Origin of the sequence: Cryobacterium shii (assembly GCF_004402595.1) — a bacterium.
Classification (GTDB): Bacteria; Actinomycetota; Actinomycetes; order Actinomycetales; family Microbacteriaceae; genus Cryobacterium; species Cryobacterium shii.
In genome coordinates this window covers 1-57,671 of record NZ_SOFY01000021.1, presented here as the reverse complement: position 1 = coordinate 57,671, position 57,671 = coordinate 1, and the positions used below count along the sequence as shown (strand labels likewise).

The window sequence follows — 57,671 nt, the reverse complement described above, 5'->3', positions numbered from 1 at the left end:
GCCGCCCAGCGACGTCTACTCGCTGGGCCTCGTGCTGCTCGAATGCCTGACCGGTGAGCGCGCCTTCACCGGAACCGCGATCGAATCGGCGATGGCCCGGCTGCAGCGCCAGCCCGAAATCCCGGCCGAGCTGGGCCTGGCCTGGGCCGAGGTCCTGGGCGGAATGACGAGCCGGGAGCCCGCCGACCGGCTGAGCTCGGAGGACGCGGCCGTGCAGTTGCGCCGCCTGGCCACCGCAGAGGCCCAGACGGATGCGACGGCCCTCACCGAGGTCATGGGGGCCAACGGAATCACGGCCGCCACGGAAATTCTGCCGACGCCGGAGACGCTCGACCCCACCATGGTCCTCGCGGCCGAAGGCGCCAACGACCCCACCGAGCTCCTCGGCGCCACGGAACGCCTCGAGAGCACGGAACGCCTCGAGAGCACGGAACGCCTCGATCCGACCAGGGTGTTCGCGGCCGAGGCTCCCGACCCGACTCTGGTCTTCGCCGCCACGAAGGTCATGCCGGCCCCGGGCCGGGATGAGCCCACCGAGTTCCTCACCGCAGCGCACCCCCGCGGTGACGCACCCTCCCCCGCCCTGCCCCGCAGCAGGCGCAGACTGGTGATCGGGGTCGTCGTGGCAGCCGCGGCCATCCTGCTCGCCGTCGTGGTCTTCTCCCCCCGTGCGGCCGAACCCAGCGCGCCACCGGCCAGCTACCCGGCCGTCGACGGGCCACTCGGCACCCACCTCCAGCAGCTCCAGGAAAGCCTGACGCCATGACGCACGGCCCCCGCTTGACCCTCGCCCTGGCCACGGTGTTCCTGGTCGCCGCCACCCTGACCGGATGCTCGAACACGCCCCCGGCGCTGGACCCGGCAATCGCCGGAAAGCTGCAGTCCGGCGTGCAGGAAGTGAGCACCGACGCCGCAGCCGGTGACTTCGAAGGCGCCAAATCCGCACTCGTCGCGGTGCAGGCCGACCTGCTGACCGCAGCCGCGGCCGGCCAGGTCACCGCCGAGCGTTCGGCGCAGGTGCAATCCGCCCTCAACGTCGTCTCGGCCGACCTCGATGCGGCGATCATCGCCAGCAAGCCGGAGCCGACCGTGGCTCCCGCGCCGGCCGCCACCGCCGACCCCGGACAGGACACGGGGAAGGACAACGGGAAAGACACGTGTAAGAAGAAGGACGACAACTGCGACGACTAGCGTCGGCGGCGAATCCAGGAGGTCCCATGCCCCAGCAGCTCGTAGTCGGCGCCGGTATGATCGGCCGCCCGCTCGCCGAACGGCTTGCCGCGCGCGGGGACCAGGTCTCCATCGCCACCCGGTCGGGGGCAGCGGCCGCCGGAGCCGAGTCGGTCGTGCTCAATGCCGGTGATCCCACGGCCTTCAGCCGGGCCGCCGCGGGGGCCTCGACCATCTTCCTCTGCACCAATCCCCGCTACACCGACTGGCCCAGCCAGTGGCCGCCGGTGATAGATGCGGCGATCAAGGCGGCGACGGCGTCCGGGGCTGCCCTGGTCGTGATGGGCAACCTCTACCCGTACGGCCTGCCCGACGGGCCGATGACCGAGCATTCCCCCGAGACCACGACCGAGACGAAGGGTGTGGTGCGCCGTGAGGGCTGGCGGCTCGTACGCGAAGCCCACGAACGAGGCGAGATCAAGGCCGTCGAGGTGCGCGCGAGCGACTACTTCGGCCCGGATGTCGTCGGCACGGCCCATCTCGGAGACCGGTTCTTCACGGCGATCCTGGGCTCGAAAACGGCGAGGGTCGTCGGCCTGCCAGGCCTGGTGCACAGCTGGAGCTACCTGCCGGACATCGTGACCACCCTGGTGGCCGCGTCCGACCGTGCGGGCGACTGGGGCCGGCTCTGGCATGTGCCGAGCGCCGCGATCAGCCGCTCCGAGATCGCCGACCAGCTGAACCGCCGCTACGGCAGTCGGGGCCGGGTGCGCGGCTACCCCCAGTTGCTGCTGCGCTCCCTCGGTGCGATGAACCCGATGATGCGCGAGATCTGGGCCTCGAGCTACCAGTTCCTGGTGCCCTATCTGATCGATTCCACCGAGACCGAGCGCGAACTGGGCGTCTCCGCGACCCCGTGGGCGCAGGCACTTCGCACGACCGCGGAGAGCTACCGGCGGCCCGGCGCCGCGACCTGAGCCGCGGCATCCGTCACCGTGTCGCAGTGAGCGTGCCTGCGGCCGGGCTCGCCGTCAGCCGGCGATGAGCGCGTCGGCCGCGGCCCGCGCCCAGACCTCGGCCGCGGCGAGCGACTCGCGGGTGAGCGGGCCGTCCTGCTCGTGCGCCTCGACGACCCGCTGGATGGTGTCGACGATGCCGAGGAAGCCGATGGCGCCCGCATGGAACGCCGCGACCGCCTGCTCGTTGGCCGCGTTGAACACGGCCGGGTAGGTCGATCCCGCACGCCCCACCTGTTTGGCCAGGTCGACCGCCGGGAAGGCCGCGGTGTCGAGGGGTTCGAAGGTCCAGCTGTGCGGGGTGGTCCAGTCGATCGGCACGCCGACCGCAGAGACGCGGTTCGGCCAGAACAAGCCCAGGGAGATGGGCAGGCGCATGTCGGGCGGTGAGGCCTGGGCGATCGTGGACCCGTCGATGAACTCGACCATGGAATGCACCACCGACTGCGGGTGCACGACCACGTCGATGTGCTCGTACCCGACGTCGAAGAGCAGATGCGCCTCGATCACCTCGAGGCCCTTGTTGACGAGCGTCGCGGAGTTCGTGGTGACCACCGGGCCCATGTCCCAGGTGGGGTGGGCGAGTGCCTCCGCCGGGGTGACACCCGCCAGCTGACCCCGGCTGCGACCGCGAAACGGCCCCCCGGATGCCGTCAGCACCAGGCGCCGCACCTCACGGGCAGTGCCGGAGCGCAGTGCCTGGGCGATGGCGGAGTGCTCGGAGTCGACGGGCACGATCTGCCCCGGCGCCGCCAGGGACTTCACCAGGTCTCCGCCGACGATCAACGATTCCTTGTTGGCCAGCGCGAGGGTTCGCCCGGCCCGCAGCGCGGCGAGGGTCGGCCCGAGACCCACCGAACCGGTGATGCCGTTGAGCACGACGTCGGCCTCCACATCGCGCACCAGCTGTTCGGCCTCGTCGGCGCCGAGCGCCGTGTGCTCGACCTCGAACTCGGCCGCCTGCTCGTCGAGCATGGTGCGATTGGTGCCCGCGGACAGCCCGACCACCTCGAACCAGCTGGGATTCCGCTTGATCACGTCGAGGGCCTGGGTTCCGATCGAGCCGGTGGACCCGAGAATAACTACTCGTCTGCGCACCTTTCCATGTTACGTCCGGGAGCCCGGTCCGCCCAGAGCCCCGGGCCCCCGGCCGGGGCGCGCGACGCCGTCCTTTCGTGGCGGGCGGCACCGTGGCGGTAGGGTCGTCGGATGACCGGTGCCAAGGACGAAGCTCACGACGAACCCCAGGACAAGCCTCACGTCGAACCGGTCGCCGATGAACCGGAAGCCACGAAACGGCCCGGATTCGTCTATTTCCTCGGCTACGGCATCATGGCGCCGATCGCCCGGCTGGTCTTCCGTCCCACCATCACCGGGCGCGAGAACATCCCCCGGACCGGTCCCGTCATCCTCGCCAGCAACCACCTGTCCTTCATCGACAGCATCGTGATTCCGCTGTCTGCGCCGCGGCGCGTGCAGTTCCTGGCCAAGTCCACCTATTTCACCGGCACGGGTTTCAAGGGCTGGGTCTGCCGCACCTTCTTCACCTCGATCGGCGCGGTCGGAGTCGAGCGCGGGGCCGGGCAGGCGGCGCAGGATGCCCTGGACGCCGGGCGCAGCATCCTGGAGTCCGACAGCGCCTTCGCGATCTATCCGGAGGGGACCCGGTCTCTCGACGGCCGTCTGTACAAGGGGCGCACGGGGGTGGCCTGGCTGGCTCTCACCACCGGAGCGGTCGTCGTGCCCGTCGGGCTGATCGGCACGCAGGAAATCCAGCCGGTCGGGGCGAGGTTTCCCCGCATCCGCAAGGTCACCGTGGCCTTCGGCGAGCCCCTCGACCTGCGTCGCCACGGCTCCCCCGAGTCCGGCAAGGCCCGGCGCGCCGCGACCGACGAGGTCATGGCCGCCATCCACTCCCTGTCCCATCAGGAACTGGCCGGCAAGTACAACGAATCGCCGCCGTCCGGCACGCTGCAGAAGCTCGCCGACCGCGTCTTCCCGCGCGAACGCGTCTGACTCCGGCTGCCGTCCGGGCCCGTCTCGCCGCTCTCCGGCCGGTCGGAAACACCGCGGAAATGGGCGCGACCTAAGCTGGAGTCATGTCTGCAGAGTATTCGGTACCCCAAAAACGCAAACTCGTCACGGCCCTCCCCGGCCCCAAATCGGTCGAATTGCAGGAACGTCGCCTGCGCTCGGTGTCTCGCGGCGCCGGCACGCTGGTCAATATCTACATGGATCACGGAGCCGGCGCGATCCTCGTTGACGTGGACGGCAACCAGATCATCGACCTCGGTTGCGGCATCGGCGTGACCACCATCGGCCACGCGAACCAGGACGTGGCCGCGGCCGCCGCCGCGCAGGCCGCCAAGCTCACGCACACCCTGTTCACAGTCACTCCCTACGAGAACTACGTAGCGGTCGCCGAGAAGCTCGCCGAGATCACCCCCGGTGACTTCGAGAAGCGCTCCGTCCTGGTGAACACCGGCGCCGAAGCCGTCGAGAACGCCGTGAAGATCGCCCGCAAGTTCACCGGCCGTCGCGCCATCGTGGCGCTCGACCACGCCTTCCACGGCCGCACCAACCTGACCATGGCGATGACCTACCGCCCCTGGCCGGAACGAGCCGGCATGGGACCCTTCCCCGGCGAGATCTACAGCGTGCCGACCAGCTACCCCTACCGAGACGGCCTGACCGGTGAAGAAGCCGCCGAGAAGACCATCGACTACATCAACACCCACATCGGCGCCTCCGAGATCGCAGCCTTCTTCATCGAGCCGATCCAGGGCGACGGCGGCATCGTCATCCCCGCCCCCGGCTACTTCAAGCGGCTGAGCGAATTCTGCACAGAGAACGGCATCGTCTTCGTCTCCGACGAGATCCAGGCCGGCATCGCCCGCACCGGCACCTGGTACGCCATCGAGCACCACGGCGTCGTGCCCGACCTGGTCACAACGGCCAAGGGCATCGCCGGCGGATTCCCGCTGGCCGCGGTCACCGGCCGCGCCGATATCATGGATTCCGTGCAGCCCGGCGGAATCGGCGGCACCTTCGGCGGCAACCCGGTCTCCACCGCGGCGGCCCTCGCGGTCTTCGACCTGATCGAGCGCGATGACCTCCTCGGCGAGGCGCAGCGGGTCGAGAAGGCGCTCTGGGCGCGCATCGGCGACTGGCCCCAGCGGTTCTCCGTCGTCGGCGACGTGCGCGGTAAGGGCGCCATGTTCGGCGTGGAGCTCGTGCACCCCGGCACGACCACGCCGTACCCCGAGGCACTCACCGCCATCATCAAGCACGCCACCACCAACGGTGTAATCGTGCTGGATGCCGGCAGCTGGGACTCCGTGCTGCGCATCATGCCGTCAGTCGTCATCTCCGAGGAACTGATCGACGACGCCGCCACCGTAATCGAGGAGACCCTCGCCGCCCTGTCCGGCCTGTAGTCCCTTCCGGCGCGGCCTCCCCCGGTCGCCTCTCCCGGTCGTGTCACCCCGTCACCCCGTCGCATCCGTTCGCCGAGCCGTGAGTTTCGCCCCATTTTCTTGAAAAAATGGGAGTCAAGCTCACGGCTCGGCGGGTGGTGGCTCGGCGCTTGGTGGGCGGGTGGTGGGCGCGTGGTGGCTTAGTGGGTGACGGCTACCGTGACCGGTTGGTGCGTGACCGGGAAGTTTACGGATGCGCCGATGAAGCACAGGCGCGCCGCCTCGGCGTGCAGGGACTGGGCGAGTTCCAACTGGCCGGGATCGGAAACCGTCACCTGCGGGCGGAGGATCGCCTCGGTGAAGCGGCCGCCGCCATCCGGGGTCTGCACCATCGAGCCGACCGCGTCATCCGTGTAGGCGACAACGGTGACGCCGTACCGGACCGCCACGTGCAGGAACGACAGCAGGTGGCACTCGCTCAGGGCCGCGAGCAGCAGTTCCTCCGGATTCCACCGGTCTGCGTTCCCATGGAAGCTGCGGTCGGCCGATGCGCTGATCGGCTCCTTGCCGGCCGCCTCGATCAGGTGTTCCCGGCCGTAGTCGCGATAGCCGCTGGTGCCGGTGCCCCGGTTGCCGGTCCAGGCGACACTCACGGCGTAGCGATGTGCACCGATCACGGCGCCTCCTTTTGGATTCTGAAGCAGACCTCAAGCCCTGGGAACCGATTCTCGCAGCAAAACGCCGCGCCGGGCGTGGACCGGATCGGTAAACTGGTCACACCATGACTGACACGATGACGCCTTCGACCACCCCGTCCACCCCCGCCGCACCGGTTTACACGGTGACGCAGGAACGCAGGATCGTGACCGCGGTTCCGGGCCCGAAATCGGCCGACCTGCAGAAGCGCCGACTGGCCACCGTGTCCGGCGGCGTCGCCAGCGCCCTGCCCGTCTACATCGCCCAGGCCAACGGCGCGATCCTCGTCGACGTCGACGGCAACCAGTTCATCGACCTCGGCGCCGGCATCGGCGTGACCACGATCGGCCACACCGAGACCAGCGTCGTCGCGGCCGCCGTCGCCCAGACCCAGGACTTTATCCACACCCTCTTCACCATCACGCCCTACGAGGAGTATGTGCGCGTCTGCGAGCTGCTCGCCGAGCACACCCCCGGCGATTTCCCGAAGAAATCGGTGCTGATCAACTCGGGCGCCGAAGCCGTCGAAAACGGCGTCAAGATCGCCCGCAAGTACACCGGCCGCCGCGCCGTGGCCGTACTGGACCACGCCTACCACGGCCGCACCGTGCTGACCATGGCCATGAACTACAAGGCCATGCCCTACGCCACCGGCTACGGCCCCCTCGCCAGCGACGTCTACCACGCCCCCAGCTCCTACCCCTATCACGACGGACTCAGTGGCGCGGATGCCGCGGCGCGCACGATCGCGTACCTGGAGAAGGTCGTTGGCGCCAGCGACCTGGCCTGCCTGGTGGTCGAGCCCATCCAGGGTGAGGGCGGCTTCATGGTTCCGGCCGAGGGCTTCTTCACCGCTCTGCAGACCTGGTGCACGGCCAACGGGGTCGTCATGATCGCCGACGAGATCCAGAGCGGCATGGCCCGCACCGGCAAGTACTACGCCAGCGAGCACTTCGGCTGGACCCCCGACCTCGTACTCACCGCGAAGGGCATCGCCGGCGGAATGCCGCTGGCCGCCGTCACCGGTCGCGCCGAGATCATGGACGGCTCCCAGCCCGGCGGGCTCGGCGGAACCTTCGGCGGAAACCCGGTCTCCTGCGCGGCCGCGATCGCCGTCTTCGAGTCGATCGAACGCAACGACCTCCTGGCCGAGGGCGTGCGGATCGAGAACACGCTGCGCGCCGGTCTCGGGGCGTTGAAGGACAAGTACGACATCATCGGCGACATCCGTGGCCGCGGCGCCATGATCGCCATCGAACTGGTGCAGCCGGGTACCGGCGACACCACCAAGGCGCCGAACGCCGCCGCCGTGTCGTCCATTGCCACCTACGCCGCTCAGCACGGTGTGCTGCTGCTCACCGCCGGAACCTACGGCAACGTGCTGCGCTTCCTGCCCAGCCTCGCCGTGACCGACGCCCTCCTCGCCGATGCCCTCGCGGTCATCGACGACGCGATCGCCGCGCTCTAGGCGTTCGCACCCGTGCACCTCACACACGACTCACTCACCGACGCCCCCGCCCACACCTTCACGGTCGGCGACGCGGTCGAACTGGCGACGATCGAACGCAACGGCTTCATCGAGTCCCGGCACGCCGGGTCGGCGGTCGTCCTGACCAGCGAGGGCGCGGTCCTCCGCGCCCTCGGCGACGTCACGAGCCCGGTTTTCCCGCGCTCGTCGATGAAGCCGTTCCAGGCCATCGCCGTGATGGCCAGCGGGGTCACGCTGCGAGGCGAGGACGCCGCGATCGCGACATCGAGCCACAGCGGCACACAGCGGCACGCGGATCTCGTGCGCGCCCTGCTGTCCCGCGCGGGGATCCCCGAGACGGCGCTAGCCTGCCCGGCCGCCTGGCCGAACGATTCCGCCACGCGCGACGCCCTGGTGCGCCTGGGCGCCGGCAAGGCCCCGGTCTACATGGAGTGCTCTGGCAAGCACGCGGCCATGCTCGTGGCCTGCAAGCAGAACGGCTGGGCCCTGTCCGGCTACCTCGAGCCGGAGCATCCGCTGCAGAAGAGAATCCTCGACGTCGTCGAGCGGTTCACCGGTGAGCGCCCCTCCGCCACCGGCATCGACGGCTGCGGCGCGCCCGTGCACGCCCTGTCGCTGACCGCCCTGGCCCGCGGCATCGCCCGCATCGCAACGTCCAAGTCCAACTCCCCGTTCGCGATCTACCGCGAAGCCGGTTTCCTGGCCGAGGCCGTGCGCCAGCATGGTTGGGTCGTGGCCGGACCCGGTCTGCCGGACACGATCGTGATCGAGCGTCTGGGCCTGTTCATCAAGACCGGCGCCGAAGGGATCATGGTGGCCTCGGCCGCCAACGGCGTCACCGTCGCCCTCAAGATGCTGGACGGCAACCTGAGGGCCGCGACCATCGTCGCCCTGCGCCTGTTGGCGGATGCCGGCGCGATCGCGCACACCGACGTGGAGGCCATCCTGCCGGACCTCGGCCTCACCGTGTACGGCGGAGGCCGGCCGGTCGGCCAGGTCAGCGCCAGCTACATCTAGCCGCCCCCGTGCGCGACCACAGCTGAAACCCGACCGGACCCGGCGTTTTCGTCGGGGCCGGTCGGGTTCGCTGCGTCAGGCCTGCTTGGCCAGCCGCTTCGCCCGCGCCGCCTGGGACACCTGCGTGGTGACCACGATGACCAGGGCGAAAATGAACACCGCGGATGCGATCACGTTCGCCTCGGCCGGGATCCCCCGGGCGGCGGACACGTAGATGTACTTCGGGAAGGTCGTCACGGCGCCGGAGTTGAAGTTCGTGATGATGAAGTCGTCGAAGCTCAGCGCGAAGGACAGCAGTGCGGCGGCCAGGATCCCGGGCAGCAGCAGGGGGAACGTGATTCGCATGAACACCTGCGTCGGCGAGCCGTAGAGATCGCGCCCCGCCTCTTCCAGCGCCGGGTCCAGGCTGGAGACGCGCGCCTTGACGGTCACCACCACGAAGCTGATGCAGAACATGATGTGGGCCAGGATGATCGTGAGCATGTCCTTCGGCACCCCGATCGACAGGAACTGCGCGGCGAGCCCGGCACCGAGCACGACCTCCGGCGTGGCCATCGGCAGGAACAGGAACAGGCTGGTCTGCGACCGGAACTTGAACCGGTACCGCACGATCGCGATCGCGATCATGGTGCCAAGGGCGGTGGCCACGATGGTCGCCACGACGCCGATGATGATGCTGTTCGCGAACGCCTCGCAGACGGCGCCGTTCTGCACGGCGCAGACGTTGAGCCACTTGTCGAAGGTGAACCCGCGCCAGGTGATGTTCGACTTGAGCGAGTCGTTGAACGAGAAGACGAAGGTGTACACGATCGGCACCATCAGGAAGGTCAGCGCCAGAACCGTGTACAGCGGGAGCAGCCATTTGCCCAGTGAGATCTTCACAGCAGTTCCTCCGTGCCCGCGCGCTTCACATAGATGCCCACGACGATCAGGATCACCGACATCAGGATGATCGACAGCGCCGCCGCCGCCGGGAAGTTCTGGAGAACGAGGAAGTTGGCCTCGATCACATTCCCCATCATCTGGGTGTCCGGTCCGCCGAGAAAGTCCCGGCTCGCGTTGATGTAGTCACCGGCCGCCGGGATGAACGTGAGCAGCGTCCCCGCCACGATCCCCGGCATCGACAGCGGGATGGTGATCTTGCGGAACACCTCGAACGGATGCGCGTACAGGTCGCTGCCCGCTTCGAGGTATCGCAGGTCGAGCCGCTCGAGCGTCGTGTACAGCGGCAGGGTCATGAACGGGATGAAGTTGTAGGTGATCCCGAAGATCACGGCGATCGGGGTGCCGGTGAAATGGGCATCCGTGGGCATCAGGGACAGCGCCTTGAGCGAGGTCATGATGAACGACTCGTCGGACAGGATCTGCTTCCAGGCCAGGGTGCGGAGCAGGAAGCTGATGAAGAACGGAGCGATCACCAGCACGAGCATGAGGCTCTGCAGCAGCGGCCATTTCCGGGCCTTCACCCCGATGAAATAGGCCAGCGGGTAGCTGAACAGCAGGGCCAGGACGGTGGCGATCAGCGCATAGCCGAACGAACGCACGATGTGCGGCCAATACGCCTGGACCACGTCGACGTAGTTCTCCCACCTGAAGGCGTAGTCGAACTGGCCGATGTCGCCGAACTCGGTCGGCTTCTGGAAGGACGTCAGCAGCAGCGACACCAGCGGCGCGAGGAAGAACAGGACCAGGTACAGGATGCCCGGAAGCAGCAGGAGCAGGGCGATCGGGCTCCTGCGCCGAGCCGCCGGCTCGGGCGCGGTGGTGGTGGCAAAGGCCGCGAATGCCATCTAGGCCCCCCCGAGCTCCGAGAGGAGGGAATCGCGTTTCTGGGTGGCGATGCTGCGGGTGGAGGTGTCGGCCTCGAAACGGGGTTCGTCCGACGGGTCGTCGTCGAGTCCGAAGCCGTGCTCGATGTTCCAGCTCATCCAGACCTCGTCGCCCTCACCGGCGACCGGGCCGAAGGCCATGTTCTGGGCGAAGACGACGAGGGTGCCGAGGCCGGGCACCTCGACCAGATACTGGGTGCTCACCCCGCTGAACGAGACGTCCACCACCCGGCCGGGGCCCACGATGTTGCGGTTGACGTCGTCCGCGGGTGCCTCGACGTGCAGGCTCAGCTTCTCGGGGCGCACCCCGACGGTCACCTCCCCGGCGTGCCGGTGCGCCCGGGCGGCCGGGACCACGACCCGCTGCCCGGCCACGTCCACGGAGATCGCCTCGCTGGTGCTGCCGACCACCGGGCCGGTGAACAGGTTCGACTGGCCGAGGAAGTTGGCGACGAACGCCGTTCTCGGCAGTTCGTAGAGCTCTTCGGGGGCGCCCATCTGCTCGATCCGGCCCTTGTTCATGACCGCGACGGTGTCGGCCATGGTCATGGCCTCCTCCTGGTCGTGGGTGACGTGCAGGAAGGTGAGACCGACCTCCTCCTGGATGGTCTTCAACTCGAGCTGCATCTGGCGCCGGAGCTTGAGGTCGAGGGCACCGAGCGGCTCGTCGAGCAGCAGCAGGGCCGGCCGGTTGACGATCGCCCGGGCCAGGGCCACCCGCTGCTGCTGCCCACCGGACAGCTGCTGCGGTTTGCGCGACGCCAGGTGGTCCAGCTCCACCAGGCGGAGCGCCTCATGGGCTTTGGCGACCGGGTCGTCGATGCGGCGCCGGCGCAGCCCGAACGCCACGTTCTCCAGCACCGTCATGTGCGGGAAGAGGGCGTAGCTCTGGAACACCGTGTTCACCGGGCGCTGGAACGTCTTCTGGTGCGTGACATCCGTGCCGCCGATCAGGATCCGTCCGGCCGTCGGCTCCTCCAGCCCGGCGACAAGGCGCAGGGTGGTGGTCTTGCCGCAACCCGACGGGCCGAGCAGGGCGAAGAACGACCCCGCGGGAATCTTCAGGTCGAGGTGCTCGATCGCGGTGAAGCCGGGGAAACGCTTCTGGATGCCCACCAGCTCCAGGTCGGCCCCCGCGCTGGCGAACGCGCCGGTTGCCATTCCTACGAACCCAGCAGGATGCTCTGGAACGCCGCGTCGTACTTCTGCTCTTCGGCGCCGGACAGGTTGCGGAAGACCTTCGCCTTTTTCAGGGTGGCCTCGTCCGGGAAGATCAGTTGGTTGTTCGCGAGTTCCGGGTCGATCGCCATGGCGGCTTCCTTGGCTCCGACGACGGGCGTGATGTAGTTCACGTACGCCGCGACCTCGGCCGCGACGGCCGGGTCGTAGTAGTAGTTGATCAGTGTCTCGACGTTCTTCTTGTGGGTGGCACCGATCGGCACCAGGAAGTTGTCGTTCCACAGCGTGCCGCCCTTCTCCGGCACGGAGAAGCCCCACTTGTCGCCGTTCTCGGCGTTGAGCTGCACGATGTCGCCCGACCAGACGATGGCCGCGAGGGTGTCCTCGTTGATGAGGTCCTCCTTGTAGGCGTTGCCCTTGATGTTGCGAACCTGGCCGTCCGAGACCTGCTTGGACAGCTCGTCGATCGCGGCGTTGTACTCGTCGTCACCCCAGTCCCCGGAGATGTCCACGCCCTGGTCGAGCATGATCAGGCCCATGGTGTCGCGCATTTCGGACAGGACGCCGACGCGGCCCTTGAGCTCGGGGGCCCAGAGGTCCTGCACCGAGGTCAGGCCACCCGGCAGCTTCTCCTTGTTCCAGCAGATGCCGGCGAACCCGCCCTGCCACGGCACGCTCATCTTGCGGCCGGGGTCGAATCCCACGTCTTTCAAGGACGGGAAGAGGTTCTTCAGGTTGGGGATGTTGGCGTGGTCCAGTTCCTGCGTGTAGCCGAACCGAATCATCCGGCCGACCATCCAGTCGGTGAGGCAGACGGTGTCCGCGCCGATGTCCTTGCCGAGCGCCAGTTGGTCCTTGACCTTGCCGTAGTAGGTGTTGTTGTCGTCGACCGCCTCGGTGTACTCGACCTTGATGCCGGTCTCGGCCTCGAACGCCTGGAGGGTGGGGTAGTTGCCGGCGTCGTCGACGTCGATGTAGAGAGCCCAGTTGTCCCAGCGCACGAGTTTGCTGGTGGCGGATTTGTCCGCAGCTGCCGTGGGCTTGCTCTTGGCGCCCCCGCTGGAACAGGCGGCGAGGGCGAGGGCGGCTGCTCCGCCGCCCGCGCCGGCCAGGAGAGTGCGACGCCCCATTTTGGCCTGCTGGGCCTGACGGATGAGCTGCTGAATCATGGGATCGGCGGGCAACGGCCTGGGCAACATGTTCGGGTCTCCTTGCGTTTTTCAGCGGGGATCTAACACACACAACTTAGCGAGTTGCTAGATACTCGCACAGGACGGCCGTTTCTTCACCCAAGAGTGACCAAATCGTTAATTGTCGCCGCGGTTTCTCACGGAATCAGCACTCCCCCGGCAGAAACGCACTCGAAAAGGGCGGTTGGGCGAAGGTAGGATTTCGGGCATGGACGTTGGGGTCCACAGCAGCCGGAAGGAGCACCATGAAGGTCGCAGTCCCCGCAGAGGTCAAAAACAACGAATTCCGGGTCGCGATCACGCCCGCGGGGGTGCAGGATCTGGTGGCCAACGGCCACGAGGTGCTGATTCAGACGGGGGCGGGCCTCGGTTCGTCCATCACCGATGAGAGCTATGGCGCGGCCGGGGCGACCCTCATACCGGATGCCGCGTCCGCCTGGGCCGCCGCCGACCTGCTGCTCAAGGTCAAGGAGCCCGTCGCCGCCGAATACGGCTACTTCCGCCCCGACCTGCTTCTTTTCACGTATCTGCACCTCGCCGCCGAGCCGGCACTCACCCACGCGCTGCTGGCGAGCGGGGTCACGGCCATCGCGTACGAGACCGTGCAGCTTCCCAACCGCACGCTTCCGCTGCTCGCACCTATGAGCGAGGTCGCGGGTCGCCTCGCCCCCATCGTCGGCGCCAACGCGATGCTCAAGCCCAATGGCGGCCCGGGCCTGCTCGTCCCCGGCGTGCCGGGCACCCACCCGGCACGGGTCACCGTGCTCGGCGGCGGTGTGGCCGGCACGGCAGCCATGCAGGTCGCACTCGGGCTCGGCGCGCAGGTCACGGTGCTCGACACCAACCTGTTCCGTCTGCGCGAACTCGACGCCCTGTACTTCGGCCGCGTGCAGACGATCGCCTCCAACAGCTACGAGATCGACAAGGCGCTCCTCGACTCCGACCTGGTCATCGGCTCGGTGCTGATCCCCGGGGCGAAAGCCCCGAAGCTGGTCAGCAACGAACTCGTTTCCCGGATGAAGCCGGGGAGTGTGCTCGTGGACATCGCGGTCGATCAGGGCGGATGCTTCGCCGACTCCCACCCGACGACGCACGCGGACCCCACGTTCATGGTGCACCGGTCGCTGTTCTACTGTGTCGCCAATATGCCCGGCGCCGTGCCGAACACTTCGACCTACGCCCTCACGAACGCGACCCTGCCCTATGTGCGCATGATCGCGAACCGGGGCTGGAAGGATGCCGTGCTCGCGGATGCCGCGCTCGCCCTGGGCCTGAACACGGTCGGCGGGCTGGTCACCAGCGCCCCGGTGGCCAGCGCCCACGGGCTTCAGTTGCGCGCGCTCTCGGACGCGCTCGGCTGACCCGGGCCTGCCCGGTCCTCCGCTTCCCTCTCCCGCGTCTTCCCTCTCCCGCGTCTTCCCTCTCCCGCGTCTTCCCTCTCCCGCGTCTTCCCTCTCCCGCGTCGCCCGTCACGAGCCCGCCGGCAGCACGGCCCGGCGCACCGTTCCATCCGGGCGGATCGCCCACATCCGCCCCCGTCCGGGAGCGAGCGGCGGCGGCAGGTCCCGCCGGCGGCTGATCATCCGGTAGTCGGCGAGGCTGCAGCCGTCGAACACGAGTTCCGCGCGCGGCTTGAGGGACGCGAGCAGGGACCAGTGCGTCTGCCACGCGTCCACGTCACCGACGAAGACGGTTCCGGCCCCGGGAAGCGTCGCCCGCAGTTGCGAGGCATCCGTCATTCGGCCGAGATCCACGATTTCGGCGCCACCGGCGGCCCGGAACGCAGCGGCCGTGCGGGGCGGGGAACCCGAAACCACAAGCAGTGTGCGGTCGGGCCCCGTGGCGAGGTGCTCGGCGACTCCCGCCTCGGCGCCGCGGGCCGCGAGTGCCACGCAGCGGGCCACGGCGCCCGGTTCCGGGCAGAGGAGCTGGATGCGGTGGCCCTGCCACGTGCCTCCGCCCGCCGGCATTGTGTCGTCGAACGAGGCTGCCGTTCCCCCGGCCCCGACGTGTTCGGCCACATCGGCGAGCCGCAGGAGCAGCCTGTTCTGGCACAAGGAGGGCAGCACCTGCAACGCCCCGGCAAGCCGTTGGGCGGCGACGACGACCCGCAGCCCGCCTTCTCCGCCGTCGCGGAGCAGTCCGGCCAGCAACTCGAGCGCGGCCGGGCGGTAGTCCTGATCCCAGCGGGCGTAGACGGAATCGAAGTCGTCAATCAGCAGCAGGCGCCCGGCCGGACCGACGTCGCTGTCGAGGAGGCGCCGAGCACGGTCGAGGGCGTCCCACACTCCCTCGACGTGCGGCGGGACGAATTCAACCTGGCACGGTGCGTCCGGCGCGGACGCAGACTGCTCGGCCAGGGATGCCAGCACGCCGGTCTTGCCGGCGCGGGAAGCGCCGAGCACGAGCAGGTTTCCGCCGAGGAACGGCTGGTAGCGGGCCACCCGGTAGCGCTGCCGCTCGGGTTCGTCGAGCAACCCCAGCAGAGACGTCGGTCCGGGGCCTGGTCGGGATTCCGGCGCCCGTCCCGGCGAGGTGGACGGGGCGGACTCTGCATCTTCGGCGGACTCGGCGGACTCGGCGGACTCGGCGGACTCCGCAGCATTGGCGGCCTCCACCGCCCAAATATCCTCGCGGGTCACCGTGACCGGCAGCACGTCGAGCCACGGTCGCCGCGGGGCGGGTCCGTCCAGGGCTGGCGCGCCGTCGACGTGGTCGAGGACCCGGTCGGCGATGGCGCGGATCTCGCTCTCCGAGGTCGTGGCGATCTGGCAGAGCACCGGCGCGCCCGCCGCGGTGGCGATCAGGCAGCGTCCCGGGTGTTCGGCGGACAGCGCCGCCGCGGCATCCGTTCCCAGCACGGCCACGCTGTCGGCGCGGTTGTTGACCCGCAAGGATATCCGCAGGGTGCAGTTGGCCAGGAGGGCGTCGCGGACGACGCCGTTCGGGCGTTGCGTGCAGAGGATGAGGTGAACTCCCAGCGACCGGCCCCGGGCGGCGATGTCGACGAAGAGCGCATGCAGCTCGGGGAAAGCCGTGAGCATGGTCGCGAATTCGTCCACCACGATCACGAGTCGCGGGAGCGCCGCGGCCCCGCCTCTCTTCCCCAGCTCGACCAGGTCGCGGGCGCCGGCACCGCGGAGCACGCGTTCGCGGTGGCGCAGTTCGGCGGCCAGGCTGGCCAGCGCCCGGGCGGCCTGGCGCCCGTCGAGGTCGGTGATCAGTCCCACGCAGTGCGGCAGGGCGCCGAGCGGCGCGAACGCGGCGCCGCCCTTGAAATCGACCAGCAGGAACGTCACCTCGCTCGGCACGAACGCCGCCGCCATCGCGGCGACCCAGGTCACGAGCAGCTCGCTCTTGCCGCTGCCCGTGGTGCCGCCGACCACGGCGTGCGGTCCGGCGCCGACCAGGTCCAGCGACACCTCGCCGTGCATCGCCAATCCGACCGGGCAGCTCAGCCCGGCCGGAAAGCTCGGTCCGGGGCCGTCGCCCCGGCCCGGTTCGAGCACGGGACGGGTGCCAGAGACTCGGTGGCCGGGGAGATCGGACAGGCGAACCGTGGCGGGAACCGACGGTTGCCTGCGGCCCAGCCCGGCCGCCGCGGCGCGCTCGCGCAGTCGTGCGGCGACCGAGGCGGCCTGTTCGACGCTGACCAGTTCGGGCTGGAATCCCAGCCCCCGGGCGTGCCGCCCGGACCGCAGGATCTCGGCCCGGCCCGGACCGTGCACCCGCACGATGGTGTCGCAGCCCCAGGGAAGTTCGCCCGGCGTAGGGGCGAGAGCGAGGATCATCCGGGAGCCGGCCGGGGCCGGGGCGGGCTGAGCCGGAGCCTCGCAGACCAGAATTTCCGGACGGGGGGCCGCCCCGGGGGTACCCTGAGGCAGCGCCCGCGCCCAGGACCAGCCGGTGCCCGGCGGCACGGCCAGCACGATCTGGTCGGGCGGCAGCCCGCAGACCAGTTGCACCAGGAGCCCGCGGGCCAGCGCACGCGTCAGCGGGAGCGGACCGGCGATGCCGATGCCCGCAACCGCCTCGGCGGTGATCGGAGCGTCTGCCAGAGTGGCGGCCGTGTCCCGCAGCTCGCGGTGTTCGTCCAGGCCGGCCCCTCCTTCCAGCCGGAGGCCGCTCTCCACCGGGCCGGAGCCCAGGGCGACCAGCCCGTCGGTACCCGTGCCCACCGCTCCCGGGTTCGGGGCGACCGCGAGGCTGTCCGCGGTGGGGGTGCGCTGCCACCGGTCGTGGCGCAGGAGATCGTGCCGCACTGAGATTTCCGTCCGCAGGGCCGCAAGGGCCTCTCTCTCGTCGGTCGCGGCCCGGCGCCGGCCCCGACGATTCGTGCGACGGGCGTCGAGCATGCTCGCCACAGCGATCACCGGCCCGAGGATGGCGAACAGCAAAACGAAGGCCGAGCCGGTGATCATCCAGATCATGCCGGCCACGGCCAGCGGCGCCAGGCTCGCGATCACCGGAAACCCGGCCGCGGGAGGGTCAGCCGCCCGGGGCGGGAGGGTCAGGGGTACCTGGGCTCGGATCACCCGGCAAGCTCAGCACCCGGGCGAATCCCCGGCTCGCGCCGAGGCGGCATCCGTGCACTCTCGCCGCCCCCGCCTGCTGGGGAGGAACCGGCCGCCCCGCCCGCGCAGGCTCACCCCGAGTCGGGCCACCGTGTCGACCCTGTAACCAATTCGACGGAGATTCTCCGTTAAAACAGCTATTCGTGGGCGTACGGGCCTGATTTGGGCAAAATCTCCGTCGAATTGGTTCGGGGACTCGCTAGTTGAGGATAAAGAACTGGTCGGCGAGGTCGACCCGCGAGCCGCGGGGCACGAGGTAGCGGCGGCCCGGTTCGCACCGGACCGAGACCGCGTCCGGGCGACGGATGATGGTGCCGTTGCCCGAGAAGCGGTCACTGATCCAGAATTCGCCGTCGTGCTGCCCGAATTCGAGGTGACTCTTGGACACGGAACGGCCGAGGTCGTTGACCTGCACCAGCAGATCGAAGTGCTCGGCCGGCTGAGGAAGAGGCCGGCGGCCGACCAGCCCCGTCCCGTTTGCCGAGACGGTCTCGCCGGTGCTGAACTGGAGCACGAACAGCGCGGGCGCCGGGGCGGGAGTCGCAACGGGAACCGGAACCGGAACCGGAACCGGAACCGGAACGGGAACCGGAACCGGAACCGGAACCGGAACGGGAACCGGAACCGGAACGGGAACCGGAGCCGGAACGGGAACCGGAGCCGGAACGGGAGCCGGGACGGGAGCGGTGGTTGGAACGGGAGCCGGAGCCGGGACCGGGACCGGAGCCGGGACCGGCGGCGCCCCGAGGCGCCCGTCGGCGCCGATCGGGACGGAGATCACGACCCGCTGCGGCGGCAGCGGCTGGATGATGGTGGTGTCGCTGGGCCGAGGGTCTGACCGTTTGCGGGTCTTCGGGGTTGCCGTGCTCGAGCTGCCGCATTCGCCACAGAACATGGCGCCGACGGGCAGCTGTGCCCCACAGATCCGGCAGTTCACGAACCGACTCCTCCCGGGCCGCGGCCTCCCCCTCGTGGGGCCGACCGTCGAACGGATGCCCCTCCAGCGTAGCGACCCAGTGACCGCAGGGAGACGAGGGCTCGCAGCCGGGCGAGGCGCTTCTTCCCCGCGTTGAGGTCACGGCGATGTTCGGCGACCAACAGCCACACCTCGTCGGCGGTGGCACTGCCCGGCCGGTCCGGGGCGAAAACCGCCCGGTCGACCGCCGCGGCGAACACCAGTGGCCGCATCCCGCCCACGGTTCGGGCCAGTTCGGTGCGGGTCGCCCCCGCCGGCACCGAGATGCCATGGTCGAGCGCGGCGTCGGCGAATTCGCGCCAACCGCCCCGGATCCGGTCCAGGGGCGCCGGACGGGTGCGTCTAAGCCGGCGGCGCCGGGCCTTGGCCGCGATGATGAGCAGGAAGGGCGAGAGCACGACGGCCAGGCCGAGCAGGCTCCAACCGGCCACTTTCGCCGCGGCGAGCAGGAAGGCGAGGAAGGGGCTGAGCGGTGCCGGCGGGTCCTCGACCGAGTTCTCGGGCGGGGCCGGGTCCCGCTGTTCCGCGATCTCCGGAATGGCCGGTGGCACCACGGTTTGCGGCCGGGACACCACGGTGGGGTCGTCGGGCTGCTTCGCCGGGATGTCGCGCAGCGGAGGGTTCGGATCGAGCGTGACCCAGCCGGTCGTGGACTGCACCTCGATCCAGGCCGAGAGGTCGGACCCCACGACGGTGACCGTGCCGGTCGCGTCGGCCCCGGCTCCGTCTCCGCTGCGGGGAACGAAGCCGACCACGACCCGGGCCGGGAAACCGAGCCGCCGTGCCATCAGAGCCGCCGCCACGGAATACTGTTCGGCGTCGCCGAGCATGGGCTGGTCGGTGAACAGCTGGCTGATCCGGTCGGCTCCGTGCCCCGACCGGCTGACCGGCTCGTCCGCGCCGACGCCGTGGCTGACGTAGCCGTCCGCTCGGAGCCCGTCCAGCATCGACTGGAGTTGCACGCCGGGGGCGTCTTCGGCGTTCACATAGCCAGCCAGGGCCTGTTCGAGTTCGTCCGGGAGGACGCTGAGCGGCGGCAGGACGGCGGGGCCCGGGCGCAGGCCGGCCAGCGCATCCGGCGACCGCGGGACCACGCCGACGCTGCGATAACTGTCGCCCCGGGCCAGCCCGGTCAGCACCGCGGCCGTGCCGCTGTTGTCGTTGTAAAAGAACGAGTCTGAGCGCGCACTGCTCGTCGGGCCGCTGAACCGGATCCGTTCCAGCTGGCCCGCCCCGGGCACCCACACCCCGGTGTAGCCGTCGATCGTGACGGCCAGGGTCACCTGGTCGCCATCGATCCGGGACTGGTCGAGGCGGTCGGGCAGGCGCGTGAACGATCCGGAGGCGCTGCTCACCTGCTCGCTGCCGACCGAGTACACGACGCCGTCGTACCCGTCGAGGGTGGCCAGTCGCAGCCGCCCTCCCTCGGGCAGGCCCGCGACCTCGAGCAGTGCGGCCTCGGCTCGGGCGGGCTGAAGATAGCTGCGGAACTCGCTCAGCGGGCTCGGGTAGTCCCGCGGGTCGAACGGCTGCTGCACGCGTGCGCGCAGCACGTCACGTGGAGCGGATGCCGGGAGCGCGATCGCGGCCGCCGTGCCCGCGGCCACCGCCACGGCGACGATGACGCTGGCGCCGACCAGTCCGCGGACCGCCGCGAAACGGCGATCCGCCGTCGACGCGGTCGTTCGGCGCGACTGTTGCGCGACCAGGCGCACCACGGCTCCGCGGCGCACGGCGCGGAACCAGAGCAGCCAGAACAGGAGCACGACGAAGAGCGCGAGGCCGGTGGCGATCGGGGCGGACGGGACGGTGGGTCCGAGGCCGATGCCGGCGATGAACAGCGCCGCCGGGGCGAGCGCGCCGAGTTCGCCGATCCGCGCGCGCAGGGCGACGGAGAGGCCGATCACGGTGCTGAGTAGAACGAGAATGAAGGCGGGCACGAGCAGGGTCTGGTAGGACCCGACCGGCAGCACGATCGTGACGAGCTGCTTCCAGCTCAGCGCGGTCGCGGAGACCAGCTCGAGCAGACCGGTTCCGGTCGGAAGGATGCCCCGCACCGCCTGGCCGGGGATGGCCAGTGGCACGCCTGCGATGACGTAAACGGCGATCGTGGCCAGGGCCACCAGCCAGGCCGGCCAGCGGAACACCGCACCGAGGATCGCGGTCACGGCCCCCAGGGCGAAGGTGACGCCCACGAGTACGACGAATTCACGGCTGCGGTAGACCGGCCAGAGGGCTGTGGCGGCCGCGGCGGTCGCCAGCAACAGCCCGACGGTGTTCCCGACCGTGAAACGCCAGCCCGGGCGGGCGCTGCGGGCGCCGGAGCGGACGGCGGCGCGGACGGCGGCGCGGGCGCTCATGCCGCCAGCGATCGGGCGAGGCTGTGCGGCAGGTCCTCGAGGAAGCCGATCCGGAGCACGCTGAGCTCGGCCACGCGCTTGAGGCTGGGGACGGCTTCCGGGTCGCACACCACGGCCACGACCTCGACCCCCGCCGGGAAGCGATTCGCTGCGGTGCGCAACTGGGACAGGGTGACGGCCGAGCCGCAGACCAGGAAGGCCACGGAGATGCCCGCGACCGTGTCGGCCGCGGCCTTGGCCAGGGCCCCGACGTGCATCATCCGGTCGGATGTCTCGACCCGGCTGAGATCGTCGAGCAGCCGGGTGCGGGTGAGTGTGCTCAGCGGCCGGAGCGCCGGAGCGCCGCGCCGGGCGAGGTCCGGTGTCGGCGCGCTGGCCACGACGGACACGGTGCGGGCATCACGGATGGCCCGCACGCCGAGGGAGCCGGCGACGCTGACGGCCATTTCGAACTCGTCCTCGGTCGCGAAGTCCCCCACGAACAGGCTCAAGGCCACCATCAGGTGGCTGCGGCGGGATTCCTCGTATTGACGCACCATGTAGCGGCCAGTTTTCGCGGTGCTCTTCCAGTGGATGCTGCGCCGCTCATCGCCCGCCACGTACTCGCGGAGCGCATGGAAGGACACGTCGCTGTTGGTCAGGTCCCTGGTCGGGTTGCCCTCGAGGTCACGGATGAATCCCGTGCTCATGCTCGGGATCGACAGGGTGCGCGGGTGCACGAACAGCTCGACCCGCTCGGCCCAGACGATCTCCCGGCGCAGCAGCCCGAGCGGGTCGGCGCGTACCGTGCGCACGGGACCGATCGGGATCACCCCGCGCCGGAGGGTGGGAACGATGAACAGGTCCTCGAAGCTGCCGCCGCGCGCGATACTCGGCATCGCGAACTCGGCCAGCCCGGATCCGACCGGAACCTCCACGCCCACGCCCGGCAGCCGCTGACGGGTCGGGTTCAGCACGCTCACCTCGCCGGGAACGCGTGCCCCGACGACCACCCGGTCGACCGACAGGGACAGGTGGATCTCGTACGCGTTCCGGCCGATCAGGAAACTGAGCGCTGCCCCGACCAGCACCACGGCGGTCCAGCCGATGACGACGAGTTCCGTCCAGCCCAGGGCATAGCCGAACAGCAGGGAGGCGGCGAGGACACCCAGGACGCACCAGCCGAGCGGGGTGACGACGGCCGAGATGAACCCGCCCGCGACGGAGGCGCCGGTGCCGGACCTCCGGGCGGCGCGCATCCCACGCGACACACCCTCGGCCAGGAGGCCGTCGTGGGACACCGGGCGGGGCCGGCGCGGAGTGAACCGGCCGAACCTTCCCTCGCCGGGCATCCGCTGGGTCACGCAGCCTGCCTGTCACTGGGCGGCGGGGTCTCGATCAGGATCCGGGCGATCACGCTGGACGGCGTGACCCCGTCGAACTCGGCTTCCGGGTCGAGGACCAGGCGGTGGGCGAGCACCGCCTCGGCCAGTTCCTTGACGTCGTCGGGGATGACGTAGTGGCGGCCGTTGGCGGCCGCGAGGGTCTTCGCGGTGCGTACCAGCGCCAGGGCGCCGCGCACGCTGGCGCCCAGGCGTACCTCGGGGCTGGTGCGCGTGGCGTCGATCAGGCGGGCCACGTAGTCGTTGACGGTGGCGTCGACGAAGACCGTGCGGGCGAGGGCCGCGAGCTCGATCACGGTCTGTGCCGAGACCACCGCCGGGACCGTGGCCTCGTGCGCGCGCTGGCCGGCCCCCTCGAGAATGCGGATCGTCGAGGCGTGGTCGGGGTAGCCGATCGAGGATTTCATGATGAACCGGTCGAGCTGAGCCTCGGGCAGCCGGTAGGTTCCGGCCTGCTCGATCGGGTTCTGGGTGGCGATCACCATGAAGGGGGATGCGACGGGGTGCGTGACCCCGTCGGCCGTGATCTGCTCCTCCTCCATCACCTCGAGCAAGGCGGCCTGGGTCTTCGGGCTGGCCCGGTTGATCTCGTCCGCCAGCACGATGTTGGCGAAGATCGGCCCGCGGTGGAATTCGAATGTCCCGCTGCGCTGGTCGTAGATGCTCACCCCGGTGATGTCGCCCGGCAGCAGGTCCGGGGTGAACTGCACCCGGTTGCTGGTGCCGCGCACGCTCTGCGCGATGGCCCTGGCCAGGGAGGTCTTGCCCGTTCCCGGCACGTCTTCGAGCAGCAGGTGGCCGCCGCTGAGCAGGGCGGTGAACGCCATCTTGATGACGTGGTGTTTGCCGAGCAGCACCTGCTCGACCCCGTTCACCAGGCGCTCGAACACATCGGCGAACTGAGCGGCCTGCTGCGGGGTCATCGTCATCGGGTGGTCACTTTCGTCGGAATCACTGATCGTAGTTGTAGGCGTGGCCGTTGACGGTCACCGTGAGGCGCACCGTGCCGGCCGGCGCGGGCGCGGCCAGGGCGCAGGAGTTCGGTCCGCCCCGGGTGGAGGAGGCGGGGTCACCGCGCACGGAGCAGGTGTAGTCGGCGCCGATCCCGTTGTTGTCCGGCCCGTTGGTCCAGCCGAACACGCCCGTGACCGGGTCGTAGGCGAGCCCGGTGACGGTGAACCTGACGGATGCCTCCGGCGCCGAGTAGGTTCCGGACCAGGGCCCGCAGGTACCCCAGGGCGAACAGGCCTGCACCTGGTACCGGACCGTCTGCCCGAACGGGAGGCCCAGCAGTTCCCGGGGCCAGCCCGACCCGCCGAAGGTGACCTGGCTGCCCGGGACCCCGTTGCCGGACCCGTCGACCGCCCGGAGGTTGTACTCCCTGATGCCGGCGCTCGGGCTGACCCCGTCGACGCGCAGGTCCCAGGCGTCGCCTCGCGCCGCCATCGAGCTCTGCACGTCGGTGACGGGCCCCGGAGCCTGGCGCACAAGGGCGCTCACCACGTCCGTCGGCGCGCAGCCGGCCCGGTTGTAGCCCCACACGATGAAGTAGTACCGGCCGTTGTCGGTGAGCAGGTTGTCGAAGGTGGCCGAGGTCGTCGCGCCGCTGAGGATCTTCTGTTCGGCGACGATTCCGCCCTGCGTGGGCGCTTTGAGCGTGCCCGGCGCCGGACTGGACACGCTGCAGGCTTGGGCCCCGGTGGGCACCTGGTCCGCGCTCAGCCGCTGCACGACGTAGCCGTCGATCGCGTCGCCCCGGCCATCGAACGGGTCCCAGGTGAGCGCCACCGAGCCGCTGGAATCCGTCGCGTTCGCGGAGATCGCTCCGGCCCGGGCGGGTCCGAACGGCGTTCCCGCACCCGAGGCGCTGCTCCAGCCGGCCAGGGCGGGGTAGGCGTCGTTGCGGGCGCTCACGGTGAATTCCGTGTTCGCTCCGTTGGTCAGTCCGGTGACGACGATGCTGCACGAGGTCGCGCCGCAGTCGGCCCCGGACGCGCTGGTTTCGCCGCGGCCGGTTCCGCCCACGGTCACCTCATAGCCACGGATGGCCGTCCCGCCGCCCTGCGCCGCCACGGTGTTCCAGCGCAGGCGCAACCCGCCGTCGAGCGGTTCGGCGGCCAGCCCGGTCGGAGCGGGCGGCACCACGTCGGACCAGACCCGGTCGGCGAGCACGGCCGGGTCGGACAGGCCGATGGCGTTGCGGGCGGCGACGGACACCCGCAGGGCGTTGCCCTGCCCGTTGCCGGGGGTCGCCACCTCGCAGGTCGTGGCCTGGCAGGGGGTGGTGCCGAGGGGGGCGCCGGAGGACGCGTCGAGCAGGGTGATCTCGTAACCGGTGATGGCTGAGTTGTTGAAGGCGCCCGGGTTGAAGGCCACGGACAGTCCGCGGTCGGCGAAGCCGGTCACGCGCACGCCGGTCGGCGCGTCGGGCTTGTCCTGTACCGAGATCCGCACCGTGCCCCAGGCGTAGCGGTTCGGGTCTCCGGTGGCGTCGGCGACCTGGTATTGGAGGTTCGTGTCCGCCGGCGCCGCGTCCTGGGCCACCACGACCGTGAGCCTGCTCTTGTCGGCGCTGGGCGTGATCGTCACTCCGCGGGGGACGCTGCCGCCGTCGAGGCCGCGCACGGCGACGACCCGCAGCGGCACCGCCGGGAAGGGGTTCGTAGCGTCGTCGTTCGCGAGGACGTCGACGACGGTGGTGCGTCCGCGTGGGGCGATGGCCGTGTCGGCGACCGGGATCGCCCGCGGTCGAGTGGAGGCGACCACGCCCAGGTCGATCCGGCCCGCCTTGCCCGCGGTGACGCTGTCGCGCACGCCGATGGTGATCGCGCTCCGGTCGCCCTTCGGCGTGGATTCCGCGGCTCGGAGGGTCAGCTGCTGGCCGTCGAGGGAATAGGTGAACCCGGTCGGGAGCGGTTCGAGCACCGTGTAGGCCAGTTCGGCCTGGTCCTTCGGATACGGGTAGGAGGTGAGCCTGGTCAGGTCGATGACCTTCGTCTGGTCCGGCTCGAGGTCCAGCACGGCGCCGTCGAAGGCGGGCGGCTGATTCTTGCGGGGGGTAACCGTGATGGGCAGCACGATCGTCGCGGTGCGCCCGTCCGGGTCGGCCGCGCCGGCACCGTCGGTCACCTCGAACGAGATCGAGGCCGGCCCGTAATACTGGTCGGCGCTGGTGTAGGCGAGGGCGGAATCGGAGCTGACCAGGTCGGCGCCGTCCGCGTGGGTGGCCTGCACCAGGCTCCGGTCGGTCAGGCGCACCTTCTTGCCGCCGACCGCGACGACGTAGTCGTTGATGTCGATGCTGAGCAGGGACTCGCTCGACACGGTCAGTCTCGGGGCGCCCTTGCGTAGCTGGGGCAGGGCGTCGTCGGTGCCCGGCACCCAGATGAAGGCGTAGGACACGATGCTCGGGTCATCCGGGTTGCTCACGGAGAAGGGAATGATCTGGCCGGCGTCGCCGACGCTGACCCGGATGCGCCGGGCATCCGTCACCTCGGCGACGCCCGAGAAGCTCGCCGGCACGCTCAGCCCCAGGCTCTTGACCGGGCCGTCCGCGAAGAAGACGTTGGCGAGGACGTCGACGTCGATCGTGCCGCGGGCGTCGAGCACATCGGAGAGTGCAACGTGGGTGTCACGGGCGTCCGGTTTGGAGAGCGGGGCGTCCGCGCGCACCACGACGGTGAGGAAGGTCGAACTCGTGCCGCCCCGCGCGTTCTGGATCTCGTAGATGAACCCGTAGCGCCCCTCCTGCGCCGGTGCTCTGACGGAGACGACGTCACCGTCGATGACGGCGCGCCCGCGGGAACCTGCGGTGCCGGTCGCCTCGACCCGGGTGATGGTCAGGTCTCCGCCGTCGGGATCGGAGTCGTTGCCGAGCACCCGCACGGCGACCGTGCTGCCGGGGCGGACGGCGACCTCGTCGGGGGCCGCGACCGGGTTCCGCGCACCGTCCAGGCGGGGGCTGATGCCCACGCGCACGCTGCCGACGGCGCGGGCGCCGAGGGCGTCGACCACCGAATAGGTGAACGTGTCCGTGCCGGCCGAGTACTCCCCCGCCGTGTACTCGATCGAATCGGCGCCACGGATGGTGACCGACCCCTTCTCCGGATTGGTCTCCTGGCCGACCAGCTGCACGGAGTCCCCGTCCGGGTCGATCCCGGACAGCGGGATCGGGATGCTCACCGTGTCGCCGGCGAGCACGCGGGCGGTCACCGTCTTCGGCACGGGCGGGTTGTTCGAATCAGGGTCCGCTTCCCGAACCGCGATCCGCACCTCGGCGTTGGCGAACTGGCCATCCGGCGCGTTGACCCGGTAGACGGCCGTGAAGTTCCCCGCCGTCTTCGGCGCCAGGAAGCGCAGCTTCGTTCCGGCGGCGAAGAGCAGGCCGGAACCGGCCGGTAGCGGGGTCGCCAGCGTCGGATCGAGGGTGAGCGTGTCGCCGTCCGGGTGCTCGTCGTTGGCCAGCACCGGGATGTCGATGGCATCGCCCACCCGCACCGAGACCGTGTCCGGCACCGCGATGGGAGCCTGCTTCTGCGCCGGCGGCGGGATCTCGATCACGGTGACCGTGCCGGTCGCCTCGGCGAGGCCGTTGCTGACGCGGTAGCCGAAGACGGCCGTCGCGTTCTCGAGCGGTTGCGTCAGGGTCACCCGCAGGATCCGCTGGTCGAGGATCTCGACCCGGAGGCCGCTGTCGGCGGGGACATCCATCGTGCCGGTCACCAGCAGAACACCGCCGGCGGGATCGGAGTCGGTGGCCAGCACATCGACCAGGGTGGCCTGCTGGCCGCGGATGAAGGCCGTGTGCGGCACCGTGACCGGCGCGGTGTTGGCGTCGGGCGCGGGGGCGACCTCCACCCGGATCCGACCGGTCCCGGTGAGCTGGCCGTCCGTGACGGCGTATTCGACCTCGTGCACGCCCACCACGGCGCTCTCGAACCGGAAACTGCCGCCGTCGTAGTCGGCGGTGATGGTCGCATCGGGTTTGGCCGGCACGCTGCTCAGCCGGAGGGGCGCCGAGCCGCCGCGGGCGTGTTCGAGCGGCACCACGGTGACCTCGCTGCCGGCGGTGGCCAGGACCACGAAGGATTCCGCGACGATCGGGACCGACCCGCTCGGCCGCACCGTGACCGAGAGCGATCCGGTGCCGGTGTCCCGGCCGTCCGTGACCGACAGGGTGACCTGTTTGGCACCGGCCTCGGTTCCGGCATCCGTGTAGACGACGCTGCCGGCCGGCGTGAAGCTGACCAGGTCGGGCGCGGGGATCGTCGCTGCGGTCAGGTAGAAGGGGTCGGAGTCCGGGTCGACCCAGTCGCCGAGCACCTGGCTGGTCACCCGCCCGCCCGCCCGCACGGTCGTGCTGGTGGTGCGGGCCTGCACGGGGGCTGAGTTCTCGTCGTCGCCGCGCAGGGTGAGAGTCACCGTCGCCGAGGCGCTTCCCCCGCGCCCGTCGTTGATCGTGTAGCCGAAACTCACCGTGCCGGTGGCCTCCGGTGTCAGCGCGAGCTGCACCTGCTGGGTGTTCCCGACGAGGGCGAGCCGGCCGGTTTCGGCCGGCAACGGGGTCACCGCGTCGATCACCAGCACATCGCCGTTGGGGTCGAAGTCGTTGAGCAGGACCGGGAGCGTCACGGTTCGGCCGGGCCTGGCCCCGAATTCGTCGTCGACGGCGACCGGGGGAGCCTGGGATTTCTCGTACTCCGGGGTGGCGTCATCCGTGTTCTGCTCGACCTGCTGCTGGTTTTGGTCGGCGTCGATCAGGTCGGCCCAGTTGTCGATCAGTTCGTTGCCCTGCTGCACCGCCCAAGCCGCGCCGTCTCGCGCGTCGTTCAGCACCAGGCCGGTGCCGTTCCGGCGGAACGAGAGCCGGGCGTCCCCGGCGAGGCCGGTCAGAGTGGCCGTTGTGCCGTCGGCGGGGTCGTTCGCGCACTGGCGCCAGACGGTGCCGTCGGCCCAGGCCGCGTAGGAGCAGGCCTCATCCGACGCGGGGGCGGCAGCGGCCCCACTGCGACCGGTGACCACCGCGGCCGGCGGTCCGCCCTCGAGGCTCACGGAAACGAGCCCCTCCCGGTGGGAGACGAGCACCCGGTCGCCGCGCACGCTCGGCTGGGCCAGCAGTGGCCCGTCCCCCGAACGGATGATCCCGGTCAGGTCGACCTCGCCGCTCTCGAGGTGCAGGCGACGGGTCGACTCGTTCAGCAGTGCCCACCGGTCGTCGACGCTGGTCAGCTGGTAGCGGTCTTCCGGTGCGCCCGCGGCCAGGGTGAGAGTGTCCGTGACAGTACCGGCGGTGAGCAGGTCCACCCGGGACAGCTCGCCGGTGGACGGGGTGAACGCGTACAGCACCCCGTCGGCGTCCACGCTGACGACGGATCCGGCGCCGAAGGCCAGCGTGGGTTCCGCGGCCGCGTCGAAGCCGTCCAGGCGGCTGACGGGCACGTTCCAGACGTTGCCATCCGACGCGATCACCGCTCGGTCCCCCGCGAGGAACACGGTGGGCGCGGTGGGCGGCAGCGCCACGCTGTCGGCGACCTCCGCGGTCGCGGGGTCGAGGATGTCGAGCGCGCTGTTGCCGCGATCGAGCACCAGGACGGTGGCGCCCTGCTGCACGACATCGAGGTTCCCGCTCCCGGCGGTGACGACGGTGTTGAGCTCGAACACCGCCGTGTTGGCCCGACCGACGACCTGCCGGGTCTCGTTCGTCACCCAGACGGCGGCGTCGCCGAGGTCGAGGCGCTGGGCCGTGTAGCCGCCGGAGACGATCGCCACGGCGGCGATGACGGCGACCACGACGGTGCCGCTGAGCGTGGTGACGAACAGGGAACGGTGGGCGGAGAGCCACCGACGGATCACGGGCCGCCACCGGTGGTGTCGACGCATTTCTCGCCGCTCGGAGTGCCGGCCTGGCCGTCCCGGCTGACGGACACGGTCGCACAGACCCGCTCCTCGCCCTGCGGGTCGACCGCGAATTCCGTTCCGCGCTGGATGCTGCTCTCGCCGGTGCGGAGGGCGACCACGAAGTTGTCGCCGTCCCTGACCCCCGGGTCGGGCCAGCTGAAGACGACCGTCCCGTTGCGGAGTTCGCCGGACACATCGCTGACGCCGGGGATCGCGTTCCCGGAGTCGCGCATGAGGAAGGCGACCGCCGTCGCGGCCAGCCCGAGGATGAGCACCGCCGCCGTGAGCAGCGCCACGAGCGTGAGCGCTCGCTTGCGCGTGCGGGGCAGGGTCGTCACGGTGTCCCCCGGTGTGCCGCTGCCCGTTCCGGCCCTGGTCGTGGACCGCGGTGCGGCGCCGGCCGGGACGGGCTTCCGGCGCCGGCGCCCGGCGTAGGCGTCGATCGAGTTGATGGCCGTGATCCGGGTCTTGTCGTCCTGGTCCGCGAGCGTGCTCGTCGCCCAGTCGTCCACCGCGACCTCGAGGCGGGTCTGCGCGAGCCCCAGCTCCGCCTCGACCGACTGCAGCTCACGGATGAGTTCCAGCACGCTGGGCTGCCGGAGTTCCGGGCGCCGGGACATCGCCCTGGCGAGGATCAGTTCGAGCCGGCCGGGCACATCGGTGCGGTTCAGCGGGGGAATCCCGGCCTTCTGGATCCGGCCCATGATCTGGGCCGAGCCGTTGTCCGCACCGGGCAATTCGAACGGCGAGCGGCCGGCCAGCAGGGAGTAGAGCGTGGCGCCGAGCGACCACACCTCGGAGGCCACCGAGCCGGAGATCTCGTTCAGCAGCACCTCGGGCGCCGACCAGGGGATGGAGAGCCCGATCGCGTCGGAATTCTCGGCCTCGCCGAGCGTGGCGGCGATTCCGAAGTCGGACAGCACCGGGTGTCCGTACGCGGTGACGAGGATGTTGGAGGGTTTGAGGTCCCGGTGGAGCACTCCGGCCCGGTGCGCCGTTTCGACGGCGCTGGCGATCTTGATTCCCACCCGCAGGGTCTCCGGCACCGAGAGCGCTTCGACGCGATAGCTCTGACTGAGGGTGGAGGAACAGTACTCCATCACCAGATACGGTCGCCCGTCGGCGGAGACGCTCGCCTGGAAGACCGTCAGGATGGACGGATGCGAGCTGAGCTGGGCCATCAGATTGGCTTCGGCCTGGAACAGCTGGCGAACGTGGTCGTTGACGATCTCCGCCAGCAGCACTTTGACCGCGACCTGACGCCGGGGCATGTTCTGCTCATAAAGGAAGACGTCGGCGAAACCGCCGGAACCGAGCACGCGCAGGTAGGAGAACCCGGGCAGGTTCGGGGGCGTCGACGGTAAGCGTCTGGCCATTGTCGCCTCCCGTGTCATCGATGCATCTCGTGCGTGGACCCATGCCGGCGACCAGGTTTATCGACGGGCGTGGTTTTAAGTCTAGGCACGGGATTTCCCGAACCGGGGCCGGGGAATCACCCCAACTCTGGGGGTACGGACCCTTCGGCTGCTGCGGTGTCTTCGGTTGCTGAGGAGTCTTCGACGGCGAGAACGTCGAGCACGATCACGGTGACGTTGTCCCGACCGCCGTTGTCGAGGGCCGCGTCCAGGAGTGCCTCCGCCGCGTCATCCGCCCGCGGGTTGGAAATGAGGAAATGACGGATGCCGTACGCCGTGAGCTCCTTGGTCAGGCCGTCGGAGCAGATCAGCAGGCGCATTCCGGCCTGCAGCGGGCGGATGCGGTAGTCGGGAACGGGCGGTTCGTGGAAGCCCACGGCCCGAGTGACGATGTTGCCGTGCGGGTGCACGTCGGCTTCGTCCCGCGTGATGCGTCCCGCGTCGACGAGTTCCTGCACAACGGAGTGGTCGGTGGTGACCTGTTCGAGCACGCCGGAGGTGAGCTGGTACACCCGGGAATCGCCGATGTTGAAGACGATCCACTGGGGTGCGCCGGACACGATGCCGATTGCCACGCCCGTCACCGTGGTTCCGGTGCCGAGGTCGGTCACGCCTTCGCCGGCGGCCATGTCGATGACCGAGAGGCCGAGGGCGAAGTTGATCGCTTCCGCTTCGAGGTGGTCGGTCCCGGCGAGTTCGGCGAGCCGGGTGACCACCGCGGCGCTGGCGACGTCGCCGGCCGAATGGCCGCCCATGCCGTCAGCGACGGCGAAGACGGGAGGTTCGGCGACGAGGCTGTCCTCGTTGACCTGGCGGCGGTGCCCGGTGTCGGTGAGGGCGGCCCAGGCCAGGGTCACCGTCTTCTGCACCGACGGGAGAACGACCGTGAAGCCGGTCGAACCTTGACCTATCTGGGTCACGGATGTGCCTTCCGAAATCGGCGTGCGCTTACTGAGTCGGCGTGATGCCGCTCGCGGGGAGGATCTCGATGATATTACCGTCCCCGATGTCCACCTTTGTACCGGGCAGCGCCACCAGCGACTCGCCGGGGCGCAGCCGCTGCCCGCGGCCCCGGGGCGCGGTGACGATTGTGCCGTTGGTGGAGCCGAGGTCGGTGACCACCACCGACTCCCCCTCCTGCCCTATTTCCAGGTGCGTTCCGGAGACGGCGGAGGTCGGGGAGGCGACGGTGACGAGCCGAACCGGAACGGACCGCTGAATGCGCGGTGGGCGCGGCCGACGGCCGAGCTGGCAGACCGTGTCCAGGCGGATTTCCTGGCCGTCCGGCAGCCGGAACCCGCACCGGGGCCGGTCGGCGGGCGCGCCCCGGGGCCCGTCGGCAGGCTCGGCCTGGGGCTGCGGGGCGGGCGCGGGCAGGGTCGGCCGATGCAGGACGGTATCGGCGTCCGCGCCCGCATCGGGGCGGGGCACCCGGATGAGCGTCGATTCCTCGCTCTGGGCGAGGTCCGCCAGCGACCAGAACAGGGTGCGCGCCAGAACCGTGCCCACGCCGAAATCCCGGCCCGCTTCGAGCCGGTCCAACCGGGGGGCGGATCGCTCCGGCGAACCGACGGCCAGCCCGATCACGGCGCGGAAGTCCGCGAGGTGCCAGGGACGGATGCCGCCGGCCGTGAACCGTCGCGACCCGCCGACCGAGAACACATCGACCGCGACCTCGCCGCGGACGATCACGGACACCGGGATGCCGTCCTCATCCGTCGGCGCCCGCTGCACGATGACCGCGAAGCTCTCGACCGCGTCCCCGCCACCCAGCGGCAGGAGCGCGACGATGTCCTCGGCCTCCACCTGGGGTGCGCTTACCAGCGCGTTCAGGGTGGCGATGATGCCGGACGGGGTGGCCGCGGGCAGGGCGGCCATGAAGCCGCGCCCCACCACAAAGGTCCAGTCGGCTGCCTGTCCGGGCAGAAGTTCGTAACCGACGCGTCCCACGGCAGGCCACCTTCCGTTGAGTGCACCGGGCACCGGGTACCGGGTGCAAATCGCCGACGGCACCACGTCGACGGGTTTATCCTAACGGCGACCGACCGAAACCCAACCAGACGAAACCAGGCCTTTCTCATTCGATTCCGTCGCTTTCGAGCTGATTTTCTGCGGAATCGCTTGCCTGAGGGTGTTCTCGCTGTCATAATCGCTGAATGGCTCTAATCGGACGCAACGCTGCGGGCAAGACGGCACAACTGGACGATGTCTCGAAGAAGATCATCGAGCAGCTCCAGGCTGACGGCCGCCGATCGTATGCCGAAATCGGCAAGGCGGTCGGCCTGAGCGAAGCGGCCGTGCGCCAGCGCGTTCAGAAGCTGACGGATGCCGGGGTCATGCAGGTGGTCGCAGTCACCGACCCGATGCAGCTGGGCTTCTACCGCCAGGCCATGATCGGCATCCGTGCCACCGGGGACACCCGGGTTCTCGCCGAGCAGCTGTCCGCCATCCCGGCCGTCGACTATGTCGTGCTCACGGCCGGTTCGTTCGATCTTCTGGTCGAAGTCGTCTGCGAGGACGACGACGAACTCATCACCCTGCTCAACTCACAGATCCGCAGTCTCGATGGGGTTTCCTCCACCGAGACATTCGTTTATCTCAAACTCCACAAGCAGTTCTACAACTGGGGAACACGGTAAAAAATGACTATCACAGCACCCATCGCTCAGACCGACGAGACGGCGACACCTCGCGTCTACACGGATGCCGAGAACGCCACCCTGCAGCAGAAGGCGAAGGACCACCTCTGGATGCACTTCTCGCGCCAGTCGGTGCTCGAAGCCGGCCACGGCGTGCCGATCATCACCAAGGGCCAGGGTCACCACATCTGGGACTCCAACGGCAAGAAGTACATCGACGGATTGAGCGGCCTGTTCACCGTCCAGGCCGGCCACGGCCGCAAGCGCCTCGCGCAGGCGGCCGCGAAACAGGCGGAGGAACTCGCCTTCTTCCCGATCTGGTCCTACGCCCACCCGAGCGCGATCGAGCTGGCCGACCGACTGGCCTCCCACGCCCCCGGCGACCTGAACCGTGTGTTCTATTCCACCGGCGGCGGCGAGGCCGTCGAGACGGCCTTCAAGCTCGCGAAGTATTACTGGAAGCTGCAGGGCCGCCCGACCAAGCACAAGGTCATCTCGCGCAACGTGGCCTACCACGGCACACCGCAGGGCGCCCTGGCCATCACCGGCATCCCCGCGATGAAGGAGATGTTCGAACCGGTCACCCCGGGCGGGTTCCGGGTGCCGAACACGAACTTCTACCGGGCCGATGAGATGGGCTCCGGTCTGGGCGACGACCTGGAGAAGTTCGGCCTGTGGGCGGCCAACCGGATCGAAGAGATGATCCAGTTCGAGGGGCCGGAGACCGTGGCCGCAGTGTTCCTGGAACCCGTGCAGAACTCCGGCGGCTGCTTCCCGCCGCCCCCCGGCTACTTCAAGCGGGTACGCGAGATCTGCGACCAGTACGACGTGCTGCTGGTGGCCGACGAGGTCATCACGGCCTTCGGACGAATCGGCAACATGTTCGCGTCGACGACCTTCGGGATCGAACCGGACATGATCACCTGCGCCAAGGGAATGACCAGCGGATACTCGCCGATCGGCGCCACCATCATCAGCGACCGCATCTACGAGCCCTTCAAGCACGGCGACACGACTTTCTACCACGGCTACACCTTCGGCGGGCACCCGGTGTCCGCTGCGGTGGCCATGGCCAACCTCGACATCTTCGAGGAGGAGAAGCTCAACGAGAACGTGCGCGAGAACTCGCCGCTCTTCCGCGCCGAACTGGAGAAGTTGCTCGACCTGCCGATCGTCGGCGACGTGCGCGGTGAGGGTTACTTCTTCGGGATCGAGCTGGTCAAGGACAAGGTGACGAAGGAGACCTTCAACGACGCCGAGTCCGAGCGCCTGCTGCGCGGCTACCTGTCCAAGGCACTGTTCGAGGCCGGGCTCTACTGCCGCGCCGACGACCGCGGAGACCCCGTCGTGCAGCTCGCTCCCCCGCTCACCATCGGCCCGGCCGAGTTCAGCGAGATCGGCGATATCCTGCACGGCGTGCTCTCCGAGGCACCCAAGTACCTCTAGGCAAGCACCCGACCGGGACGCCCTGACTTCACGGCCAGGGCGTCCCGGTCATTTTTCTGAGGTCTCGTCCGGCGGCACGGCGAACGCCCAGTCCGGCAGGTGTCCGCTCGACACCACCGTGTCGAGCAGCTCGGCCATGCCGTAACCGGGGTCGATGGAACGCGCCTGGTCGATGAAGATGCCGGCGACCGACCCGCGGCCCATCGCCCAGGAGAGCCACGCCAGCATGCAGAGCGGTGCCGGCCGGCACGCGCGAGGCGCCAGCGCGACGACAGCCTTCAGCAGCCGGACGGCCCGCTCGATTCGGCCGGGGTCCGGGCGTTCGTCCGTGAGACCGAGCATGTAGTCGCTGGTCTCCCGCGCGTCCGGCACATCGGGCACGTCGGATGCCGCGCATTCCTCGGCGACGAGGTCGTCGAGGCTGCGCCCGGTGGCGCGTTGCAGGGCCGCGTAGTGCAGATTCAGCGCGAAGGTTCGGCGCCCGACCGATTCCCCGAACGCGAATTGCAGCATCATCTGGTCCCGGCAGGCCGGTCCCTGCACGAGGAAGAGCAACGCGGCGGCTTCCTCCACGGCGAGGTTCTCCGAATCGAAGCCGAGCGCGGCCTCGGCGGTGGCGACCGGGTCGATGATGTCGCCGGCCAGGTCGAGCAGTTCCGGCACGGTCTGCGCGGAGCTCCCGAGCCGCTGGTACCTGGCCAGCCTGCGGCCGACCCGAGCCTTCCGCGCCGGGTCGACCCGCGGCAGGTCGGCCCGGCTTCGCAGGGTGGCGAGGTCGAGGCGCGCCTCGGCGGGAATGGACCGGTTGACCTCGGACGCCGCGATGGCGCTCAACGGATGCCCGCCGGCCGGGCAGTCGGGGTCGAGGTAGGACCCCCATCCATCGGGTGCCACGCAGAGCGAGTCCCGAACCAGGAACCCGCACAGGCGTGCGCGTGCAGAGAGGACCTCCGCGAATCGTTCCTGGGGCAGGCCGGTCACGCTCGCGATGGGCTCATCGCTGTAGACGACCGGGACGACCGCATCCACCCCGGGGATCTTGCAGAGCGTGCCGATGAGCGACGAGACGACTCGTCCCAGCACGGAACGGGAGGAGTCGGGTTCAGGAAGGTTGAAGCGCATCGCTCCGCAGGTTCGGTTGCCGCGGAAGGCGACGAGCACCAGGCTGTTCTCGGGCAGGAACCCGGCCAGCTGAGGCACGAGCGCGAGGAAGTCGTGGGCTTCCCTGGTCTTGACGATTGTCCGATTCATGGGACAACCCTTGCCCTGGCCGGCGGCACGGCACGGCGCCGCCCGGGACCGGTGAAGAACTCCGGGCTCCGCCGCCTGTGGAGGCTTCCTTCAGCAAACCCGACCGCCGACGACGTACGCTGTGATGACAGATGCGGCCGGTGGGGGAAGCAGCACACCGACTAGCGAACGAGGTCCACGGATGCCGATCACCACCATCCTCGACCTCACCCTCCTGCTCGTGCTCGTCGGCTACCTCGTCTCCGGTTTTCGCAGCGGTCTGATCGGCAGCCTGAGCGGCATCGCCGGCCTCGTCGGCGGCGCCGTCGCCGCCTACTTCTTCGTTCCGCTGGTGGGTTCCTGGGTCCCCGCCGCCGAGTGGCGCACGGCGGCCACGCTCGCGACCGCGGCCCTGCTCCTGTTCGGCGGGCTCTCCCTGGGGGGAGCGATCGGCCGGGCGCTCCGCCCGCGCCGCGCCCGCGCCAGGCTCCACGCCGTCGACCGCGTCTTCGGCGCCGGAGCCGCTCTCACGGTCTCCGCCCTGGTCGCCTCCATGATCGCCTTCAGCATCGGCTCCCTCGGGGTGCCCGTGCTGTCCCCGGCGATCGCCTCCTCGAGCGTGATCCGCACGATCGACTCCCTCACGCCCGACCAGGTCAGGACGCTGCTCACCCAGCTGCGCTCCGTCGTCGTGACCGAGGGCATCCCCCGGGTGATCGAGGCCTTCAACGGCCCGGCCCCCACGCTCCCCAGCATGGGAACGGACAGCGACGCGCTGCTCGCGGCACAGGCATCCGTGGTGAAGATCACCGGCACCGCCTACGCCTGCGGGCAAAACCAGTCGGGCAGCGGTTTCGTGATCGCCCCCGACCGTGTCCTGACCAACGCCCACGTCGTCGCCGGCGTGGCCGAACCCGTCGTCGAGACCCCCGACGGCAACGCCAGGCCGGGTCAGGTCGTCTACTTCGACCCGAGCGTCGACCTCGCCGTGATCGCCGTCTCCGGCCTGGACGCTCCTCCGCTGCCGCTCGGCGACAACCTCGCGCCGGGCAGCCCGGCCGTCAGCGACGGCTATCCCTTCGGCGGCCCGTTCGAGTCCGGGCCCGCGGAGGTGGTCGCGGTCGCGCCCGCCCTGGTGGCCGACATCTACGGCCAGGACCCCTCCCAACGGCAGATCTACACGCTGGCCGCCGATGTGCAGCACGGCGAATCGGGCGGCCCCCTGCTGAGCGAGGCCGGTCTCGTCTCCGGTGTCATCTTCGCGAAGTCGACGGTGACCGCCAACCTCGGCTACGCCCTCGCCATGGAAGAGGTCGACCCCGTGGTGGAGCAGGCCGCGGCGCTGCGTGCGCCCGTGTCCTCCGGAGCCTGCATCAGCGAATAGCAGCCCCGCGTCACGATGGCCGCCCGCACCCGTGGTCGGGCCTCGTGGCGCAGGTTAGCGACGCCGGCGGAGCTTGTAGCCTGCGCCGGCGGCCCTAACCTGAGCCGCGAGGCTGGGCTGGGCCCCTCGTCACGATGGCAGACTAGACGGGTCCCGCAGAAGCCGGCACCACGAAAGGCCCGTATGACTATCATCGCCGCCGCAGACGGCTCCGCTCTCGGCAACCCCGGCCCCGCCGGCTGGGCCTGGTTCGTCGACGATTCCTGCTGGGCCGCCGGCGGGTGGAAGCACGCCACCAACAACCAGGGCGAGCTCAAGGCCGTGCTCGAGCTGTTCCGGGCCACCGCGCACCTGGACGACGACCTGCTCGTGCTCTGCGACAGCCAGTACGTGATCAATTCCATCACCAAGTGGATGCGCGGCTGGAAGGCGAAGGGCTGGCGCAAGGCGGACGGCAAGCCGGTGATGAACCTCGACCTGCTGCAGGAACTCGATGAGGCCCTGAAGGGGCGCAAATACCGGTTCGAGTGGGTCAAGGGGCACGCGAACCATCCCCTCAACGAGGCCGCGGACACCCGCGCCCGCGCCGTGTCAGAGGCATTCCAACGCAGTGCTCCGATCAACCCCGGCCCCGGCTGGGTGCGGGCGGGCGACGCCCCGCCGCCGCGACGGCCGGCCCTGACCGCACCGGCCACGAAGCCGGCTGCCGTGACCGCTCTGCCGGCCGCGCGGAAGCCGCCGGCCGGGCCGGCGCATCCGGAGCTCTTCGCGTTCGACGACGAGCCGGCCGGCTCGCACACAGTGTCGCTGGAGCTCTCTCCGGAGGCGCACGCCCGCCTGACCCGGCGCGCAGCCACGCTCGGCGTCAGCGTCGAGGAGCTGCTGCGCGGTCTGATCTGACCGATGAATCGGCCACCGCGCCCGCAGCGCCGTTCACGGCCCTGTGCTGGTCACGGCCCTGTGCTGGTCACGGCCCTGTGCTGGTCATGACCGTGTGCTAGTCATGACCCATGACACGTTTCCTCGGAGTGGATCTGGCCTGGGGTGAGGGCAGCGCCACGAAACAGGCCAACGAATCCGGCCTCGCCTGCGTCGACGAGAACGGGCGCGTGCTCGACGCCGGCTGGGCCCGCGGCACGGATGCCGTGGTGCGGTGGATCGAACGGATGTGGGAACCGGGGGCCGTCCTCGCCATCGACGCGCCCCTCGTGGTCGACAACCCCTCCGGCATGCGACTCTGCGAGCGGGAGACCGGCAGCCGCTACGGTCGCTGGCACGTCGCCGCGAACGCCTCCAACCTGGGTCTCCCCTGGCTCGCCGGGGTCGCGGTGCGGCGCCGGCTCGAGGCCGCGGGCTGGACCTACACTGACGGCCTCTCCGCGGTGCCGCCGCGAGCTTCTTCGAGTGCTACCCGTACACGACCCTGGTCGGCGCGGAGGAGCTGGGCTACTCCGACAGGCGTCCCCGGTACAAACGCATGGGCACCTCGCTTCCGCTCGGGGAACGCCGCACCGAGCGGGCGATCGTCTGCGATGACCTGATCCAGCGGATGTGGGGGCTCACCGGCGCCACCCCGCCGCTCGATCTGGGCTCGCATCCCGTCTCCGACGCCCTGATCACGACGGCCTCGCCCCTGCTCGACACGGCCTACAAGCACCGCGAAGACCTGATCGACGCCCTGCTCTGCGCCTGGACGGCGTCACTCTGGTGGCGGGAGGGCACCCGGCGCTGCCAGGTTCTGGGTGCCCGGGACGCCGTCTCGGACGACGGGCACCGGCCCACCATCATCGCGCCGGCCCGCCCGGAACAGCGCCGCGAAGCCGTCGTCCTGTCGGCGGCGCCGTCACAGTCGACGCCGTGCGGCTCTAGCGCACCGGGTACCAGCGGGCCTTGACCCGCTCGGTCACCTGCCACGACAACGGCTCGGCTCTGGCCTGGGTCGCCGCGACGACCTGGCGGCCGACCCGCAGAGCCATGCCCGTATCATTCGCCGTGAACCTGACCGTCGCCCGCGCCGATCCGGCGACCACGGCCAGGTCGGAGGCCTCCACGGTCGTCAACTCGGCGGCCGCGGCCGCCATGCCGGGCAGAACGGAGTCCGGGGTGACGCCCGGGCGGAGCGCCCCGATGATCAGGGTGATGCGGAACGAAGGCATCCTGCCAGCGTAGGGTGCCCGCTCCCCCGGGTGGCCACCGGGCGCGAAGAGGGGTTCACTGTTCACTGGATTTATCTGAAGAATCGAGGCACATCATGATCTGGCGCCGATCACTCCTGGTGCTCCAGGCCTTCCTGGCCGTCACCTCGTTCGCGGGCGGACTGGCCCTGATCCTGGGGCCGGCCATCGGCGGGCTCGGCATCACGCCCCCGCCGGAGTACCTGGCCGGCACCCCCTTCGACTCATATCTGGTGCCCGGCCTGATCCTGTTCCTGGTGGTCGGCGGCACCCACCTCGCCGCGTTCCTGCTGTTGTGGCGCCGCAACGGCCGGGCGGCGGCGGCAGCGGCCGCGGCGGCCGGGTTCGGCCTGCTGATCTGGGTGTTCGTGCAGATGGTGATCATCCCGTTCAGTGTCCTGCAGGCCGTCTATTTCGGCTTCGGCCTGCTCGAACTGGTGCTGGTGCTGCTCTCGCTCGACGTGGTCAACGCGCCGGATGCGCTCAACCCGAGGTCCGAGCAGCAGCCGACCCTTCCTCGGCCGGGAACCGCACCTCGACCTTCGCCCGGTCCGCCAGCTCGTCGCTGGCCAGATGACCTAACCCGATGATCACGACGCTGGGCGCATGCCCGAGCTGGTCCAGGACCGACCCGATGTCCAGCCCGGCGTACGGGTCGTCGACATCGAGCACCTCGGGACGCACCCCGAACACCGCGTCGGCTTCCTCGATCAGCAGGACGGCCCCGCGGTGCTCCGCCTGTTCGAACAGCCGGGTCAGCTTCTCCTCGGTCTCGGCCAGGGTGGCCCCGACGATGTCCGTGACGGGAACGGTCACCAGCGGCTTGCCCAGTTCCCGGGCGACGGATGCGGCGGCCTCGGCCTTCCCCGCGGCGTCCGCTCCCGTGAGCACCGCGATGGCTCCCGCGCCGGCCAGCTTCACCACGTCGCGCACGGTTCCGACGACCGCGACCCGTTCGGACGCGTCCAGGGTGAAGGAGGCCATCACGGCGAAGGAGAGCCGGAGTGGCTCGGCAGCGGCCGCCCAGAGTGCGGTGAGAACCTCCGTGGTCAGCGGCGAGGGCGACAGCCAGACCTGCAGGACGTCGGCCGACCCCAGCGGCACGCTCAGCACGGGGTGGCGCTCGATGGCCGCCCGCGCCGTGCCGAATGCCCGGTGGCTGCCGGCATCCGTGTCGCCGTCGTCGCCGGGGTAGGCGCTGACCAGGTAGTGCAGCTCCGCGATCACGCGGCTGGGACCCCGCTGGGTTTCCTCTCGATAGGTGATCAGGCTGTCGTAGTAGAGGAACAGGTTGACGGACGGGCCGGACACGCCCGTGCGCGGTGCGTTGAGCGGGTACGCGGTGACCTCCAGCCCGATCGGCGGCGAGGAGAGCATCTGCAGGAGCGCGACCGTCGTCGAGGCGATGGCCTGGCCGTAGTTGGTGAGGGAGGACATAGTGGCTCCGGCTTCCGGCCGCGGGGGCCGCAGCCACTGTCACGGTACCCCGGGTCGCCGCGCAGGTCGAGGTGTCGCCGCGGCCAGGCCGGGCCGCGCCGCGCCGCGCCCCGATGGGCCGGTCGCCGCGCCGTCGCCGTCGCAGTCGCCTACATAACGCTGTCGAGGAACGCCTTGGTGCGCGCGCTCTGCGGGTTGTCCAGCACCACTTCTGGCGGTCCGGATTCCACCACGACACCGCCGTCCATGAAGACGACGACGTCGGCGGCGCCCCGGGCGAACCCGATCTCGTGCGTCACGACGACCATCGTCATCCCGTCGGACGCCAGGGTGCGCATCACGTCGAGAACATCGCCGACCAGCTCGGGGTCGAGGGCGCTCGTCGGCTCGTCGAACAGGAGCAGCTTGGGGTCCATCGCCAGCGCGCGCGCAATCGCGACGCGTTGCTGCTGGCCGCCGGACAACTGGGCGGGATAGGACTGGGCCAGATTGGCGAGGCCGACCCGGTCGAGGAGTTCCAGCCCGCGGTCCCTGGCCTTCTGCTTGTTGATGCGGCGCACCCCGATCGGAGCGGCCGTGATGTTCTCCAGGGCGGTCATGTGGGGGAACAGGTTGAAGCGCTGGAAGACCATCCCGATCCCACGGCGCTGACGGGCGACCTCCCGCGGGTTCATCTCGAAGATCCGGTCCCGGCGCTGGGCATAGCCGACGAGCTCACCGTTGACCGAGATCCGGCCGCCGTCGATGCGCTCCAGGTGGTTGATACAGCGAAGGAAGGTCGACTTGCCGGACCCGGACGGCCCGAGCAAGCACATCACCTGGCCGGGGTTAACGGCGAGGGAGATGCCCTTGAGCACCTCGACGCCGCCGTAGCTCTTGCGCACCTTGAGCGCGCTCAGCAACGGTTCGACGGGCGCTGAGGCGGGAGCTTCGATGGTCATGAGGCGTCCTGGCTTTCGGTCCGGCGAACGGTGATCGGGCGGCGTCCGAGCAGGGCGCGCACCCGCTGGAAGGGCGTGGGCGGCAGGGTGCGGGCCTTGCCGCGCCCGTAATACCGCTCCAGGTAGTACTGCGGGATCGACAGCACCGAGGTGAGGAAGAGGTACCAGCAGCTGACCACGAGCAGGAGCTCGACCTGGCGAAGGTTCTGCGACGAGATCTGGGTGGCGACCGTGTACAGCTCCAGCACCGCGATCACCGACAACAGCGAGGTGTTCTTCAGCATCGAGATCGTCTCGTTGCCCATCGGCGGGATGATCACCCGCATGGCCTGGGGCAGCACCACCTTGAACAGGGTGAACACCGGGCTCATTCCCACCGAGTACGCCGCCTCGTACTGGCCTTCGTCGACCGAGAGCATGCCCGAGCGCACGATCTCCGCCGAGTAGGCCGCCTGGTTCAGGGTCAGGGCGAGCAGCCCCGCCGTTAGCGCCGGAATCAGGGTGTTGGTCTCCATGGAGAAGATCGTGAAGTCCGTGAACGGGATGCCCACCGAGATCTGCGCGTAGAGCAGGCCGAGGTAGCCCCAGAAGACGATCTGGATCAGCAGCGGGGTGCCGCGGAACGCCCAGACGTACAGCCAGGCCAGCGTGTTCATCACCGGATTGTTCGAGAGCCGCATCACGGCCAGGAGCACCCCTAGAACCGTGGACACCAGCATCGCGACGACCGTGAGGACCACGGTCAGCACGACGCCGCTTAGGATCCGCGGGTTGAAGATGAACTCGGTGATGGTGGGGTGGTTGATGTTCTCGTTCTGCCAGAGGGAGATCCCGAGGCTGACGAAGCCGATCAGCAGGAAGACGGCGAGGAACCAGCGCCACGGATGCCGCAGCGGAACCGCGACGATGTCGTCAGGATCGATCTGGGTGGCCGGCCCGGCCCCGACCGGGGTCGCCAGTGTCGCGTGCGCCAACGCTCAGGACCCGAGGTTGATTCCGGCCGCGTCAACGGCAAAGTCGCTCATGTCGTACTTGCCCAAAATCTTGGCGTACGACCCGTCCGCGATCACCGAATCCAGCGCGAGCATGAGCGCCTTGCTCAGCGCGGCATCCTTCTTCAGCACGCCGATGCCGGTGTACACCGGGTCGTAGCCGGCCGGGTTGGCCGGGTCGCGCACGACCTCGAAGAACTTCCCGTCGCCCGCGGTCTGCGCGGCGTAGGAGGCCACGGCGGAGTCCACCACGTCCGCGACGGCCTTGCCCGCCCGCACGGCGGTCTGCACGTCGGTCTCGAGCGGCAGTTCGGAGAGTTTCATCGGGCCGGGGCCGGCATCCGTGCACTGCTTGTCGTAGCCGCGGAGGATCTCGGCCTGCACGGTGGCTTTCTGCACCGCGACTTCCTGGCCGCACAGGTCCAGAACGGTCGCGATCTTGTTGGGGTTGCCGGCCGGAACGAGGATGGAGAAGCCGGCGTGGAGGTAGTCGACAAAGTCGACGGTCACCTGGCGCTCGGGGGTGTCGTTCATCCCCGACATGATCACGTCGTGCTTGCCGGACTGCAGGGACGGAATGATGCTGTCGAAGGCCTGAGTCTGCAGTTCCATCGTGACGCCGAGTTTCGCGCCGATGGCCTGTGCCAGGTCGTAGTCGAAACCGGTCAGTTTCTGGTTCTCGTCGAACATCTCCATCGGCGGGAACGGGATGTCGGAGGCGACCTTGATGATGCCGGCGTCCTTGTACTTCGCGGGCAGGGCTGCGGCGGCCGTCGCATCCACGTCGGCGGTCGACGGCGCCTTCTCGGTGGACGGCGCCGCGTCGGCGGTGGCGCAGGCGGAGAGCGCCAGCGTCGCCGCGATCCCGATCGATGCCACCATCAGCCACGACGGACCGGTGCGTTTTTCAGTGTTCATTCGTGCTCTCCAGACTGGGGTGTTGCTCGGGCTGGCCGGGACCGGGTGCGTCCAGGATGTTCGGGGGGGGGTTAGAAGGCGATGTCCACCGTGGAGGTGGTGAGGTCGGCCAGCACATCGGGCAGCACCTCGACGCCGATGCCGGGACCCGTGGGCACGCGCAAGTGACCATCCTCCAGCACGAAGGGGGCGGTGAGGTCCTGCGCATAGTAACGATTCGATGCGGAGGTGTCCCCCGGCAGCACGAAGTTCGGCAGTCCGGCGAGCGCGACGTTCGCGGCCCGGCCGATGCCGGTCTCCAGCATCCCCCCGCACCAGACCGGAACCCCGTGCGCCGCGGCGACATCGTGGATGCGGCGGGCCTCGAGGTAGCCGCCGACCCGCGCGGGCTTGACGTTGATGATGCTGCAGGCGCCGAGAGTGATCGCCGCGGCGGCGTCTCGGGCGGACTCGATGGACTCGTCGAGGCAGATCGGGGTCTTGATCAGTTTCGCCAGGGCCGCGTGCCCCAGGATGTCGTCTTCGGCCATGGGCTGCTCCATCAGGAGCAGGTCGAAGGGATCGAGTCGGGCGAGGTGACGGGCATCCGCGAGCGTGTACGCGGTGTTGGCGTCCACCTGCAGCAGGATGTCGTTGCCGAAGCGTTCCCGCACGGCGCGGACCGGGACGAGGTCCCAGCCGGGTTCGATCTTCAGCTTGATCCGCAGGTAGCCCTCGTCGAGGTAGCCGCCCACGGCTTCGAGGAGTTCCTCGATCGAGTCCATGATTCCCACGGAGACGCCGGCGGGCACGGTCTCGTGCACCGCACCCAGGTAACCGCCGAAGGACACCCCGGTTTCCTTGAGTTGGGCGTCGAGAATGGCCGTTTCGAGCACGGCCTTGGACATCGGATGCCCCTTCACCGGCGCCAGGGCCGTGGCGACGTGCTCGGCCGTCAAACGGTCGCCGAGCGCCTGGAGCCTCGGGATCAGGTGGTCACGCAGGACGAGGTCGCAGCCGTCGAGGAACTCGGAGCTGTACAGCGGGTCGGGTTCGGCGGCGCACTCGGCCCACCCCTCGGCGTCGGCGGTGCTCACCCGCACCAGCGTCGTCTCCCGTTCGGTGGCCGTTCCGAACGATGTCCGGAACGGGCTCACCAGGGGCAGGGTGACCCTGCGCAGTTCGATGTTCTCGATTCTCATTGCTGTCCTCCTGTTTCGAGCCGGTACCAGCCGCCTCGGGTGACTCCGACGGCCGAACGGCCCCGGCCGAATTCGGTGCTGAAGATGTCCCGCACGCTCGCCCGCCAGGCCGCTGCCTGCTCCGGATCGCGGCCGCGGAGGGCGACGATGTCGGTGGGCACGCGGCACCACAGTGAGCCGGCGCTCTCGGCGACGCTCGGCCGGCCGTCGGGCCCGATGCCGCGCACGTCGGCGGGGCCGAAGCCGGGCAGGACGGTGGCCAGGGGAACGCCCTCGCTGCAGGCGACGGATTCGCGGCTCGTCAAAGGCCAGACGGCGACCAGCCGGTCGCTCTGGTCGCCGGCGTTGATGTCGTCCTCCATCAGGCCGTAGAAGTTCTCGAGGTACTCGTCGGCGTGCGCCCCCAGCTTCGTGAGGTTGAACCGGGCATTACGGCTGACCAGGGGGTCGAAGGTCCAGGTCATGGTCTCGATCCCCCGGATCAGGGCCCAGGCCCGCTGGTGCTGCTTGAGGGCGAATCCGACACCGTTGTCGGCGAGGCCCGGCAGCACGCCCGCGATCAGGGAGTACATGGACGCGTTCCCCGGCGACACGATCGCCGCGGCCGCCCCGCAGAGCGTCCCGTTCTCGGAGTACGCGGCCGTGACGTTGCAGCCGGCGTGGCTGATGCTGCGCAGCAGATCCGTCGGGATCGGCGCTCCGTGCGGCGACGTTCCCCACACGGTGATCAGCAGGGCTTCCACGTCTCGGAGCCGATCCAGGTCAGACTCGTCGACGACGCGGATCCGGGCCGCTGCTGCCGCCCGGGCCGACGCGTCTCGCGCCTGGCGGACGAGCGGACTGACTTCGAGGCTGAGGGACATGGTCCAAGTGTGGTCAGAACCCGGCGCTCGATCCTCGTCGACCAGCACGAAGCTTAAGTGAATTCATTGTCGTGCAGCACAATAAGCCGCTACGGTTGCCGGGTGATGCAATCGAATCCGCCTGGACCGGGCATTGGCATTGGCGTCGCCGAACTGCTGCAGATTCTCGACGGCTCCGGCCTGCGCCTCGCCTCGCACCTGACCCGGATCCGCCTGCCCCTGACCAGTCCGACGCTGCACGACCCGCTCGGCACCGAGACCGGCCGGCGCAGCGGCATCCTCCTGGGCATCGGTCTGCACCCGGCCGCGCCGCAATCCGCGGAGGCCGTGCGGAACGCGGCCCGGCGGGGATTCGGCGCGGTCGTCGTGAAGTCGCTCGGGTTGAGCGTGGAGACCCTCGCGGCCGTCGCCGACGCCGAGGGAATCGCCCTGCTGGTCGTGGACGACGAGCTCGAGTGGCGCCAGGTGGACTCGCTCATGAATTCCGCCTTGACCACGGCGAGTGAGGCCGACAGCTCCCTCTCGGCCACCCCGGTCGGCGACCTGTTCGCGCTGGCCAACGCGATCGCCGCCCTGATCGGCGGTGCGACCGCGATCGAGGACCTCCAGACGCACATCCTCGCCTATTCGACCGTGCCGGGACAGGTGATCGACGACGATCGACGGGAGGGCATCCTCGGCCGGCAGGTGCCGGACCTGCCGGAGAACGCCGAGCAGTATGCGTCGGTGTTCCGGGCTCCGGGTGCGGTGCGGGTGCCCGGCCTGCCTCCGGGCCTGGACCGGCTGGCCGTGGCCGTCCGGGCCGGCGTTCAGCCGCTCGGCTCGATCTGGGTCGTCGACGCAGCCGCAGACCTCGACAGCGATGCCCTGCGTGCGCTCGAACGGGCCGCCGACATCGCCGCGCTGCACCTGCTGCGCGCCCGGAGCACCGCGGACCTGGCCCGCCAGCAGCGCGCCGAACTGCTGCGCCGGCTGCTCGAGGGCGGAGACGATTCCAGGCTCCTCGCCACCCAGCTGGGGCTGGACGCCGCCGGACCGTTCGTGGTGCTGGCGTTCCAGCCGGATCTGGCGGCAACCGGCGACGAGCTGCGGCTGTTGAGACTGATCGACCTGATCGCGATCCAGTGCGAGGCCCACCAGCACAACGCCGAATGCGTCGTGATCGGCGGCGAGGTCTACGCGCTGTTCAGCGGCGCGGCCGGGTCAGACCCGACGGGCGTCGAGGCCCTGGCGGCCCGGGTCGCGGACCGCTCGGCCACGGCATTCGGCATCACCGTGCGCGCATCCGTGGGGTCGGTGGTCTCGGCCCTGGCCGGCATCGCCCGGTCGCGGCACGACGCCGACCTGGTGCTGCTGCTCGTCGGGACTCTCCCGGGAGCCGGCTCCGTGGCGAGCGCCAGGGACGAGCGCAGCCGGCTGACGCTCCTCGAACTCGCGGAGATCTTCCGCCGCACCCCGCGGCTCGTTTCCGAGCAGGCGAATCGGGTGCTCGAGACGGATGCCCGCACGGGCACCGACTACGCCAAGACCCTGCGTACCTATCTGGACTGTTCGCGCGATTCGGCCGTCACGGCCGGCCGGCTGTCGGTGCATCAGAACACCCTCCGGTACCGCCTACGCCGGGCTCAGGAGCTGTTCGGGATCGACCTCGATGACGCGGACGACACCCTGACCCTGTGGCTCAGCCTGCGGGTGGCCGAATTCGACTGACCGTTTGCCCGAGCCTCACCACTCTGAGCCTCACCAGTCTTAGCCTCACCAGTCGGTGCGTTCGCGCTCCTGGGCGACGACCTCGTCCCGGTCGACGAGGCGGCGCAGACCGGCGAGCGGCTGCGCCATCCGGTGATTTCCGCGGATGCGCGGCTCCACCCGGTCGAGGAAGGCCCAGTACCCGGCGGTGAACGGGCACGCGTCCTCGCCCAGTCGCTTCTTCGGGTTGAACGTGCACGAGCCGCAATAGTCGCTCATCTTCGAAATGTACGCGCCACCGGAGGCATAGGGCTTGGTGGCGACGATTCCGCCGTCGGCGTGCTGGGACATCCCGACGACGTTCGCGGGCATCACCCACGGCGTGCCGTCGACGAAGGCGTTCGTGAACCAGTCGGTGAGTTCCGCCGGCCGGTACCCGCGTTGCAGCGCCCAGTTGCCGAGCACCATCAGGCGCTGAATGTGGTGGGCATGTCCCGTGCGGCGCACCTGGTCGAGCACGTGGCTCACGCACTTCGCCCGCACGCCCTGTCCGTCGAGTTCGAGGAACTCCCGCGGCACCGGCACCTGCGCATCCAGGAAATTACTGCGCCGCACGTAATCCTCGCCGAGGTGCCAGTAGAGGTGCCAGACCCAGTCCCGCCAGCCCATGATCTGCCGCACGACTGCCTCCACGCTCTGCAGCGGCGCTCCCCCGGTCTCGTAGGCCAGGACAACGGCGTCGATCACCTCGCGCGGATGCAGCAGCCCCAGATTCAGGGGAACGCTCAACCGCGAGTGGGCCATGGCGTCGTCGCCGAGCAGGGAGGCGTCCTCGAACGGTCCGAAGTCGCCCAGCCGCGTCTCGACGAAGTCGGCGAGCGCCGCCAGCGCCTCCGTGCGGGTCGCCGCGAACCGGCGTGGGCCGTCGTCCCCGATCAGACGGATGCGCCCCTCCGCCTGCCACCGGTCCAGGTCGGCGCGCACCTGTTCGTCGATGTCGTCCTCGACCGGGCGATACGGGTCGGGCAGGCCCAGGCTCACCGCGCCCTTCGGCGGCGGCTGACGGTTGTCGTGGTCAAAGTTGAACCGGCCGCCCTCCGGGTCGGGGCCGCGCATCAGCAGTCCCGTGTCGGTGCGCACCTGGCGGTAGAACTGGTCCATGATCAGCCGCGACGGCGGCCGCCCCGCCGCCCAGGCGGAGAAGTCCGCTTCGCTGGTGACGAAGCCGCGGCTGGGCAACACGTGCGCGCCGAGTTCCTGCACGAGGGCGCGGGAACCCCAGGAGGTGGGATTGATCACCTCGAGCTCACGACCGGTGAGAACGTCCCGGTAGTGATCGGCGCGGAGGTATTCCACCCGGTCGCCCAGCTCCCTGGCCCGGTGGCGCAGGGCGCTGAGGATCAGGTGCGCCTTGGCCCGGTGGTACGGGCGGCGCCCGAGCACCCCCACGGCCTCCACCATCACCAGCGGTCCGCCGTCATCGAAGTGGGGACCGAGCTGATCGGCAAACAGGAAGCGTGGCGGCATGGTGCTTCCGAGCCTAGATCACCCGGTCCCGCCCTGCCATGGTCGCCGAGCCCGCCCCGTGTTCCACCGGCCCCCGGTCCCGGTGCCGGTCCCGGTGCCGGTGCCGGTGCCCGTGCCCGTGCCCCAACGAATTCGACGGAGATTTTGCCCGAATCGGGATCAAACACCCGCAATCGCACTTTTTAGAGCCGTTTCTCCGTCGAATTGGTTCGCCGGGCATCCACTCCACCCTCGCTGCACGCGCCCTTGCCCGGCGGCCGGCGCTCACCTCAGTGCCCCAACGAATTCGACGGAGATTTTGCCCGAATGGAGCCCAAACCGCCTGAAACCCTGTTTTTGGATCAGAATCTCCGTCGAATTGGTTCGGCGCCGGACGCCGCGCCCGACCCTCGAGGAGCAGCGCCGAGCTTCGAAGCCGATGCCCAGCAACCACGGGTTAGCCTCTCTCCATGGGCAGGTTCGTAGACAGCTGGCGGTCACATCTCCTGGTGACATTTTCCGGGAACAGCGAGGGCCGGCCGAACTGGGTCGACAAGATCGAGCTCGGCGACGACGCGGGGTTCTTCGGCCCGGGCTCGGCCTCGTGGGCCGTTCACGGCGGGATGGCCACGATGGTCGCCGGCATCCGTGCACTGCTGATGCAGACCCTGCACCCGGGCGCCATGGCCGGCGTGCACGACTGGTCGCGCTATCAGGAGGACCCCCTCGGGCGTCTCGCCGGCACGATCCAGTGGCTGGTCACGGTGACCTTCGCCGACACCAAGCTGGCCGAGCTCGAATCGTCCCGGGTGGGGCGCTTCCATGACCGGGTGACGGGCACCTACCGCGACGCCCAGGGCATCGAACGCCCCTATGCGGCCGGCGACCCCGAGCTGCTGGCCTGGGTGCACATCGTCTTCACCGACGCCTTCCTGCAGTCCCACACGATCTGGGGTGACGCCATTCCGGGCGGCGCCGACGGCTACGTGCGCGAATGGGCGAAGGCGGGAGAACTGGTCGGCGTGCGAAACCCGCCGCTGTCGGCCGCCGAACTGAAGCAACAACTCGACGCGTTCAAGGATGCCGGCGTGCTCAAGAGCGACGAGCGCGTCGCCGAGGCGGTGCGTTTCATCCGCAACCCCCCGCTCCGGCCCGCGATGATGCCGTTCTACCGGGTCATGTTCGCCGGCGCGGTCGCGTCGATCCCCCGCGAATACCGTGACCTGCTCGGCCTCCGGCGGTCGATGCTGCCCGCGGTCTGGGCCACGGGCGCGGTGCTCGGCGCGGTGCGGTTCCTGCTCGGCCGCTCGTCGTCCTCGGAGGACGCGGCCCGGGCCCGGATCAAACGTCTCGCCGCCGCGAACCCCGCCTAGCCTCGGACCGGACGTCCGGATGCCGGGATGCCGGGATGCCGGGCCGTGCACACCGCCGGGCCTCGCACACTGCGGCGCGGAGGTACACCCCCTTGCCGCACGGACGTATTTGAGGAAATCTCTGAGAATGAGAGAAAACGACTGGGTCCTGAACGTCCACTGCCGGGAGTGCGGAATCGGTGGTACAGCCCACGTCGGGAACGACCGCCGCATTGTCTGGCCGCTCATCGTGCACGAGTCCAACTGCGAACTCGCCGACGCGCAGGATCTTGTGGAGTCGAGGCACGGCGAGTCGGTGTACGGCCGGCAGCCCGCTTTCGCACGCTGACCCCGGCGCCTTCGCGCACTGACCCCGTCGCAGAACACCGCCTCTTACCCCTGGTACCCCTCGCCGAACCGTGAGAAGACCTTGTTTCCGGAACGGAAACAGGGGCGCAACTCACGGTTCGGCGATGAAACGGGCGGCGATGAAACGGGCGGCGAGGAAACCGGCGACGAGGCAACGGGCGACGAGCGGCAGCCGAGTAACGGCTACCGGACGGGCGCGAAGAAGGCCGCGATGGCCGCGCTCAGCGCGAACGGGTCGTTCACGTGGCAGAGTTCGCGGGCCGAGTGCATCGACAGGAGCGGGATTCCGACGTCGACCGTGCGGATGCCGAGCCTCGTCGCCGTCAGCGGACCGATGGTCGAGCCGCACGGCACGTTGTTGTTCGACACGAACTCCTGATATTCCACGCCGGCCTGGGCACAGACACCTGCCCAGAGTGCCGCACCGCCGGCATCCGTCGCGTAACGCTGAGTCGCGTTGATCTTCAGCAACGGCCCCCCGCCCGCCACGGGCCGGTTGGCCGGGTCGTGCTTCTCCGGGTAGTTGGGGTGCACGGAGTGACCGGCGTCGGCCGATAGGCACCACGAACCGGCGTAAGCACGCAACCGCTCACTGACGGATGCCCCGAGCCCCGCCCCGATCCGGGTCAGGATGTCGTCGAGCAGCGGTGCGCTCGCGCCGGAGCGGGTCTGGGAACCGAGTTCCTCGTGGTCGAAGGCCGCGAACACCAGGATCTGATCACTGGGCTCCGGCGCGGCGAGCAGCGCCACCAGGCCGGCATGCACCGAGGACAGGTTGTCCATCCGGCCGGCGGCGAACAGTGCGTCGTCCAGGCCGAACCGGGCGGGGGCCGCCGTGTCGGCGGTGAGGATGTCGTACCCCGCGACCTCTTCCCCCCGCAGCCCGGCGAGTCCGGCAAGGTGCCCGACCAGGTCGGCCTGGCCGGCCTCCCCCACACCGAAGACCGGGGTCAGGTGTCGCTGCCGGTCGAGGGTGAGGCCCGTGTTGGCATCACGGTCGAGGTGGATGGCCAGCTGTGGGATGCGGCAGAACGGTCCGGTGCGCACCAGGTGCTCGGAGCCGTCGATGGTGGTCAGCCGGCCGGCGAGCTCGAGCTCGCGGTCGAGCCAGGAGTTGAGCAGTGGGCCGCCGTAGACCTCGACGCCGGCCTGCAGCCATCCGTGGGCCCCGATGGTCGGCTTCGGCTTGAGCTTGAACCCGGGCGAGTCGGTGTGGGCGCCCAGGATGCGGAACGGCGTCGTCGGGCCCGCGCCGGCCGGTTGCACCCAGGCGATGACCGCGCCGTCACGAACGACGTAGCGCCGTCCGGCCTCACCGGACCACTTCTCGGCTTCGTCGACACGGCTGAAGCCGGCGGAGTCCAGGCGTCGGGCGACCTCCGCGGCCGCGTGGTATGACGACGGGGAGGCGGTGATGAAGCGGGCGAAATCGTCGGTGTGGGTGGCGACGCTGGTTGGCGGGAAGGTCATGCATCCATCCAACCACTGGGGCGGGCGGGCCGGGCGCCCGGTCCCCGCCGCATCCCCTCCGTCAGGTGCGGAAAGTCCGGAAAGGTGCGATTCTCTCCACCGAAGCACCGAAGCACCGCAAGCACCCCGACCGTTGGGAGACCCGTGACTGAGAGCCCACCGCCCCGGGTGGCGTGCGCCGGGGTCATCTTCGACCTCGACGGGGTGGTCACCGACATGGCGTCGGTGCACGCGGCGGCCTGGAAGGCCCTCTTCGACGAGGTGCTGCCCGGCCTCTCCGCCACCCCCCAGCGCCCGTTCGACTCCGACGACTACCGGGGCTTCATCGACGGGCGCCTGCGGGAGGACGGCATCCGTTCCTTCCTGGCGTCCCGCGGCCTGACAGCGCCCGACGGGCCGGCGGCCGCAGCACGGCCCGCAGACCGGGCCGAAGCCGGGCTGACGGTGGCCGCCCTGGCCGAGCGCAAGCAGGAGCTGTTCCACGAGCTCCTCGAGGTCTCGGGGGTGCTCGCCTTCCCCGACGCGGTCACCCTGATCCGTCGGCTTCGCGCGGAGGGGATTCCGCGCGCACTGGTGTCCTCGAGCCGCAATGGCGCTGCCGTGCTCGCCGCCGCGGGAATCTCAGACCTGTTCGACGTGCGAGTCGACGGCGCCGACGCGGCCCGCCTGGGGCTGCCCGGAAAACCCGATCCTGCCCTCTTCGTGGAGGCCGCCCGCCGGTTGGGCGTGCCTCCGCCGCTGCTGGCCGTGATCGAGGATGCCGAGGCGGGCGTCCGGGCCGCGGCGCGCGGCGGCTTCGGACTGGTGATCGGCCTCGACCGCACGAACACGGGCGACCGGTTGCGGGACGCAGGCGCCGACCTCGTGGTCTCCGGGCTCGGCGACCTCGACCCGGCCGGGCTGGACCTGGCCGAGTTCAACGGCACGATCACCGAGCCACCAGGCCAGCCGGCCAACCCGGATGAACCGGCGGACCGGGCCGACCCGGCAGCCGACCCCACGCCCGACCCCACGACCGATCCCACCGGCGGCTGGGCCGGCGGCGAGTCGGGGAGCGACCCCTGGCTGCTCCGATACGACGGCTTCGACCCCGCCACCGAGGGGCTCCGCGAAGCGCTCTGCACGCTCGGCAACGGCTACTGGGGCACCCGGGGAGCGGCACCCGAAACCGACGCGGATGACGTGCACTACCCCGGCACCTACCTTGCCGGCGTCTACAACCGGCTGCGCACCGATCTGGGCACCCACTGGGTCGAGGACGAGAGCGTGGTCAACGCCCCCAATTGGCTGCCGCTCTGGTTCCGGGTGGCCGACGACGACTGGTTCCGGCCGAGCAGCCCCCAGGTGCAGACCTACCGGCAGGAACTGGACCTGCGGCGCGGCCTGCTCACCCGGGTCGTGCGGTTCCGCGACGACGCCGGCCGCACCACCCGGGTCACCACCCGCCGTTTCGTCTCCCAGGCCGCCCCGCACGCCGCCGTGCTGGAGACGACGTTCGAGGCCGAGGACTGGTCCGGGCCGATCACCGTCAGGTCCGCCCTGGACGGCCGGATCGCGAACCGCAACGTGGCCGCAGACCGGCTCCTCGCGAGCCGCCACCTCATCCCCCGCACGAACGTGGCCATCGACGCGGACACCCTGCTGCTGGAGATGGAAACCACCCAGTCCGGCATCCACATCGCCATGGCGGCGCGCACCCGGGCCTTCGCGGGCGACGAAATCCTGGCCCCGGAACGCCGGGTGCAGACGGATGACGCGGGCTGGGTCGCGCAGGAATTCGAGCTGCAGCTGAGCCCGGGCCGGCCGGTCAGGGTGGAGAAGATCGTGTGCGTCAGCACCTCACGGGACCGGGCGATCGCCTCCCCGGCCCGGTCGGTGACGACCTGGCTTCGCCGGCTGACCGACCCGGCCGAGCTCCTCGCCGCGCACGAACGGGAGTGGGAGATCCTCTGGGACGAGTTCGCCGTGCAGCTGAAAACGGGCACGCGCCAGTCGCTCGCGCTCAATCTGAACACCTTCCACGTGCTGCAGACCCTGGCCGACGTCGACGCCGACCTGGACGCCAGCATCCCGGCCCGCGGCCTGCACGGCGAGGCGTACCGCGGACACATCTTCTGGGACGAGCTGTTCGTCTACCCGATCCTCACCCTGCGTCGGCCGGACCTCAGCCGGGTGCTGCTCGGCTACCGCTACCGCCGCCTGAACGAGGCGCGGGCCGCGGCCCGCGAAGCCGGTTTCGAGGGGGCGATGTTCCCGTGGCAGAGCGGGATCGACGGGCGGGAGGTGACCCCCACCGAATTCCTCAACGTGCGCACCGACGAGTGGATGCCCGACAACACCCGGCTGCAGCGGCATGTGGGCCTCGCCGTCGCGTACAGCGTCTGGCAGTACTACCAGTCCACCGGCGACACCGACTTCCTGATCCACCAGGGCGCCGAGCTTCTGCTCGAGGTGGCGCGGTTCTTCGCCAGCCTGGCCCGGTACGACGAGGCCGACGACCGCTACGACATCGTGGGCGTGATGGGGCCGGACGAATTCCATGACGGCTACCCGGACGCCCCCGGGGAGGGCCTCCGGAACAACGCGTACACCAATGTCATGGCGGCGTGGGTGCTGCTCCGGGCGGCGGAAACGGTTTCCCTGCTCGAACGAAGATACTGTCGCCCGCTCTGGAGCCGGCTGCGCCTGCGGCCGGAGGAGGTCAGGCGCTGGGAGCACATCAGCCCACGGTTGCGGGTCCCGTTCATGGCCGACGGGGTGCTCAGCCAGTTCGAGGGTTACGAGGCCCTGCCCGAGCTCGATTGGGCCGGCTACCGGGCCCGGTACGGTTCGATCGGCCGCCTGGACCTCATCCTCAATGCCGAAGGCGACAGCACCAACAACTACCGGGCATCGAAGCAGGCCGACGTTCTGATGCTGCTCTACCTGTTCTCCGCCGAGGAACTGCGCGAGCTGCTCGGCGGCATGGGCTACTCCCTGCCGCCCGAGGCCGTGGTGCGCACCGTCGACTTCTACGCCGCCCGCTCCACCCACGGGTCGACCCTGAGCAATGTCGTGCACTCCTGGCTGGAGGCCCGCCGCGACCGCGAACGGTCCTGGCAGTTCCTGAACCAGGCGCTCGACAGCGACCTCGCGGACATCCAGGGTGGCACCACGCACGAAGGCATCCACCTCGGGGCGATGGCCGGCTCGGTCGACATGGTGGTGCGCTGCTACACCGGGCTGGAGATCCGGGACAACATGCTCTGGCTGCACCCGGTGCTCCCGGCTGAACTGACCTGGGTGGCGTTCGGCATCAACTACCGGGAGCAGCCGATCCGGCTGGAGCTGACGCCCACGAATCTGAGGCTGCACCTGCACGCCGGCGGCGCCACCCCGATCCGGGTGCGCGTCGAGGGCCGCGAAGCGATCCTCTCCCCCGGACAGACCCGCGACTTCCCGCTCGGACCCTAGCGGCCGACCCTGGTCCGAGGCTGCGGCGGATGCTGCGCGGGCCTTGCAGGCACCCGCACCCCGGCGTGTACTGGAGGGGACTTCACCTTCATACGTTCCGACTCCACCCATGGACGCCAAGAGAGGAAACCATGTCCACGATGATCTTCGTCAACCTGCCCGTCGCCGACCTGAAGCGGTCCACCGACTTCTTCAGCGCACTCGGCTATTCCTTCGACCCCCGGTTCACGGATGAGAACGCCGCCTGCCTGGTCATCGACCAGGACCACGTCTACGCGATGCTGCTCACCACGGAGATGATGAAGCGATTCACCCGCAAGTCGATCGTGAACGCACGCGAGGGCACCGAGGCCATCCTCGCCCTCAGCGCCGACAGCCGGGAGGCGGTCGACGCCCTCGCCGACAAGGCACTCACCTCCGGCGGCAGCGCCTCCAATCCCCCCGACGACCAGGGCTACATGTACAGTCGCAGCTTCCAGGACCCGGACGGGCACCTCTGGGAGGCGTTCTGGATGGACCTGGCGGGAATGGAGAATGCCGCCACGCAGCAGGCCGCAGACCAGGCCGCCGGCGTCTCCGACGTGCAGCGGTAGCCCGGTCTGGTCTGCCGGTCTGCCGGTCTGCCTCACACCTCTGTCTGCAGGGCCGCCCGCGCGAACGCGGCCCCGCCGGGCGTGATGGCCCACCGCAGGTAATCGTCGCTGCGGTCGATCACGCCCAACTGGTGGAGCAGCCGCCACTTCGTCAGCACGAGGGCGAACGCGGCAGCGCCGGAGAGCGGCTCCCCNCTCCCCGTCCGGTTGCACCCAGCCGACGGTTTCGAGGCTGAGGGCCAGCATCTCCTTGAACAGCTCGCTCTCGTCGAAGCCCCGCCGGGCGATCAGCAGCAGCAGCAGGTTGATCGCATCCGTCTCCACCGCGGAGCGGCTGACGTGGATGGTGCGGGCGAGATGCCACCACAGCTCACGCGGCGCCTCGGCGAGCGCCCGGCCCCGGCTGGTCTGCAGCAGGCTGCCCCGGGTCACCCGCAGCAGGCCGACCCTGACCAGGTGCTCGCGCAGTTCCCGCAGCGGCAGGATGTGCACCTCCCGGTTCACGGCCACCGGCCAGCCCCAGTCCAGCTCGGTGGTGGCCTCGACCACGATCGCGGGAGGGAGGAAGCCGGCCGCGGTCAAACGGATGCCGTCCGCGCCGACGCGGCGCAGCATCCACTGCACATGCCCCACCATCCGGCGCATCGCCCGCTCGTGCAGCAGAATCGTGTCGGTCACCCGGGCCTCCGCCACCACCAGCCGGAAGCCCGCGATGGAGTCGGGGTGCATGCGGGTTTCGAGTTCCTGGATGACCTTCACGCTGCGAGCATAGCGAGTCCCGATCGGGGGCCGGACGCACCCGGGCGAGACCGGTCCGGTCCGGCCCGACGCTGACGTAGCCTTGGACGCATGGCCAGAGACATCGCAACTTCCACCGTCGTCGACCGTGACGGCATGCTCGACTTCGTTCGCCCGCGGCACCGGATGCTGCTGGCCACCACCCGCGCCGACGGCCGCCCACAGATCTCGCCGGTCGCCGGCGGGGTGGACCCCGACGGCCGGATCGTGATCTCCTCGTACCCGTCCCGGGCCAAGACCCGCAACGCCGAGCGCAATGTGCACGCCTCCGTGCTGGTGCTCTCCGACGACTGGGACGGCGGCTGGATCCAGGTCGACGGCGACGCCGAGGTGCTGCACATGCCCGAGGCGGCCGACGGTCTCGTCGAGTACTTCCGCTGCATCGCCGGCGAGCACTCGGACTGGGCCGAGTACCGGGCCGCCATGGCCCTGCAGGACAAGTCGCTGATCCGCATCGTGCCTACCCGCTGGAGCCCGATCGGCACCGGCGGCTTCCCCGCCGACGTGGCCGCCCGGCTCGACGCGCTCTAGTCCCCCACCGGCCCGCCCGCAGCCCGCGCCTGCCCACACTCGCCCGCGCCCGACCTCCCGCCCCTGCCCGCGCCCGCGCCCGCGCCCGCCCGCAGCGTC

48 protein-coding genes (1 of these 48 running past the window's edge) are annotated in these 57,671 nt (G+C 70.0%); 22 read left to right on the top strand and 26 right to left on the bottom strand.

The features are described from left to right. The 3 genes in view from E3O49_RS05160 to E3O49_RS05150 are tightly spaced (at most 26 nt apart) and all read left to right on the top strand, a layout consistent with a single transcriptional unit that may run on beyond the window. A protein-coding gene (locus tag E3O49_RS05160; protein ID WP_370261662.1) for a serine/threonine-protein kinase crosses the window boundary here: on the top strand, positions 1–766 show its 3' portion. Its footprint begins 635 nt before the window's first position; 766 of the gene's 1,401 nt are visible here — the last part of the coding sequence; the start codon falls outside the window, past its left edge; it ends in the stop codon at positions 764–766. Continuing rightward, the gene (locus E3O49_RS05155) at positions 763–1,191 is read left to right on the top strand and encodes a hypothetical protein (protein WP_134365414.1); all 429 of its coding nucleotides are present in this window, start codon (positions 763–765) and stop codon (positions 1,189–1,191) included. Before E3O49_RS05160 ends, E3O49_RS05155 begins: the two co-directional genes overlap by 4 nt. Before the next feature lie 26 nt (positions 1,192–1,217). Beyond that, entirely contained in the window at positions 1,218–2,147 is a 930-nt protein-coding gene (locus E3O49_RS05150; protein ID WP_134365413.1) for an NAD-dependent epimerase/dehydratase family protein, read from the top strand. Between the two features lie 54 nt (positions 2,148–2,201). Here the strand turns inward: E3O49_RS05150 and E3O49_RS05145 are convergent, their stop codons facing one another. After that, positions 2,202–3,284, bottom strand: a complete 1,083-nt coding sequence (locus E3O49_RS05145) for a 1-deoxy-D-xylulose-5-phosphate reductoisomerase (protein WP_134365412.1) — start codon at positions 3,282–3,284, stop codon at positions 2,202–2,204. 111 nt (positions 3,285–3,395) lie between these two features. Here E3O49_RS05145 and E3O49_RS05140 point away from each other — a divergent pair, with 111 nt between their 5' ends. Then, positions 3,396–4,202 (top strand): lysophospholipid acyltransferase family protein, encoded by an 807-nt coding sequence (locus E3O49_RS05140; RefSeq protein WP_134365411.1) that lies wholly within the window; start codon positions 3,396–3,398, stop codon positions 4,200–4,202. A gap of 83 nt (positions 4,203–4,285) precedes the next feature. Then, positions 4,286–5,623 (top strand): aminotransferase class III-fold pyridoxal phosphate-dependent enzyme, encoded by a 1,338-nt coding sequence (locus tag E3O49_RS05135; protein WP_134365410.1) that lies wholly within the window; start codon positions 4,286–4,288, stop codon positions 5,621–5,623. A 179-nt stretch (positions 5,624–5,802) separates the two neighbouring features. On the opposite strand, the gene E3O49_RS05130 is transcribed toward E3O49_RS05135, so the two are convergent. Continuing rightward, positions 5,803–6,276, bottom strand: a complete 474-nt coding sequence (locus E3O49_RS05130) for an OsmC family protein (protein ID WP_370261659.1) — start codon at positions 6,274–6,276, stop codon at positions 5,803–5,805. A 107-nt stretch (positions 6,277–6,383) separates the two neighbouring features. Here E3O49_RS05130 and gabT point away from each other — a divergent pair, with 107 nt between their 5' ends. Beyond that, complete coding sequence (gene gabT, locus E3O49_RS05125) at positions 6,384–7,766, top strand: 4-aminobutyrate--2-oxoglutarate transaminase (RefSeq protein WP_134365408.1); 1,383 nt, start codon at positions 6,384–6,386, stop codon at positions 7,764–7,766. A 12-nt stretch (positions 7,767–7,778) separates the two neighbouring features. Then, positions 7,779–8,804: an asparaginase gene (locus E3O49_RS05120; protein ID WP_134365407.1), complete on the top strand. Its 1,026-nt coding sequence runs from the start codon at positions 7,779–7,781 to the stop codon at positions 8,802–8,804. A gap of 75 nt (positions 8,805–8,879) precedes the next feature. On the opposite strand, the gene E3O49_RS05115 is transcribed toward E3O49_RS05120, so the two are convergent. From E3O49_RS05115 to E3O49_RS05100, 4 genes are read right to left on the bottom strand one after another with little or no spacing between them, the layout of a single operon-like run. Then, positions 8,880–9,686, bottom strand: a complete 807-nt coding sequence (locus E3O49_RS05115) for an ABC transporter permease (protein ID WP_174235674.1) — start codon at positions 9,684–9,686, stop codon at positions 8,880–8,882. Next, positions 9,683–10,594, bottom strand: a complete 912-nt coding sequence (locus tag E3O49_RS05110) for an ABC transporter permease (RefSeq protein WP_134365406.1) — start codon at positions 10,592–10,594, stop codon at positions 9,683–9,685. Before E3O49_RS05110 ends, E3O49_RS05115 begins: the two co-directional genes overlap by 4 nt. After that, positions 10,595–11,794, bottom strand: coding sequence for an ABC transporter ATP-binding protein (locus E3O49_RS05105; RefSeq protein WP_134365405.1), 1,200 nt, complete (start codon positions 11,792–11,794; stop codon positions 10,595–10,597). 2 nt (positions 11,795–11,796) lie between these two features. Then, positions 11,797–13,011 carry an ABC transporter substrate-binding protein gene (locus E3O49_RS05100; protein WP_134410843.1) on the bottom strand — a complete coding sequence of 405 codons (1,215 nt, stop codon included), beginning with the start codon at positions 13,009–13,011 and terminating at the stop codon, positions 11,797–11,799. A gap of 236 nt (positions 13,012–13,247) precedes the next feature. On the opposite strand from E3O49_RS05100, the gene ald reads away from it, so the two are divergent. Beyond that, a complete protein-coding gene (gene ald / locus E3O49_RS05095; RefSeq protein WP_134410845.1) occupies positions 13,248–14,363 on the top strand; it encodes an alanine dehydrogenase in 1,116 nt (371 codons plus the stop codon). 108 nt (positions 14,364–14,471) lie between these two features. Here ald and E3O49_RS05085 read toward each other — a convergent pair whose 3' ends face one another. The 9 genes from E3O49_RS05085 to E3O49_RS16820 form a co-directional block, all read right to left on the bottom strand. Beyond that, positions 14,472–17,537, bottom strand: a complete 3,066-nt coding sequence (locus E3O49_RS05085; RefSeq protein WP_134451095.1) for an FtsK/SpoIIIE domain-containing protein — start codon at positions 17,535–17,537, stop codon at positions 14,472–14,474. Between the two features lie 238 nt (positions 17,538–17,775). Continuing rightward, complete coding sequence (locus E3O49_RS16750) at positions 17,776–18,513, bottom strand: FHA domain-containing protein (protein ID WP_160141024.1); 738 nt, start codon at positions 18,511–18,513, stop codon at positions 17,776–17,778. Continuing rightward, the gene (locus E3O49_RS05075) at positions 18,510–20,912 is read right to left on the bottom strand and encodes a transglutaminase-like domain-containing protein (protein ID WP_134451093.1); all 2,403 of its coding nucleotides are present in this window, start codon (positions 20,910–20,912) and stop codon (positions 18,510–18,512) included. The genes E3O49_RS16750 and E3O49_RS05075 overlap by 4 nt, the downstream gene beginning before the upstream one ends. Further along, positions 20,909–22,255: a DUF58 domain-containing protein gene (locus tag E3O49_RS05070; RefSeq protein WP_244285252.1), complete on the bottom strand. Its 1,347-nt coding sequence runs from the start codon at positions 22,253–22,255 to the stop codon at positions 20,909–20,911. Before E3O49_RS05070 ends, E3O49_RS05075 begins: the two co-directional genes overlap by 4 nt. Beyond that, positions 22,252–23,223 (bottom strand): AAA family ATPase, encoded by a 972-nt coding sequence (locus E3O49_RS05065; RefSeq protein ID WP_134365400.1) that lies wholly within the window; start codon positions 23,221–23,223, stop codon positions 22,252–22,254. The genes E3O49_RS05070 and E3O49_RS05065 overlap by 4 nt, the downstream gene beginning before the upstream one ends. 22 nt (positions 23,224–23,245) lie before the next feature. Then, positions 23,246–29,146 carry a fibronectin type III domain-containing protein gene (locus E3O49_RS05060; RefSeq protein WP_241975810.1) on the bottom strand — a complete coding sequence of 1,967 codons (5,901 nt, stop codon included), beginning with the start codon at positions 29,144–29,146 and terminating at the stop codon, positions 23,246–23,248. Beyond that, a complete protein-coding gene (locus E3O49_RS05055; RefSeq protein WP_134365398.1) occupies positions 29,143–30,567 on the bottom strand; it encodes a serine/threonine-protein kinase in 1,425 nt (474 codons plus the stop codon). The genes E3O49_RS05060 and E3O49_RS05055 overlap by 4 nt, the downstream gene beginning before the upstream one ends. A gap of 116 nt (positions 30,568–30,683) precedes the next feature. Then, on the bottom strand, positions 30,684–31,526 hold the full coding sequence (locus E3O49_RS05050; RefSeq protein ID WP_134365397.1) for a PP2C family protein-serine/threonine phosphatase: 843 nt from the start codon (positions 31,524–31,526) through the stop codon (positions 30,684–30,686). Between the two features lie 28 nt (positions 31,527–31,554). Continuing rightward, the gene (locus tag E3O49_RS16820) at positions 31,555–32,556 is read right to left on the bottom strand and encodes an FHA domain-containing protein (RefSeq protein WP_241975809.1); all 1,002 of its coding nucleotides are present in this window, start codon (positions 32,554–32,556) and stop codon (positions 31,555–31,557) included. A 206-nt stretch (positions 32,557–32,762) separates the two neighbouring features. Here E3O49_RS16820 and E3O49_RS05040 point away from each other — a divergent pair, with 206 nt between their 5' ends. Then, positions 32,763–33,245: an Lrp/AsnC family transcriptional regulator gene (locus tag E3O49_RS05040; RefSeq protein WP_134365396.1), complete on the top strand. Its 483-nt coding sequence runs from the start codon at positions 32,763–32,765 to the stop codon at positions 33,243–33,245. Between the two features lie 3 nt (positions 33,246–33,248). Beyond that, positions 33,249–34,691, top strand: coding sequence for an aspartate aminotransferase family protein (locus tag E3O49_RS05035; protein WP_134365395.1), 1,443 nt, complete (start codon positions 33,249–33,251; stop codon positions 34,689–34,691). Positions 34,692–34,739: 48 nt separating this feature from the next. Here the strand turns inward: E3O49_RS05035 and E3O49_RS05030 are convergent, their stop codons facing one another. Beyond that, positions 34,740–35,942 carry a DUF4192 domain-containing protein gene (locus tag E3O49_RS05030; RefSeq protein ID WP_134365394.1) on the bottom strand — a complete coding sequence of 401 codons (1,203 nt, stop codon included), beginning with the start codon at positions 35,940–35,942 and terminating at the stop codon, positions 34,740–34,742. Positions 35,943–36,123: 181 nt separating this feature from the next. On the opposite strand from E3O49_RS05030, the gene E3O49_RS05025 reads away from it, so the two are divergent. From E3O49_RS05025 to E3O49_RS17020, 4 genes are all read left to right on the top strand, one after another. Further along, complete coding sequence (locus E3O49_RS05025) at positions 36,124–37,305, top strand: MarP family serine protease (RefSeq protein WP_134365393.1); 1,182 nt, start codon at positions 36,124–36,126, stop codon at positions 37,303–37,305. Positions 37,306–37,488: 183 nt separating this feature from the next. Then, the gene (locus E3O49_RS18905) at positions 37,489–38,205 is read left to right on the top strand and encodes an RNase H family protein (protein ID WP_134402470.1); all 717 of its coding nucleotides are present in this window, start codon (positions 37,489–37,491) and stop codon (positions 38,203–38,205) included. Between the two features lie 110 nt (positions 38,206–38,315). Continuing rightward, positions 38,316–38,846 carry a hypothetical protein gene (locus E3O49_RS17025; RefSeq protein ID WP_244285251.1) on the top strand — a complete coding sequence of 177 codons (531 nt, stop codon included), beginning with the start codon at positions 38,316–38,318 and terminating at the stop codon, positions 38,844–38,846. Then, positions 38,783–39,199 carry a hypothetical protein gene (locus E3O49_RS17020; protein ID WP_338144972.1) on the top strand — a complete coding sequence of 139 codons (417 nt, stop codon included), beginning with the start codon at positions 38,783–38,785 and terminating at the stop codon, positions 39,197–39,199. Before E3O49_RS17025 ends, E3O49_RS17020 begins: the two co-directional genes overlap by 64 nt. On the opposite strand, the gene E3O49_RS05010 is transcribed toward E3O49_RS17020, so the two are convergent. Further along, positions 39,171–39,461 carry a hypothetical protein gene (locus E3O49_RS05010; protein WP_134366924.1) on the bottom strand — a complete coding sequence of 97 codons (291 nt, stop codon included), beginning with the start codon at positions 39,459–39,461 and terminating at the stop codon, positions 39,171–39,173. The genes E3O49_RS17020 and E3O49_RS05010 overlap by 29 nt on opposite strands. Positions 39,462–39,556: 95 nt before the next feature. Here E3O49_RS05010 and E3O49_RS05005 point away from each other — a divergent pair, with 95 nt between their 5' ends. Beyond that, positions 39,557–40,069 carry a hypothetical protein gene (locus E3O49_RS05005; protein WP_174776174.1) on the top strand — a complete coding sequence of 171 codons (513 nt, stop codon included), beginning with the start codon at positions 39,557–39,559 and terminating at the stop codon, positions 40,067–40,069. On the opposite strand, the gene E3O49_RS05000 is transcribed toward E3O49_RS05005, so the two are convergent. The 6 genes from E3O49_RS05000 to E3O49_RS04975 form a co-directional block, all read right to left on the bottom strand. Further along, the gene (locus tag E3O49_RS05000; RefSeq protein WP_134434695.1) at positions 39,963–40,916 is read right to left on the bottom strand and encodes an AAA family ATPase; all 954 of its coding nucleotides are present in this window, start codon (positions 40,914–40,916) and stop codon (positions 39,963–39,965) included. The genes E3O49_RS05005 and E3O49_RS05000 overlap by 107 nt on opposite strands. Before the next feature lie 149 nt (positions 40,917–41,065). Continuing rightward, positions 41,066–41,857: an amino acid ABC transporter ATP-binding protein gene (locus E3O49_RS04995; RefSeq protein WP_134366921.1), complete on the bottom strand. Its 792-nt coding sequence runs from the start codon at positions 41,855–41,857 to the stop codon at positions 41,066–41,068. After that, on the bottom strand, positions 41,854–42,831 hold the full coding sequence (locus E3O49_RS04990; protein WP_241975808.1) for an amino acid ABC transporter permease: 978 nt from the start codon (positions 42,829–42,831) through the stop codon (positions 41,854–41,856). Before E3O49_RS04990 ends, E3O49_RS04995 begins: the two co-directional genes overlap by 4 nt. Positions 42,832–42,834: 3 nt before the next feature. Further along, positions 42,835–43,767 carry an ABC transporter substrate-binding protein gene (locus tag E3O49_RS04985; RefSeq protein WP_134366919.1) on the bottom strand — a complete coding sequence of 311 codons (933 nt, stop codon included), beginning with the start codon at positions 43,765–43,767 and terminating at the stop codon, positions 42,835–42,837. 71 nt (positions 43,768–43,838) lie between these two features. Then, on the bottom strand, positions 43,839–44,948 hold the full coding sequence (gene menC / locus E3O49_RS04980; RefSeq protein ID WP_134366918.1) for an o-succinylbenzoate synthase: 1,110 nt from the start codon (positions 44,946–44,948) through the stop codon (positions 43,839–43,841). Continuing rightward, on the bottom strand, positions 44,945–45,811 hold the full coding sequence (locus tag E3O49_RS04975; protein WP_134366917.1) for a hypothetical protein: 867 nt from the start codon (positions 45,809–45,811) through the stop codon (positions 44,945–44,947). The genes menC and E3O49_RS04975 overlap by 4 nt, the downstream gene beginning before the upstream one ends. Before the next feature lie 105 nt (positions 45,812–45,916). Here E3O49_RS04975 and E3O49_RS04970 point away from each other — a divergent pair, with 105 nt between their 5' ends. Then, entirely contained in the window at positions 45,917–47,521 is a 1,605-nt protein-coding gene (locus E3O49_RS04970; protein WP_241994564.1) for a PucR family transcriptional regulator, read from the top strand. Between the two features lie 45 nt (positions 47,522–47,566). On the opposite strand, the gene E3O49_RS04965 is transcribed toward E3O49_RS04970, so the two are convergent. Further along, entirely contained in the window at positions 47,567–49,027 is a 1,461-nt protein-coding gene (locus E3O49_RS04965) for a cryptochrome/photolyase family protein (RefSeq protein WP_134366915.1), read from the bottom strand. A gap of 449 nt (positions 49,028–49,476) precedes the next feature. Between E3O49_RS04965 and E3O49_RS04960 the strand changes: the two genes are divergently transcribed. Next, entirely contained in the window at positions 49,477–50,379 is a 903-nt protein-coding gene (locus E3O49_RS04960; protein ID WP_134366914.1) for an oxygenase MpaB family protein, read from the top strand. A 127-nt stretch (positions 50,380–50,506) separates the two neighbouring features. After that, positions 50,507–50,707 carry a hypothetical protein gene (locus E3O49_RS04955; RefSeq protein WP_134366913.1) on the top strand — a complete coding sequence of 67 codons (201 nt, stop codon included), beginning with the start codon at positions 50,507–50,509 and terminating at the stop codon, positions 50,705–50,707. Between the two features lie 203 nt (positions 50,708–50,910). On the opposite strand, the gene E3O49_RS04950 is transcribed toward E3O49_RS04955, so the two are convergent. Next, complete coding sequence (locus E3O49_RS04950; protein ID WP_134366912.1) at positions 50,911–52,197, bottom strand: M18 family aminopeptidase; 1,287 nt, start codon at positions 52,195–52,197, stop codon at positions 50,911–50,913. Positions 52,198–52,341: 144 nt separating this feature from the next. On the opposite strand from E3O49_RS04950, the gene E3O49_RS04945 reads away from it, so the two are divergent. Together E3O49_RS04945 and E3O49_RS04940 are read left to right on the top strand one after the other, a co-directional pair. Then, on the top strand, positions 52,342–55,650 hold the full coding sequence (locus tag E3O49_RS04945) for an HAD-IA family hydrolase (protein ID WP_241994563.1): 3,309 nt from the start codon (positions 52,342–52,344) through the stop codon (positions 55,648–55,650). Positions 55,651–55,781: 131 nt separating this feature from the next. Next, a complete protein-coding gene (locus E3O49_RS04940) occupies positions 55,782–56,243 on the top strand; it encodes a VOC family protein (protein ID WP_134402463.1) in 462 nt (153 codons plus the stop codon). Positions 56,244–56,275: 32 nt separating this feature from the next. On the opposite strand, the gene E3O49_RS18520 is transcribed toward E3O49_RS04940, so the two are convergent. Further along, complete coding sequence (locus E3O49_RS18520) at positions 56,276–56,401, bottom strand: hypothetical protein (protein WP_256359912.1); 126 nt, start codon at positions 56,399–56,401, stop codon at positions 56,276–56,278. Positions 56,402–56,493: 92 nt separating this feature from the next. Between E3O49_RS18520 and E3O49_RS04935 the strand changes: the two genes are divergently transcribed. Then, the gene (locus E3O49_RS04935; protein WP_134451091.1) at positions 56,494–57,015 is read left to right on the top strand and encodes a hypothetical protein; all 522 of its coding nucleotides are present in this window, start codon (positions 56,494–56,496) and stop codon (positions 57,013–57,015) included. Between the two features lie 77 nt (positions 57,016–57,092). Beyond that, a complete protein-coding gene (locus E3O49_RS04930) occupies positions 57,093–57,572 on the top strand; it encodes a PPOX class F420-dependent oxidoreductase (RefSeq protein ID WP_134366909.1) in 480 nt (159 codons plus the stop codon). The last annotated feature ends 99 nt before the right edge of the window (positions 57,573–57,671 follow it).

What these genes read in the sequence shown, in the direction of transcription:
- E3O49_RS05005 (WP_174776174.1), top strand. Translation starts at nt 39,557, where the DNA reads ATGATCTGGCGCCGATCACTCCTGGTGCTCCAGGCCTTCCTGGCCGTC.
- E3O49_RS05155 (WP_134365414.1), top strand. Translation starts at nt 763, where the DNA reads ATGACGCACGGCCCCCGCTTGACCCTCGCCCTGGCCACGGTGTTCCTG.
- E3O49_RS05110 (WP_134365406.1), bottom strand. Translation starts at nt 10,594, where the DNA reads ATGGCATTCGCGGCCTTTGCCACCACCACCGCGCCCGAGCCGGCGGCT.
- E3O49_RS05075 (WP_134451093.1), bottom strand. Translation starts at nt 20,912, where the DNA reads ATGAGCGCCCGCGCCGCCGTCCGCGCCGCCGTCCGCTCCGGCGCCCGC.
- E3O49_RS04995 (WP_134366921.1), bottom strand. Translation starts at nt 41,857, where the DNA reads ATGACCATCGAAGCTCCCGCCTCAGCGCCCGTCGAACCGTTGCTGAGC.
- E3O49_RS05140 (WP_134365411.1), top strand. Translation starts at nt 3,396, where the DNA reads ATGACCGGTGCCAAGGACGAAGCTCACGACGAACCCCAGGACAAGCCT.
- E3O49_RS05010 (WP_134366924.1), bottom strand. Translation starts at nt 39,461, where the DNA reads ATGCCTTCGTTCCGCATCACCCTGATCATCGGGGCGCTCCGCCCGGGC.
- E3O49_RS04940 (WP_134402463.1), top strand. Translation starts at nt 55,782, where the DNA reads ATGTCCACGATGATCTTCGTCAACCTGCCCGTCGCCGACCTGAAGCGG.
- E3O49_RS05135 (WP_134365410.1), top strand. Translation starts at nt 4,286, where the DNA reads ATGTCTGCAGAGTATTCGGTACCCCAAAAACGCAAACTCGTCACGGCC.
- E3O49_RS05025 (WP_134365393.1), top strand. Translation starts at nt 36,124, where the DNA reads ATGCCGATCACCACCATCCTCGACCTCACCCTCCTGCTCGTGCTCGTC.
- E3O49_RS17025 (WP_244285251.1), top strand. Translation starts at nt 38,316, where the DNA reads ATGACACGTTTCCTCGGAGTGGATCTGGCCTGGGGTGAGGGCAGCGCC.
- E3O49_RS18905 (WP_134402470.1), top strand. Translation starts at nt 37,489, where the DNA reads ATGACTATCATCGCCGCCGCAGACGGCTCCGCTCTCGGCAACCCCGGC.
- E3O49_RS04950 (WP_134366912.1), bottom strand. Translation starts at nt 52,197, where the DNA reads ATGACCTTCCCGCCAACCAGCGTCGCCACCCACACCGACGATTTCGCC.
- E3O49_RS05030 (WP_134365394.1), bottom strand. Translation starts at nt 35,942, where the DNA reads ATGAATCGGACAATCGTCAAGACCAGGGAAGCCCACGACTTCCTCGCG.
- E3O49_RS04965 (WP_134366915.1), bottom strand. Translation starts at nt 49,027, where the DNA reads ATGCCGCCACGCTTCCTGTTTGCCGATCAGCTCGGTCCCCACTTCGAT.
- E3O49_RS05150 (WP_134365413.1), top strand. Translation starts at nt 1,218, where the DNA reads ATGCCCCAGCAGCTCGTAGTCGGCGCCGGTATGATCGGCCGCCCGCTC.
- E3O49_RS17020 (WP_338144972.1), top strand. Translation starts at nt 38,783, where the DNA reads ATGGGCACCTCGCTTCCGCTCGGGGAACGCCGCACCGAGCGGGCGATC.
- menC (WP_134366918.1), bottom strand. Translation starts at nt 44,948, where the DNA reads ATGAGAATCGAGAACATCGAACTGCGCAGGGTCACCCTGCCCCTGGTG.
- E3O49_RS04960 (WP_134366914.1), top strand. Translation starts at nt 49,477, where the DNA reads ATGGGCAGGTTCGTAGACAGCTGGCGGTCACATCTCCTGGTGACATTT.
- E3O49_RS04975 (WP_134366917.1), bottom strand. Translation starts at nt 45,811, where the DNA reads ATGTCCCTCAGCCTCGAAGTCAGTCCGCTCGTCCGCCAGGCGCGAGAC.
- E3O49_RS05035 (WP_134365395.1), top strand. Translation starts at nt 33,249, where the DNA reads ATGACTATCACAGCACCCATCGCTCAGACCGACGAGACGGCGACACCT.
- E3O49_RS05105 (WP_134365405.1), bottom strand. Translation starts at nt 11,794, where the DNA reads ATGGCAACCGGCGCGTTCGCCAGCGCGGGGGCCGACCTGGAGCTGGTG.
- ald (WP_134410845.1), top strand. Translation starts at nt 13,248, where the DNA reads ATGAAGGTCGCAGTCCCCGCAGAGGTCAAAAACAACGAATTCCGGGTC.
- E3O49_RS05055 (WP_134365398.1), bottom strand. Translation starts at nt 30,567, where the DNA reads ATGGCCAGACGCTTACCGTCGACGCCCCCGAACCTGCCCGGGTTCTCC.
- E3O49_RS04955 (WP_134366913.1), top strand. Translation starts at nt 50,507, where the DNA reads ATGAGAGAAAACGACTGGGTCCTGAACGTCCACTGCCGGGAGTGCGGA.
- E3O49_RS05000 (WP_134434695.1), bottom strand. Translation starts at nt 40,916, where the DNA reads ATGTCCTCCCTCACCAACTACGGCCAGGCCATCGCCTCGACGACGGTC.
- E3O49_RS05040 (WP_134365396.1), top strand. Translation starts at nt 32,763, where the DNA reads ATGGCTCTAATCGGACGCAACGCTGCGGGCAAGACGGCACAACTGGAC.
- E3O49_RS04930 (WP_134366909.1), top strand. Translation starts at nt 57,093, where the DNA reads ATGGCCAGAGACATCGCAACTTCCACCGTCGTCGACCGTGACGGCATG.
- E3O49_RS04985 (WP_134366919.1), bottom strand. Translation starts at nt 43,767, where the DNA reads ATGAACACTGAAAAACGCACCGGTCCGTCGTGGCTGATGGTGGCATCG.
- E3O49_RS05100 (WP_134410843.1), bottom strand. Translation starts at nt 13,011, where the DNA reads ATGTTGCCCAGGCCGTTGCCCGCCGATCCCATGATTCAGCAGCTCATC.
- E3O49_RS05065 (WP_134365400.1), bottom strand. Translation starts at nt 23,223, where the DNA reads ATGACGATGACCCCGCAGCAGGCCGCTCAGTTCGCCGATGTGTTCGAG.
- E3O49_RS04970 (WP_241994564.1), top strand. Translation starts at nt 45,917, where the DNA reads ATGCAATCGAATCCGCCTGGACCGGGCATTGGCATTGGCGTCGCCGAA.
- gabT (WP_134365408.1), top strand. Translation starts at nt 6,384, where the DNA reads ATGACTGACACGATGACGCCTTCGACCACCCCGTCCACCCCCGCCGCA.